Raw genomic sequence first — 56,000 nt, forward strand, 5'->3', positions numbered from 1 at the left:
CCGCGCTGGTCGTCGCCAGCACCTGGGTCGGCGCCCGGGAGACCACACCCCTTGAGGTGCTGCGGGCCCTCTGGTCGGACGACGGTTCGTACACCACCTCCGTCATCCGCGATCTGCGGCTGCCCCGCACGCTGACCGGGCTGCTGGTCGGCGCCGCGCTGGGCGCCGCCGGCACCCTCACCCAGGCGTTGACCCGCAACCCGCTCGCCGATCCTGGGCTGCTCGGGGTCAACGCCGGGGCGTCGGCCGCCGTGGTCATCGCCATCGGGGTGTTCGGCGTCAGCGGCTACGGCGGCTATGTGTGGTTCGCGTTCGCCGGCGCGGCCGTCACCGCCGTGGTCGTCTTCGCGCTCGGGGCCTCGGGGCGCGGCGGACTCACCCCGGTGCGGCTGGTGTTGGCCGGCGCGGCGATCGGCGCCGCGCTCTCCGGGGTGATCGCCGCCATCACGGTGCTGGACTCGGCCACCTTCGACTATCTGCGGTTCTGGATGGTCGGCTCGCTCGCCGGACGGCGGCCCGAACTGGTCGCCGAGCTGGCGCCGTTCGTCCTGGTGGGCCTGGTGCTGGCGGTGGCGCTGACCCGTTCGCTGAACGGCATCGCGCTCGGCGACGACACCGCCCGCGCGCTCGGCGTCCACCTGGGCAGGACCCGGGTTCTGGGCCTGCTGACGGTGACGCTGCTCTGTGGCGCGGCCACCGCGGCAGCGGGCCCGATCGGCTTTGTCGGCCTGGTCGTCCCGCTGGTGGCCCGGCAGTTGACCGGCCCCGATCTGCGCTGGTCCCTGCCCTATGCGATGGTGCTGGCGCCCTGTCTGCTGCTGGCCGCCGATATCGCCGGCCGACTGGTGCTGCCGCAGGGCGAGTTGGAGGTCGGCGCGATGACCGCGATCATCGGCGCGCCGATCTTTGTCGCCATGGTGCGTGGACGACGGGAGATGGCGCTGTGAACCGGAGCCGCACCGCCCGGGTGGTGCCGGGTACCGTGCCCGTCCGGTTCTGGTCGGCGCGGGTGACGTTCCTGCTGCGCCCACGCCTGCTGCTGGTCGCCTTGTGGGCGCTGCTCGGCTGCGGCGTACTGATCGGGGTCAGCCTCTGCGTCGGGGCGTATCCGGTCTCCCTGCCCGAGGTCGCCGAGGCGCTTTTCCACGGCACCGGGGACCGGCTCGCGGTGCACTTCGTCACCCAGGAACGGCTGCCGCAGGCGCTGGTCGCGGCGCTGGCCGGGGCGGCGCTCGGGATCAGCGGTGCGATCTTCCAGAGCATGACGCGCAACCCGCTGGCCAGCCCCGATGTGATCGGCTTCAACAGCGGCGCGGCCACCGGGGCGATTCTGGTCATCGTGGTGGCCGGCGGCAGCGCCCAGGGGATCGCGATCGGCGCGGTCGGTGGCGGACTCGGCGCGGCCGCCGTGGTGTTGGCGCTGGCGCGCAGGGGCGGCTTCCAGGGGTCCCGGCTGGTGCTGATCGGCATCGGCGTGACCGCCGTGCTCGGCTCGGTCAACTCCTATCTGCTGACCCGCTCGGAGCTGAACACCGCGCAGAACGCGCATATCTGGCTGATCGGGAGCCTGCACGGCCGTTCCTGGGCGGAGTTCGGCACGCTGGCGCTCACCCTGCTGGCGCTGCTGCCGGTGGTCGCCACGCTGGGCCGGCGGCTGCGTTCGCTGGAGTTGGGGGACGATCTCGCCGGCGGGCTCGGACTGCCGGTGGCCCGCACCCGGTTGGCGTTGACGGCGCTCGGCGTGGCGCTGTGCGCGGTCGCGGTGGCCAGCGCGGGGCCGATCCCGTTTATCGCGCTGGCCGCGCCTCAGATCGCCGCCCGGCTGGCCAGGGGCACCGGGGTGAGCCTGGCCGCCGCCGGGCTGGTCGGGGCGACCCTGCTCACCGGGGCGCATCTGGTGGCCAACCAGCTGTTCGCCGTGCTGGCCTGGTGCGGCGAACGCGTCAGCTGGCTGACCGTGGTCGACCCGGCGCAGCGGCATGTGCAGCTGCCCGTGGGGGTGTTGACGGCGCTGCTCGGCGGCCTCTACCTGGCCTGGCTGCTGCGCCGCCGGTGACGCGCCGGCCCGTTCGGAGCGGGCCTGTTCGGAGCCGGCCCGTTCAGAGCTGGGCGAGGATGGCCTCGATCTCGTCGACCGCGCCGTTGGCGTAGCGGTAGGAGCGGACCCCGTAGTGGTGGACGGGGAAGGCGCGGCCGGCGGCGACCGGGGTGAGGCCCTGCCAGACGCGGTTCTCCATCAGCTCGGCGGTGGGCGCGGCCAACTCGCCGTCGAAGAGCTGCGAGTAGATCAGCACCGTGCAGTCCTCCAGGACGTCCAGATCCTCGTAGGACATCTCCACGAAGCCCGCCTCGTCGTCCGGGATGCCGGCGCCGATGGTCAGGCCCAGGTCCCGCATCACGGAGAGCAGCGGGGAGCCGAGGAAGAACGTGCCGTTGGGGCCGCCGCTGAGCGGGGCCCAGGTGGAGGCGGCTATCTGCTCGGCATAGGTCTCGCGGACCTCGGCGAGGCGGCTGAGATAGGCGTCCCTGACCTCGGTCAGCCGCTCCGAGCGGTTGACCGCGTCGGCGACCCGCTCCGCCTGCTGGTGCCAGAGGCTGTCGCTGTCATGCCAGTTGAAGTGGACCACGGGTGCGATCGGCGTCAGCTCCTCGACCTTGGCCGGGTAGAACTGGTCGAGGATCAGGTCGGGTTCGACGGCGGCCACCGCCTGGGCGTTGGGCTCGCCCGGCACGCCGATGGTGGTGACGTCGCGGATCGCCTCGTGGATGTCCGCGGGCAGGGTGGCCGGGGCGGCGGTGCCCTCCGGGATGCCGACCGGTACCAGGCCGACGTCGAAGAGCATCCAGACGCTGTAGTTGTCGGTGACCACCACGCGCTCGGGCTGCGTGGGCACCGTGATGCGGCCGTTGTCCGCGTCCACGGTCCGCTCGGCGCCGGTGGCGGCGTCGTCGGCCGACGGGGTCGGTTCGTCGGCGTTGTTGCCGCCGCGCACGCCGCAGGCGGCGAGGCTCAACACCCCGCCGAGGCCGGCGGCCCCGCCGATCAGACGTCTCCGGTCAAGGGTCAACAGGGTGTTGGCGCTGGTCACTTGAGCCCCCAGGCAGCAGTTCGGGCATCGGGCGGCTGACCGCAGCCCCCGACGATATGAGGTAAGGCTTACCTAAGCTAGGTAAGGCTTACCTAAGCTACCAGGGGTGCCGGGGTGATGGACGGGGGGCCGGTGCACCGTTGCGGTACTACCCTGCTGTGCCGGGAGGGGTGGTGCCGCCGTGGCCCGGGGGACCCTTTGGAGCAGTCAGGAGACTTCCTTGAGCACCGACGCCTTTTGGGACGACGCCGAACGTCATCTGGTCCGCTATGGCGCCCCGTTCATGCCACGGGTCATCGAGCGCGCCTCCGGTGCCTATGTGCACGACCGGGACGGCGCGGCCATTCTCGACTTCACCTCGGGACAGATGAGCGCGGTCCTGGGGCACGGGCATCCCGATATCGTCCGCGCCGTCTCCCGTTCCGTCGCCTCGCTCGACCATCTCTTCAGCGGCATGCTGAGCGCGCCGGTCGTCGACCTGGCCGCCCGGCTCGCCGGCACGCTGCCCGAATCCCTCACCAGGACCCTGCTGCTGACCACGGGCGCGGAGTCCAACGAGGCCGCCGTCAAGATGGCCAAGCTCTACACCGGCGGCCACGAGATCGTCGCCTTCGACCGCTCCTGGCACGGCATGACGACCGGCGCCTCGGCGGTCACCTTCTCCGCCGGCCGCCGGGGCTACGGCCCCACCATGCCCGGCAGCCTCGCCCTGCCCAGCCCCGACGCCTACCGTTCCCCGTTCCGCCGCCCGGACGGGTCGCACGACTGGGAGGCCGAGCTGGAGTACGGATTCGCCCTGGTCGACCGGCAGTCGACGGGGGCGCTCGCCGCCTGTGTGGTCGAGCCCATCCTGTCGTCCGGCGGCATCGTCGAACTGCCCCTCGGCTATCTCGCCCGGCTCAAGGAGCTGTGCGTGGAACGCGGCATGCTGCTGATCCTCGACGAGGCGCAGACCGGACTCGGGCGCACCGGACACCTCTACGCCTTCGAACGGGACGGTGTGGTGCCGGACATCCTCACCCTCTCCAAGACCCTGGGCGCGGGACTGCCGGTCGCCGCCGTGGTGACCGGCGACGAGATCGAACGGGTCTGCCACGAGCGGGGTTTCCTCTTCTTCACCACCCATGTCTCCGACCCGCTCGCCGCCTCGGTGGCACTGACCGTCCTCGACGTGGTCGAACGGGACGGCCTGGTGGCCCGCGCCGCCGAACTCGGCCGACAGCTCACCGAACGGCTGCTGACGCTGCGCGACACGTACGAGGTCGTCGGCGACGTCCGGGGGCGCGGACTGCTCCAGGGCATCGAACTGGTCGACGACCGGGCGACCAAGGCCCCCGCCGACGCCCTCGGCCAGGCGGTCACGGCGGCCTGTCTCGACCGGGGCCTGCACCTCAACATCGTCCAACTCCCCGGCATGGGAGGCGTCTTCCGGATCGCCCCGCCGCTCACCATCACCGAGGAAGAACTCCACACCGGCCTCGACATCCTCGCCACCGCCATCAAGACCGTGCTCGCCGGCCGACCCTGAGCCCCCCACCGACCCGTCTCAGCGGCGACCGAGACCGCGCAGCTCCGATCAGACGACCGGGGGCAGCAGGGCGGAGTCGGTTGAGGCGGGTAGGTGGGCGATTCGCACGGGGGTGCCGGGTTCGAGGGTCGCCAGTTCCTCCGGGAGCCGCCGTCGGGTGTCGGTCGACGTCAGCCCGGCGTGCCGGACGGTGACCGTGGTCGGCCACCAGTCGCCGTCCGGGGGGCCGCTGACCGTCACCGACTCGACCACCGCGTCGAGGAGCGCGGCCCGTCCCCAGGGGCGTCGGTCGCGGAGCCCGAGCAGTTCGACGGCGTGCTGGCGTCCCTCGATATGGACCAGATGTCGCATCCCCGGATGACGACGGAAGCCGAACAGCATGCCGGGACGGAAGGGGCAGCCGCTCTCGGCGTCGAACTCCCGGTAGCCATGGACCAGTTGCCCGGTCGTCGAGCCGATGGGGCGGCCGATCAGCCGGGCCGTGTGGGTGCGGTGCGCGGCGAACGACCAGGTGGTGATCTCCACCCCGACGACGACCGCCGCCTCCAACGGCGTGCCGGGCCTGGGCCGCTCCGGTTCGTGCGGGCTGCCCAGATTGAGGCAGCCCACCAGGGTCAGCGCCGACAGCAGACCGGCCAGGGTCCACGGCCAGGGCCAGTCGGAGACCAGCAGCAGCCCCACCCCGACGCCCGTGGTCAGCGCCGCCAACGGGACGCTGACCAGCAACCGCGCCCGCAGGTGCCGACGTTGCCGCTTTTGGTGGGCCAACATCAACGCGTCGGGCGGGCCGGTATCGCGCTCCGCCCCGTGGTCGGCGGGCTCGTTCACGTCAGTACCACGTGGGCCACAGCAGCCACCCTCCTCGCGTCGAACGGGTCACCGGCACCCGGCCCGTGTGCCGGGCGGTCGCGATCTCGTCGGGCCGCAGAAACCCGCGGACCAGGGACGGTCGGCCGTCGACGTCGACGGCCAGCTCGACCTCCACCTGACCGGCCCGCACCGCGCCGGTCGGGCGGATCGTGGCGACGGTCGCCGACTCCGGTGCGTCCCCAAGCCGTTGGCACAGCTCCCGGTGGCCGTCCTCGTCGACCAGGCCCAGGCCGGCCCGGTGGTCGAGCAGCACCCGGCCGATCTGGGGTCCGGTCAACTCCCAGGCCGTCTCCCAGCTGTCGCCCCCGCCCGACGCCCGGCTCTCCGGCAGCCGGCGGACCGGGAGAAAGGTACCCGCCCCGACATCGAGCACATCCGCCACATCGGCCTCCAGCACCGTGCTGCCGCCGTCGGCCAGCCGTAGCCGCAGCCGCGCCAGCACCGTTCCCTCGTCGTCGCTGGACGTGCCGTCGAGCACCGCGACGACCTCAGCGACCCGCACCACGCCACGAGCCCTGCCGTCGGGCGTCGGCCCGTCGCCCAGCCGGTCCCGCAGCGGCTCAGGGCCCCGCCGCCAGGAGTCCAGGCGCCGGTCGAAGTAGCGGGCCGGATCGTGCGGCCTGGGCGGGACCTTCAGCTCGCTCCACCTGGTGGCGGCCTCGCCCCACACCAGCAGGCCGCACACCAGGGCCGTCAGGGTGAGGTACCCGGCGGGGAGGAGAACGTCGAAGCTCGCGGCCATGCCGGCAGGATCACCGGCGGCCCGGCGCTACCGATCACAGGAAAAAGGCCGGAACAGGAGCCGAGGATCCGGCCAACTAAGGCCAACTACGGGAATAAAACAGGTGAGTTGAGTGTTGGCCCGGCGTGACTCACCAAACTGGAGACCCCATCAGGGGCACCGCACAGGGCAGTGCCCCCGTACCGTTGTCCATCCTCGACCTGGCCGCCGTGGGGGACGGGTTCACCACGCGCGACACGCTGCGCGCGTCCACGCGGCTGGCGACGTTAGCCGAGGCGCGCGGTTTCCACCGCTACTGGGTTGCCGAACACCACTCCATACCGGGCATCTCCAGCAGCAGCCCGGCCGTGATCCTGGGCCATCTCGCCGCCCACACCGAACGCATCCGCCTCGGCTCCGGCGGGGTGATGCTGCCCAACCACCCGCCGCTGGTGGTCGCCGAGCAGTTCGGCACCCTGGAGGCCTACGCCCCCGGCCGGGTCGACCTCGGCCTCGGCCGCGCCGCCGGCACCGGCCCCGGCGCGGCGGCGGCGCTGCGCCGCCCGGGCAACGGCGGCGACTTCGCCGCCGAGGTGCTGGAGCTGATCGCCTTCCTCGACGACGACTTCCCCGAGGGACACCCCTACCGGGATGTGCACGCGGTGCCGGGACCGGTCCAGGGCCCGGGGGAGCGGCCCCAGGTGTGGCTGCTCGGCTCCTCGCCCAACTCGGCTGTGCTGGCCGGCCGGTTGGGGCTGCCGTTCGCCTTCGCGCACCATTTCGCCGCGCACAACACGCTGCCCGCCATCGACGCCTACCGGGCCAGCTTCCGGCCGTCCCCCACCCTCGCCGAGCCCTATGTGGTGCTCGGCGTCTTCGCGTTCGCCGCCGACGACCCCGCCGAGGCGCGGCGCCAGGCGCTCAGCGGGGCGCTGGTGACCATCCGGTTGCGCGGCGGCCGGCCGACCCTGGTCCCCTCGGGCGAGGCGGCCGAGAAGCACACCTTCACCGACGAGGACCGGGCGCTGCTCGGCGGCTGGCTCGACAACGCCCTGTACGGGACGGGCGACGAGGTGCGGGCCGGGCTCGACGCGCTGCACAAGCGGACCGGCGCCGACGAGCTGATGATCGCGATGAACTCACACGAGCCCGATCTGCGGGTGCGCTCCTATGAGTTGATAGCCGACGCCTACGCGCTGCCGACGCGGACGTCCGGGTCCTGACCGCACGGCCAGGGGCCCGGCCGGCGACGGGCGGGCCCCGGCTCAACGGGGCGGCGCCCCGCTGGGCTGTGGCTGTTCGGCGCTCGACGGCGGGCGGTACCGCACCGGCCAGCCGCTGGCCGCGAGATGCTTTCTCAGCGTCTCGGCCGCCACCGGCTCCGCCACGATGAGCGCGGCCAACGCGGCCGGACCGTCCCCGCCGTGCAGCCGCACCTTCTCGGGACCCACCCCGAACTCGGTGATGTCCAGCAGCAACCGGCCCAGCGCGCCCGGCTGTTCGCCCACCGACACCTCAAGCGTGGTCGGCACCGCCCAGTCGTCACGGTCGGTCCCGTGCACCGCCGCCCAGCCCTCGCGCCCCCGCGACAGCAGCTCCGTCACCGGGGCCATCGCCCCGGCGGCGTGCGGATCGCCGAGCGCCACCTCGCGCAGCGCCCGCACCAGGGTCTCCAGATCCTTCGACAGCTCCTCCAGGATCTCGGCCACGGCGCGCGCGTTCGACCGCAGGATGTCGGTCCACAGCGTCGGCGCGCCCCCGGCGATCCTGGTGACGTCCCGCAGGCCCTGACCGACCAGCTGCCGCACCTCGGGCGGCGCGGCCCGCAGCCGGCTGGCCATCAACGCGGCCAGCAAGTGCGGGGTATGGGAGACCACGGCGACGGCCCGGTCGTGGTCGTCGGGCTCCATCACCACCGGCACCGCCCCGCACAGCGCCACGGCGGCCAGCGCACGGTTGAGGGTGTCGGCCGAGGTGTGCGCGTCCGGCGTCAGCACCCAGGGGCGGCCCTCGAACAGCCCGGCCCGCGCGGTCAGCGGCCCCGACCGTTCACTTCCGGCCATCGGATGGCCACCCACATAGTCGGCGCGCTCGGGGGACGCGTGCGCGACGGCCCGCGCCGTCGCCAGCTTGACGCTGGCCACATCCGTGTAACTCAGTGCCAGCGAACGCCGTTGCTGCTCGCAGAGCACGTCGGCGACGCGGGTGGGCGGCACCGCGATCACGGCCAGGTCGACGGGGCCGGGTGGCGGCACCGTCGTTCCCGCGCCGAGCGCGGCGGCGACCCTGGCGGTCGACGCGTCGGCGTCCAGTAGGTGGACCCGGACCCCGTGCCGGGCCAGGGCCAGGCCCACGGACGTGCCGATGAGCCCCGTTCCCACGATGGCGGCTGTGCGGATCACCATGCCTCCTCTGACCGGGACGGCCGTCCCGTCCGCGACCCCGGCAGTGTCACCGCGCCCGCCGCCGGGATATCCGCCGTGCGCGAACCGCCTGTGGCGCGTTAGCGCACCCGGCGGTGGCGTGCGCGAACACGCCACAGGCGGTTCGCGGAAGCCACATCCGGACGGTCGGCCGCTCACTAGCTTGTCGACTCGTCGGCGGTCGGGATCGCTCCGAAGGACCGCTCCGACGGAAACGGTCGCCGCAGGGGCGACACCGGCCGGAACACCCTCTTGCCCTCTTGAAGGAGGAGCCGTGGAACTTGATCTGCGCGCGGTGATGCGGCACTTCACCACCGGCGTGGGTGTGGTGAGCACCCATGTCACCGACGCCGACGCACCCGGCGGGCGCCGGCACGACGCCATCACCGTCAACTCCCTCGCGCCCGTCTCCGAGGAACCGCCGCTGGTCTCCTTCTGCCTGCGCAACGAGTCGGTGTTCCTCACGGACCTGCTGACCGCCGGCGTCTGGGCGGTGTCCGTCCTGGACGCCGAGGGCGCCAGGACGGCAGGCCGGCTGGCCAAGCCACGGGAGGCGCGGGCGGAGACCCTGCCGACCCTGCCGACCACCCCCGGTGCCCACACCGGCGCCCTGATCGTGGACGGGCTCGGCTGGCTGGAATGCGCCACGGTCGAGACCTTCGACGCGGGGGACCACCGGATGGTGATCGGCCGCGTCCTCGGCAGCGGACTGCGCCCGACCCGCCGGCCGCTGCTGTTCCTGCGCGGCGCGCTGGTGCCGGGGCCCGCGCTGGTCGAGGAGACGGCGGCGGTCGCCGCCCGTTCGCTCGGCTGAACCACCGGCCGGACCACCCGGACCCGCCAGGACACAACGCCCGCCCGTCAGCCGCCCGTTCCGCCGCCCCAAGGAGGCGTCCTCGATGTCCACCACCCATCCCGCCGGAGACCGGCCGGGGGCCCGGCCCACGGTGCGAACGGCCGCCCTGCGCGCGGCACTTGACGAAGCGGCGGCCATCCTGGGCGCCGACCGGACGGTGCTCGCCGACCCGGCCGGCGAGGGCCTCGGCCCGCTCGGGCCCAACACCAGCCTCTTCCGCTCCCGACGGATCGCCGCCCTGCTCCGCCCGGCCACCGCCGAACAGGCCAGGGCGATCGTGAAGCTCTTCGGCCGCGATCCGGACTCCGGCAGCCTGCACGCGGTCAGCACCGGCCGCAACTGGGGCCTCGGCTCGGCCGAGCCGGCCACCGACGACACCGTGGTGCTGCACCTGGGCGATCTGGACCGGATACGCGACCTGGACACGGAAGCCGGCTGGGCGGTCGTCGAACCCGGCGTCACCCAGGGCCGGTTGTCGCAGCGGCTCGCCGGCACCGAGCGGTTGGTGAACGTGACCGTCTCGGCCGCCGAGACCAGTGTGCTGGGCAACGCCCTGGACCGTGGCGTCGGCCTGCGCGGTCAGCGCACCGAGGAACTGGTGGGCCTTGAGGTGGTGTTGCCGGACGGCGAGCTGGTCCGCGTCGGCTGGTGGCCGACGTCCGGGCGGCGCGCACCCGTCTACCCGCACGGCCTCGGGCCCGACCCGCTGCGGCTGTTCGTCCAGTCCAACCTGGGCGTCGTCACGGCCGGCGTGATCCGGCTCGCGCCGCGCCCCGAGGCGCTGCGCGTGGTGCGCCTGACCTTTCCGCGCGCCGTGCTCGGCGCCGCCGTCGACACGATCCGGCGCTTCGTCGCACAGGGCCTGACCCGGGGCGTGCCCCGAATCTACGATCCGGCCGCCGGACGCGGATACGCGGGCCCCGAGGGCGAGTTCCTGGTCCATCTGCCGGTGGACGGCACCCCCGAGGCGGTGCGGGCCCTGGTCGGGATCCTGGCCGACGAGGCGCGGCGCGCCGAACTGTTCAGCGAGATCGCCGAGGCCGACGCCGACGAGGCGGACGAACCGGTGCGCTCCGTCGCCCGGTTGGTGGAACGCGGCTACGCCGGCGATCCCGATGTCACCGACACCCTCTTCCGCGTCAAGATGGGCGTCGAGGCCGACGAGGTCGACGCCCGCGCGGGGTTCGTGTTCTTCCTGCCGCTGCTGCCGTTCACCGGCGAGGCCGTCGTCCGGGCCGACGCCCTGCTGAGCGAGGTGTCCGCCGAGGCGGGCGTGCGGACCTCCGCCACGCTGCATCTGCTCGGCCCCGACCTCATCGACTGCGTCGTGGCGCTGAAGTTCCCCCGCGACCCGGAGAGCGCCCGCCGGGCCCACCACGCGCTCGATCTGCTCCACACCTCCTTCCACGAGGCGGGATTCGCCCCCTACCGACTCGATGTCGCCCACACCGACCGGCGCGACCTCCTCGCCGCCGACCCGGCCGCGCTCGCGCTGACCAGGCGGCTGAAGGCGGCCCTCGACCCCAACCACGCCATCGCACCAGGCCGTTACCGCTGATCCGCGGACGTACTACACCGCGTACGTACACCGGGCCGGAGGCCCCCAAGCCCCTGAACACCCCGAAGAGACCTGAGACAGCTGAGACACCTGAGACAGAGGGATGTGCCAGATGGTCACTCAACAGAAGGCGCGGGACTCCCGAGCCGCCGCCCCGACCAGGCCGACCACGGCGGCCGAGGTGCTGCGCCGGGCCGAGGAGCTGGTGCCGGTGTTGCGCGCGGCATCCGAGGAGATCGAGCGGGCCCGGCAACTGCCCGCCGCCGTGGTGGAGCAGCTGCGCGACGCCGGGATGTTCCGGATGGGGGTGCCCACCGAACTCGGCGGTCCCGGGCTCGACTCGGTGCAGCAGACGGAGGCGGTGGAGATCCTGGCCCGGGGCGACTCGTCGGCGGCCTGGTGCGCCATGATCGGCATGGACACCCCGCTGTACGCGGAGTTCCTGCCGGAGTCCGTGGCCCGTGAGGAGCTGGGCGATCCGGACACCGTGACCGCCGGCCTGATCCTGCCCCTGGGCCGGGCCGAACGGGCGCCGGGCGGCTACCGGGTCACCGGGCGCTGGGGGTTCGGCAGCGGCATCACCCACGCCGACTGGGTGGTGGCGGGCTGCTTCGTGTACCGGGCGGGCGAGTTGGAGCCGCGCGAGAACGGCGGCCCGCAGTGGCGGGTGATGATCGCCCCGCGCGAGCAGTTCGAGGTCATCGACACCTGGCACACCACGGGCCTGGCCGGCAGCGGCAGCAGGGACTACCGGGCGGACGACCTGTTCGTGCCCGAGGAGCACTCGTTCAGCCTGGGCCAGCCGCGTGTCCCCGGCTCCAACGCCACCCCCGAGACCATCCTGCGCAACATGCCGGGGGTGCCGCTCGGCGTGGCCAGGGCCGCGCTCGACTGGGTGCGCGAGATGGCGGTGCACCGGGTCGACCGGGCGGCCAACCTGCCCTGGCCGGAGACCTACCGGGTGCAACTGGCCGTCGCCGAGGCCGAGATGGAGCTGGGCGCGGCACGGCACGCCGTCTACGGCAGCCTCCGCCGGCAGCAGACGTTGCTGGCCGCCGGCGAGGAACTGGGCCCCGACGAACGGGTGGACACCGTGCTGGCCCGGGTGAACGCGTTCCGCGTCGCGCGGTCCATCGTCGCCCGGCTCTACGATCTGGTGGCCACGGCCGCGATCTACCGGCCCTCGCCGATGGACCGCTGGCTGCGGGACCTGACGACGATGCGGCAGCATGTCATCGCGCAGGACCAGGTGCTCCAGTCCGCCGGCGCGCATCTGCTGGGCGGCACTCCGCAGAACCCGTTCAGCCTGGGCATCGTGGCGTGAGCCCGCCGACCACGCGCCTCGACCAGTGGCACGGCCGGCCGTTACCCGTGCGGCCCGCCGTGCTGGACGGCGGGCCGCAGCCGGAGCCCGAGGTCGCGACCCTGGGGGCGGCCCTGGTGCGGGCCGCCGACACCCTCAACGGGGTGCTGCTCGTGGACGGCCGCGGGCGGCCGACGCGCCGCACCTACGCCAGGCTGCTGGACGAGGCGGCCCGGGTGCGGGTCGGCCTGCGCTCGGCCGGTGTGCCCGAGGGGGCCGTCGTGCTGATCAGGGCCGGGAGTTCGGCCGATCTGCTCACCGCCTTCTGGGCCTGTGTGCTCGGCGGCTGGCTCCCGCTGCCGCTGCCCCCTGGCGGCGGCCGACAGCGGCTGGCCGAGGTGACGGCGACGGTGGGGCCAGCCTGGCTGTTGGGGGAGTCGCCGCCGGGGCCGCCGCCCGAGGGGCTGCGCCCGCTCGGGCCGGTGCCCGGGCTGCGCGCCTCCACCGCCGACCGCGCGCCCCACGAGGCCGACCCCGAGGCGCCGGCGCTGCTGACCCTCACCTCCGGCAGCTCAGGACGCCCCAAGGCGGTCGAGCTGACCCACCGCAACATCCTGACCCGGGCCAGGGCCACCGCCCTGGCGCGTGGCCTGGACGACCGCAGCAGAACGCTCAACTGGCTGCCGCTGGACCATGTCAGCGGCATCGTGATGTTCCATCTGCGGGATGTGCTGCTCGGCTGCCACCAGGTGCACGCCGACACCGGCTGGGTGCGGGCCGACCCGCTGCGCTGGCTCGATCTGGCGGCGCGGCACCGGGTCGACACCACCTGGGCGCCCAACCACGCGTTCGCACTGGTCGCCGACCGGCTGGCGGAGGCGCGCGACCGCACCTGGGACCTGGGCGGGCTGCGCTATGTGATGAACGGCGGGGAGGCGGTCAAGGAACGGGTGGCCCGCCGCTTTCTGACCGCGCTGGCCCCCTTCGGGCTGCCGGCCGACGCCGTCCATCCGGGCTGGGGCATGCCGGAGACCGCCTCCGGAGTGGTGGACGGCGTGCTGACGCTCCGTCAGGGAACGCCGCGCCGCTTCGTCCCGGTCGGCACCCCGCACCCCGGCGTCGAGGCGCGGGTGGTGGGCGACGACGGGCGGGCCGTCGCCGATGGGGTACGCGGCCGCCTCCAGGTGCGCGGGGCCCCGGTGGCCGGCTGGTACCGGGAGGACGGCGCCCGGCATCCGACGCCTCTGACCGAGGAACGCTGGCTGGTCACCGACGATCTCGCCTATGTCGCGGACGGGCAGCTGACCGTGACCGGGCGGGCCGACGACCAGATCCTGCTGGGCGGCGACCACTACCACGGCCATGAGATCGAGGAGGCCGTCGAGGAGTTGGCGTGCGTCGCCCCGACCCGCACGGTGGCCCGCGCCGTCGGCGGCGAGCTGGCCGTCCTCTTCAGCCCCCGCGCCGGGGTGCCGTCGGCCGGCGCCGTCCGCCAGGTGCGGGAACGGGTGCGTCGGGGGTTCGGCGCCGAGATCGTCCACCTCAGGGCGGTGCCCGAGGCCGATCTGCCCAGGACGGCCACCGGGAAGCTCCCCCGAGCCGCCCTGGCCGCCCTCCTCACCGGCACCACCGGCAGCACCGGCACCAGCAGCAGCACCAGCACCAGTCAGGGGACCGACGGGAGGAGCCGCAGATGACCCTGGACCTGGCCACCACGATGGGCGCCTTCGCCTCGGGGCTCTGTGTGGTGACAACCCATGCGGGACCCGAGGGGGAGCGCCGACACGACGCGCTGACCACCCGTTCCCTCGCCTCGGTCTCCCTCCAACCGCCCCTGGTCTCCCTGGCGTTGCCCCGTCCCGGTGCCTTTCTCGACGATCTGCTGGCCGCCGGGGTGTGGGCCGTCTCGATCCTCGATGTGGCCGGCGACGATCTGGCCGCGGCCTTCGCCGCCGACCGGGAGACCAGGGAACGCGCCCTGTTGACCTGCGCCGCCGAGCCCGGCCCGAGGACCGGGGCGCTGGTGCTCGACGCGGCCGGCTGGCTGGAGTGCGCCCTGCGCGACCGACGCGACTTCGGCGACCACACGGTGGTGGTCGGCGAGGTCCTGGCCACCGGCAGCCGACGCCGCAGACCACCCCTGGTGTCGTTCGGCGGCACCCTGCGGACCCTCTCCGACGACTGAACCGACGATCCCGCCCCACACATCTCCCAACTCCCTGGAGGAAGAGTGAAATTCGGCATCTGGTTGGACTTCCGCAACCCCACGCGCTGGCACCGGCCCTGGTCCGAGGTGTACTCGGAGACCGTCGACCTGGCCACCGACGCCGAACGGCTCGGCTACGAGTCCGTCTGGCTCTCGGAGCACCATCTGACCGAGGACGGCTATCTGCCGTCCCTGCTGCCCGCCCTGACCGCCATCGCCGCCCGCACCGAACGGGTGCGGCTGGGCACCGCCATGCTGCTGGCCAGCCTGATCCATCCGCTCCGGCTGGCCGAGGACGCGGCCGTCGCCGATCTGATCTCCGGAGGGCGCCTGGAGCTGGGCATCGCCCCCGGCTACCGGGAGGAGGAGTTCACCGCGCTCGGCGTCCCGCGCAAGGGCCGCGGCGCGCGCACCGAGGAGACCGTGGAGATCCTGCGCCGGGCCTGGAGCGGCGAACGGTTCTCGTTCGCCGGCGAGCACCACACGTTCGACAACGTGCTGGTCACCCCCGTGCCGAGCCAGCAGCCGCCGCTGTGGGTCGGCGGTGGCGGCCGGGCCGCCGCGCTGCGCGCCGGCCGGCACGGGCTGCGGTTCCTTCCCGACCTCGGGACCCCGCCGGAGATCCTGGACCTCTACCGGGAGACCCTGGCCGCCAACGGCCACGACCCGGCGCGGTTCGGCGTCACGGCCATCGTCACCCCCGGGGTCTACATCTGCGAGGACGCCGAGGAGGGCTGGCAGGAGCTGCGGGAGCACTACTTCTACCTGCTCAACACCTTCCAGGAGTGGTTCGGCAACCCGGGTCTGCCCTCCGTCGACGATTTGCCGCGCGAGCTCTTCCTGGTGGGCCCGCCCGACGCCGTGGCCGAGGGCATCAGGGAGCGGATCAAGCCGCTGGGCGACGTGGAACGGGTCATCTTCTTCGGCCGCGCGCCGGGACTGCCGGCGGACCGCGCCCGCCGTTCGCTCGAACTCTTCGCCGAGCACGTGATCCCGCAGTTCGCCTGAGGAGCGGAAAGGCGCAGCGCCGCCCCGCCCTCCCCACCACGCCGTAAGGAGCACCATGCCGAACATCGCCATCGTGGGAGCCGGTATCTCCGCGCTCCATCTGGCCCTGCGCCTCCAACAGACCGGGGTGGCCACCACCGTCTACGCGGAGCGCACCGCCGACGAGATCGCCGCCGGCCGGCCCCTGCACCTGCCGGTCAGGTTCGGGCGCACCCAGGAACGTGAGCGGACGCTCGGGGTGGCCCACTGGGACCAGCCGGAGCACCACACGCACGGGGTCAGGCTCGTCGGCCCGCCCGGCAGCGGGATCGGCTTCCTCGGCCGGTTCGACGTGCCGGCGAGCGGAGTCGACTTCCGCGTCTATCTGCCCCGGCTGATCGCCGACTACCAGGAGCGCGGCGGCCGGGTGGAGCCGCTGCGCCCCGAGGTCGCCGAGATCGAACGGATCTCCCAGCGCCACGATCTGGTCGTGGTGGCCGTCGGCCGGCAGGCCAGCGCGCTCTTCCCGCGCGATCCGGCCCGTTCCCCCTACGAAGGGCCCCAACGGGTCCTGACGGCCGGTCTGTTCCGGGGCATCGCGCCCGTCCGGCCCGGACATATCCACTTCCAGGTCACCGAGGTCGGCGAGATCTTCTCCACCCGGATACTCACCGCCGACGGGCCCGTGCACGGCATGGTCGTCGAGGCGCTGCCCGGCGGCCCGCTGGAGCAGCTGGCGTCGCTCGACGCACTCCGGGACGCCCCGGGATTCGTCCGGACGCTGCTGAAGCTGGTCGAGGACCACGCGCCCGAGCTGCGGGAGCGGATCGACGCAGCCGAATTCGGCATCGCCAAGCCGGGCGATGTCATCCAGGGCGGCATCACGCCCGTGGTGCGGCGGAGTTGGGCCGCGCTCTCCTCCGGCCGGGTCGCGCTGGCCATCGGGGACGCCTGGATCACCAACGACCCGCTGGCCGGCCAGGGCGCCAACCTGGGCTCACGGACGGCGTTCGAACTGGCCGAACTGATCGCCGCCGGCGGCCCGTTCGACGAGGCGTTCGCGCGTCGGGCGGCGGACCGGCTGTGGTCGGTGGCCGAGCCGGCCGTCCACTGGTCCAACCTCAATGTGGGGCCGCCCGTCGAGCAGTTGGGCGCCCTCTTCGGCGCCGCGACGTCCGACCAGCGGGTCGCGGACGCCTTCGCGACCAACTTCAACGCCCCGGAGGCGATGTGGGAGGGCGTCAGGACGCCGGAGAACACGGACGCCTGGCTGTCCCGGATCACCTCGGCGGCCGGGGCCTGACCCGGAGGGTCTGACCCGAGCGGCCTGGGCCCGCTGTCGTTCAGCGCCCGGCGGCGCTGCCCGCCAGCGGGCCGACGGGGGTGTCCCACGCGGCCATCGCCATATCGACCAGCGCGTGCAGTTGGTCCCGCCCCATGCCGTCCCTGGCCTGCAGCGAGAGGCCGTTGAGGAAGGTGGTGTAGAAGGCGGCCACCCGCCCCGTGTCGGCGTCCTCGGGCAGTTCGCCCGTGGCCACCGCCCGGTCCAGCCGGGACTTGAACGTCTCCTTGGTGCGGGCCCGGCAGCGCAGCGCGAAGTCGCGGAGCGAGGCGTGGTCGCCGAAGGAGTTGGCGGTGGACAGCACGATCATGCAGCCGCGCGGCCTGCCGTCCGTGGTGAACCGGTCCACGCTGTCGTGCAGCAGCACGGCCACCGCCTCCCTGGCGGTCGTCGCGGCCTCCATGGCCTGCCGGGACGCCTCCGCCTCGGTGCGCTCGTAGAGGCCGACGGCCTCCCGGAACAGCGTCTCCTTGTTCTTGAAGGCGGCGTAGAGGCTGGTCGGCGTGATGCCCATGGCCGCGCTGAGCTCGGTGGTCGAGGTGGCCTCGTAACCCTGTTCCCAGAACATCAGCATCGCCGTGCTCAGGGCGGCGTCACGGTCGAATGCCCGGGGGCGTCCCAGCCGTGCCAAGTGGACCTCCTTGACGGTGGTTCAGCGGATCGATAGCGTTATGTAGAGCCCAGTACATAAGTCGTTGGCGTCGCCACCCGGGGCCACGCCGCCCACGATCTGGTCCCGTTCCCCAACGACTCTACGGCGCCGGCCCCCGGTTTCGCCTCCCCCCGCCGTCAACTCCACAGCGGACGGCGGTCACTTCGGACGACAAGGAGACTGCACTGATGGCCATCACGGACGACGCCTCGGAAGACCGAAGGTCATCCCCTGGCGCTCCCCGGGCCCCCATCGACTCCCAGGAGCCGCCGGCCGCTCCGGTGGCATCCGAGGACGAGCCGGTCCGCTGGGGCTTACGTGCGTGGCTCATGCTGGTGGTCGTCTGCGGGGCGTTCTCCCTCGACGCGCTCGACAACATCATGATCGGCATCGCCACCCCGCAGATCAAAGCCGACTTCGACATGAGCAACTCCGCCGCCCAGTGGGTGGTCAGCGCCTATGTCCTCGGGTTCGGCGGCTTCCTGCTGCTCGGCGGCCGCCTCTCCGACCTGCTCGGCCGCCGCCGGGTGTTCCTGATCGGGCTCGTGGTGCTCGCCGCCGGATCGCTCCTCGGCGGACTGGCCGGCAACGGCCTGATGGTGATCGTCGGCCGGCTCGTCATGGGCATCGGCGCGGCCCTCACCGCGCCGTCCGCCCTGGCGATCGTCATCGGCAACTTCCCCGAGGGGCCACAGCGCAACCGCGCCCTGGGCATCTACACCGCCTGCGGCGCCGTCGGCTACTCGATCGGCGTGGTCATCGGCGGCCTCCTCACCGAGGTCAGCTGGCGGCTCACCTTCATGCTGGGCGTGCCGGTGGCGCTGGCCGCCCTGGTGGGCGCCCTGATCCTGGTGCCCAAGGACACCCCGCACGACGGCTCCAAGCGGCACTACGACGCCAGCGGCGCGATCACCGTCACCGCGGCCATGCTGCTGCTGGTCTACGGCATCGTGCAGGCCCCCGAGGTCGGCTGGAGCGCCCCCGCGACGCTCAGCGTGTTCGCCGTCGCGGCGCTGCTGCTGGTGGCGTTCACCGTCATCGAACGGCGTTCCCCCGAACCGCTGTTGCGGCTCGGCCTGCTGCGCAACAAGGCCCTGCTGGGCGCCAGCCTGATCGCCGCCGCGATCCTCGGCACCTATATGAGCTACCAGTTCGTCGGCAGCCTCTACCTCCAGTCCTACCGGGGCTGGTCGCCGCTGGAGATGGGCTTCGCCTTCCTGCCGATCGGCGTGATGATCTTCATCTTCGCGCCGCGCGCCGGAAAGCTGCTCAACCGGCTCGGCGTGCGCGGCATGATGTTCGGCGGCATGTTCCTCTACACCGTGGCCTTCCTGCTCTTCCTGGGGATCGGCCCGGACTCCTCGTACTGGACGATGATCCTGCCCAGCATGGTGCTGATCGGCGTCGGCTTCCCGTTCGCCTTCACGGCCGCCAACATCCAGGCCACCTCGGGACTCGCCGAGTCGGAACAGGGCCTGGGCGCCGGCATCCTGCAGACCGGCTACCAGGTCGGCGCCGCCGTGGTGCTCGCCGTGGTCACCGTTCGCATGGGCGGCGAGGACACCGACCACACCCGCGAACAGCTGCTCGACGGCTACCACCAGGGCACCTGGGTCGTCATCGTGGTCGCCGCCTTCTCCGCGCTGGCGGTCGCCGTGGCCGCCTGGGCGGCCAAACGGCGCGGCCAGGCCCCCGCCGCCGACAAGCAGCCGGCACCCGTGCCGGCCGACACCGTCGACGAACGGATCGGCTGACGCGACCGCCCCCGCCGAGGGAAGCCGAAAGGCCGCCCCCGGCGGGGGCGGCCTCTTCGGTCGGAACCCGGCTCACTCCTCCAGCAGATCGGGCTCCTCGTGCGTGATCTCGTCCCACAACAGCTGGAAGCTGAACTCGCCCAGCTGCCGGTCGCCGAACCCGTCCCGCGCCGCGACCGCCTGCGCGTGGGTCATCGGCTTCGGCTCACCGGCCGCCGCCGCCGTCAACTGCACCTCGGCCGCGCCCTCGTAGGTGAAGAACCAGTGCGCCGCCTCGTCCACCGAACGGCCCACGGTGATCAGCCCGTGGTGGCGCAGCAGGATGGCCCGCTTGTCGCCCAGCTTCGCCGCGATGTCCTTGCCCTGCTCGACGCTGATCGAGGGCCCCTCGTAGGCGTCGTAGAGGACCTGGTCCTGGTAGAACGCGGCCGACTCCTGGTCGAACGGCTCCAACAGCCGGCTCAGCGCGCCCAACGCCCGGGAGAACGTGGTGTGTCCGTGGGCCGCCGCGGTGGCGTCCGGGTTCGCCTGGTGGATCGCCGAGTGGATGACGAACGCGCTCGGGTTGACGCGGTGGCGCCCGGCCACCACCCGGCCGTCGGAGTCCACCAGGATCAGGTCGCCGACCGTCACCCGCCGGAACGAGACCCCGAACGGGTTGACCCAGAACCTGTCCTCGTCCTCCGGGTCACGCACCGAGATGTGTCCCGAGATGCCCTCGCCGTAGCCGAGCTTGCCGAACAGCCGCAACGCGGCGGTGAGTCGCTGCTTGCGGTGCCTGCGCTCGTCGTCGACGGAGATGAAGTCGGGCCGCGAAGGCAGCGGCAGTCCGGTGTGGGTGTCCGCCAGATAGCTGGCGCGCCCCTGGGGGAGCGTATCGGTCATGTCCTGCTCCTCATACGTGGATTGACGGCGTGACAGATGGAAACGACGGGGCCGGCCGAGCGGATGGAACGGAAGCGGGGCGGAGCGGACGACGGGCGGCCCGGCCCCGTGGCCCGTACGACCGCCCCGCCCCGTGGCTCACACCACCTGCATGGACTCCGCACGTCGCGCGGTGTCCAGATGGATGGCCTCGACGATGTCCAGCGCCCGGTCCAGCAGGGACGGGACACCGAAGGTGAACAGCAGGGAACCGGAGGCCAGTTCCCCCAGCGCGAAGATCCGCGGATCGGGCACCCCGTCGGCCAGCACCCCGCTGGTGGCCCTCGCCACCCGGAGCCCGCCGCGCGGATGCAGCTCCGCCAGCCCGCGCGCCGTCAGCGAGTCGACCAACGGTCGGGCCGCCGCCGGCACCCGATGGCCCGGCGGACTGACCGCGTTGACCACCACATCGGCCCGCTGCCAGCCGTCGGCCGTGCGCACCCCGAACCCGCCCGTCGGATCCGGGACGATCTTGGTGAGACCGCGCGCGAAGCCCAGCCGCCCGGCGTCCGCCTCGCCCAGCAGCACGGCGGCGCTGGTCGGCGGCATCGGGCAGCAGAGGCTCATCAGCGTGCGGTAGTGCCGGTGCAGCACCTCGGCCCGGTCCCGCTCCGGCAGCAGCGTCCACACATCGGGCCCGGTGTCGGGCACCGCGCGCTGCAGCACCCGCAGCCCCGGATCGCCCGCGTTCACCGCCTCGAACTGACGGCGCAGCCGCGCCAGCGGATCCTCCGTGCCGGCGGCCGTGATCTCGCGGGCCACCACCTCCGAGGAGGAGCCGACGGCGGCCAACTCGTCCGCCATCAGGGCGACCGCCCGAGCGAGCGTCAGGGACTCGCCGCGCGCCGCCATCGCCCGGAACCGCTCGGCGGTGAAATACCGGGCCCGGTGCTCGACCGGACGCTGGCGGACGCTGGGCAGCACCCCACGCCGGGACGCGAGCACCACCCCGCCCCGATGCCCCCGCGCGGTGAGCGTCAGCACCATGTCGACGGCGGTGAGACCGTTGCCCACCACCAGCACCCGGGCGTCCGGGTCGACGTCCGCCAGCCGGTTCACCACCGGATAGGGGTCGGCGACAAAGCCGGGAGTGCCGGCGAGCTGATGCGGGTCGGCGGGACCCGCGTTGCCCACACACAGCACCGTGTGGTCGAACGGATACACCGCGCCGTCGTCCGTGCGGACCGCCAACCGCTCGCCGTCACGGGCGACTTCGGTGACCGCCCGGCGCACCAGACGCACCTCGCAGCCCCTGGCGTGGAGCGCGGCCAACGCCTCGCGCGCGCACTGCTCCAGGTAGTCCCCGTAGAGCGCGCGGGGCGCGAACGCGATGCCCGCCCAGGGGTCGTCGTAGTGGGACCGCGCGGCCAGGCCGGACCGGCGCGCGCCCAGCCACCGGATGAAGTGCTCCGGGTCGCCCGCCCGCACCGTCATGTCCTCCGGGGGCGCGTTGACCAGCAGGGTGGCCGCGTCCGGTTGATAGGCGCGACCACGCCACAGATGAGCGGAAGGATCGAAGACCGTGACGGCCTCGGGTGTCTCGGAACGCTCCCTCAGCGCACTGAGGAGGCATACGGCGGAGGCACCGGCGCCTATTATTCCAATTCTGGTGGGACTCAGCATCTGGAGGAACCTCGTTCCCGAGGAAAAGGACGGAAAACGGCAGCCGAATTCATACGGGGATTCCTCCCGGGTATATGGGAGGTAAGTTCCGGGTCCCCGCTAATTACTCCGAATCGGAGATCAGTCTCCCAGTCGGGCCGTCATCCCTTTCGCGTGATCACGCACGCGGTGTGGCGCGTTCGCGCAACCCAATCCCGGGCCGGGCGTGCGCGGTCAGCGCATCGTGTCCCTGGCCTGCCGGCGCCAGTCGCGCGGGGTGACGCCGTACGCCTCCCGGAAAAGCCGGCTGAAGTGCGAGGCCCCGCGCAGACCCCAGCGCTCCGCGATGGTGGCCACCGTCAGATGCGCCAGCCGGGGACTGCCGAGATCCTCCCAGCAGCGCGCCAGCCGCTCGTTGCGGATCCACAGCGCCGGACTGGTGTCCTCCTCCTGGAAGAGCAACTGCAGATAGCGCAGCGACACCCGGTGCGCCCGCGCCAGTTCGAGCGGGCTCAGCTCCGGGTCCGCGAGCCGGGCCCGCGCATAGGACTTGATCCGGTGCAGCAACGAGCGCCGCACGGCGGCGAAGTCGCTCCCCGGCGCGCCCAGCTTCTCCGCGCAGACGGCGCCCACCAGATTGGCGATGCCGGTGCCCAACTGGTCGGCGGCCGTGGTGTCCAGCTCGGTCATGTGGTTGGCCACGGAGCGCAGCAGGCTGGCGAGCAGCACCGAGACACCCTTGTCACCGCACCAGAAGGCGGCGCGCAGCGGATGCTCCTGCCCGGCCCGCAGGTCCACCAGCCGGTGGTCGAACTTGACGCTGACCATGTGGATGGGCTGCGGCATCCGGAGGACGAACGGATGGGAGCTGTCGTAGGAGAACAGGTTGCCGGCCCCGGCGGTCACGACGTTCCCGCCCTGGCTGGCGTGCACCTCACCGTCCAGCACATGGGTGAGATAGAGCCGGGGAGTCGTCGTGTCGGCGGCCCGCAGCCGGGTCAGCTCGACCGTGTGGGGTTCGGCCCGCACCGCGGCGAGCTGCACGGTGCCGAAGGTGCCGGTGACGATATGCCCGTTGAACCCGCCCTGCCACTCCCGGCCCACCCGCAGCGGCCCGCAGACCCGGCTGACGTAGGAGCCCCACTCGTGGAAGCGGCGGTCCGCGGCGGCGTCCCGGGTGCGCAGGATCTCCACCTGTCGCGGCGGAGCGGTCCCTGTACTGCTCATGAAAGCGACCCCCGGGAATCCGCCGGGTTCTCCCGGACCGTCCGTCCCGGCATAACGGATCGGCTGACTCGTCGCCTACCTGGCATGGAAAATTCCTTCCCCCTAGCACACACGTGGCGAATGCGCCCTCATCTTGAGGAGGAATAGGAAGGTCTTGGCAGCCTGAATCCAGACAAGTCAGCGATGAGCAACGTCACACGGTGTGGTAAACCATGCGAAGTGGAGGCCCAGGCAAGCGGCATATCTTCACCTGTTTCCCGGACATTCCCAACGGGCCTGCCACCCGGTGAAGCCCCGGCCATGAGTCGGGGACGAGATGTAACGAAGGTTTCATAGACCGGCCGTGACGTTTTCTCGCCGCCGCGGGCCGGGGCGCGACACGGGTCGACGAGGTGCTGGAACGGTGCGCCGGGGGCACGCCGGCGCTCGTTCATGCCGTGTTGACCCGCACCGGCGCATGCCCCACCATCCCGCCTCTGGGCAGGCCGGAACACCTGGACCGTGCCGCGAAGTATTGCGGCACGGTCCGTGAGGCCGGATGGTGCGTCTTGACCGCTGTGCCTGAATGTGTGATGAGAGCCCGTTTCGCTCAGCTCTCGTTGGCCCGGCCCTCGTTCGCCCGGCTCTCCTTGGCCCGGCTCTCGTTCGCTCGGGCCGCGTTCGCTCAGGCCGCGTCGCCGCCGTGTAGAACCTCCTGCTGCCACTCCTCGCGGGGCTGGAGGTGGAGGTTCCAGTAGTGCTCGGAGATCAGATCGGGATCGTGGTCCGTCCCCTTGATCACCCTCCGGGGGACCGTCACCGAGGCGACATGCACCCCCGAAGGCCCGTACTCGGCGTCCAGCAGGGCGACCAGGTTCCGCACGCCGAACTTGCCCAGGCCCAGGCTGATCAGCGCGGGGTTGGGCTTGGGCATCCCACCGGTGACGATGATCGAGCCCCGACCGCGCTCCACCATGCCGGGCGCGACATGCGTGGCCGCGCTCAGCGCACCCACCACGTTCACCGCCCAGGCGTCCAACTGGCCTTTGGCGTTGAGCTCGCCCGGCCGGTCGGGGCGGATCAGGGCCGCGTTGTAGACCAGGACGTCGATCGGGCCCAGCCGCTCGGCCACGGTGTCCAGAGCGGCGTGCAGCCCCTCCTCGTCCGTGCTGTCCGCGCGCAGCGCCAACACCTTGCGGCCGCGCCCCTCAAGCTCCTCCCGCACGGACGCCAGGGTCTCCTCGCTCCGGGCGAGCACCGCGACCGCGAACCCCTCCCTCGCGAACCGGTCCGCGACCGACTTGCCGATCCCCGGACCCGCGCCAACCACCACTGCTGTGGGCACCGCACCTACCCCTTCGTCACATGGCCGGCACACGCCCTGGAACACGCGCCGCGCCTGGAGGCTCAACGACGCGGCGCCCCCCGAGGGCACGGCCCTCGTCGCCCCAACTCCCCACCGACACAAGGGAGGTGAGGATCCAACGGAAGCGAGGGCCATCGCCGTTGTACGTCGTAGATCGTACCTCCGGGGCGCCCGGGGCAGAAGTGCGGAAAGTGCGTCAGGAGGTTGGATTGACGCCCGCCGCGAGGCCTTCGGCGTCGTACTCGGGGCACACGGCGCGGATTTCGCAGCCGATGCGGGCGATGCGCTCGGCGTTGAGGCGGTTCAGCGGTCGGTGGGCAGGATGCGGAACGACTCGAACCCCGGGGTCAGGGGCGTGATCGCTCGGAAGTCCCGCCGGTCGAGGGTGAGGACGCGGTCCGTGCGGTAGCGGTGCGCGAGCACCACGCCCACCGCGTCCGCCAGGTCGAGCCGCAGTCCTTCGTGCTTGAGACGCACCTCATGCGCGGTGACCAGGTCGGACGGCTGCAGTTAGGCTGGCCTGTACCGTCCGCCATCCTGGTGTTGAGTACCTTCAGGAGAGCACCAGGGTCTCGTGACTGACGATGTCCAACGCGCCCCGGTGCTCGGGCTGACCCGCGTCGAAGGCGGTGTGGAGGGCCGAGGTGTCGGCGACGATGATCAACGATGCGCCGCCCGTTCCTTGATGTGCTGGTGGATCTCGTCGTCCATGGCCTTGGGGCTCGGCGGCTTCCACTGTTGAAGACCGGCAACTCGCCGTGTTCGCGAGGCGTCGTGGAGCTTTCCACGAGCATGGCGATGCCGCGCCTGATGAGTTCGGCCTTGCTGGTGCCGGAAGCCACCGCTTCGGCGTCCAACCGCACCTCAAGGTCCTCGGGCAGGTACACGGTCGTCTTGATCATGCCGTATGGGGTGCCACCCGTCCGTCGGCCCCGCCCCACCTCGGGGCGGGGCCGACGGACGGGGCGGTGAACTCCCGTGCCGGGTGCGGGTGGTCAGCCGTCCACGCTGGTGCGCTGTGCCGCCCCGCACTTCACCGGGGAGCCGTTCGAGCCGTTGACCAGGCACACCTCGATGTCGACGTAATCGCCGGGGTAGACGTTGCCATAAGGCTTGTACGGGTCCCAGACGACGGCGCTGCCGGCCAGGCCGTTGCCGTTGTACTTGGTGCCGAGGTAGTAGCCGTTGAGCCACGCGTAGGCGCGGACGCCGTACCCGTCGGCGCAGTAGTCGTGGATGACGAGATAGTCGTCGTTGTCCCCGCCGCCCGGGGCGCCCGGGCCGTAGTCGACGAACTCCAGCATTCCGCAGCCGCCGCCCGTCGTCCAGGCGGAGAAGCTGTCGTTGGTCGCCGCGTACGCCGGCGATCCGGCGAGCACCGCCGTGGCGGCCAGCGCCGTCGCCACCAGGGCCCCCCTGGCGCCCTTCCGGCCGCGAAGGCCGGTCTTCCCCTGAGACATGTGTTCCTCCCCTGTTACCGGACGGCCACCGCCCGGCGGAGAGAAGCCAACCAGCGCGACGGCCGCCGCGCTTCGGCCCGGCGTGCCAGCCGTTGGGCCTTCCGTGCCGGCCGCGCGCCGCTCAGCCTTCGGCCGAGCCGCACCGCACCCTGGCGCCGGCCCGGTACTCGCTGGGAGTGACCCCCAGCCGCCTCTTGAAGGTGCGGGTGAACTCGGCGTGGCCGGGGAAGCCCCAGCGGGCGGCGATCGCCCCGACGGGGAGGTGGGCGAGCCCCGGGTCTGCCAGGTCGCGGCAGCAGCGTTCCAGCCGCAGCCGCCTGATCAGCCCGGCGACCGTGGTGCCGTGCCGCTCGTGGACTCGGTACAGCTGGCGCCGGGAGACACACAGCGCCGCCGCGACCGCGTCGGGCGTCAACACCGGGCAGCACAGGTGCTGTTGGATGAACGCGGTGCTGCGCAGGTACAGCGCCCGGTCGCTGCCGGCCCCTCCGTCGCCCCGACCGAGGTGCATCAGGAAGGTGGTCGTCAGGTCGAGCGCCGTGCCGGCGAGCCTGGCGGCCTCCGCCGGGGTGCACCGGTCGTGTTCGGCGGCCAGGCCGGCCAGGAGTCGGCGAGTAACCGCCCCACGCCCCGCGCGGTCGGCAACCGCACCGCGAGCAGCGGCGTCAACTCCGGTGGCCGCAGCGGGAGAAGCCGCCGTGGGACGTGCAGGACCACGCTCCGGCTCGGCCCGTCGTCCGACGTGACCGTGGCCTCGAACGGCAGCGACGTGTCGTGGACGACCAGGTCGCCCCGGCCGAGGACGGCGGTGCGCCCGCTCTGCTCGATGCTTTGCTGTCCCGAGGCGATCAGGCTGACGTGGCACGCGTCGGGGTCGCTCCGGCGGATCATCTTCGCCGTCCGCGAGGAGCGTAGCTCGGTGTAGGAGGCGACGGAGAGCCCGACCTCTCCCAACTGCCCGTAGTGCAGGCCGCCTTCGAACATCCGCGCGTCCGGGAACCGCTGCCTGGTGAGGACGAGGGACCTGGACGTCACCTCCTCCCACGCGTCCGCCCTCTGCCGTCCCGGCACGAGTCTGCTGTCGAAAACTGTCTCCATTCCGACGCCCCCTGGCAGCCGTCGACCGGCGGTCGCCCCCCGGCGCCGCCCCCGCGTGGGGGATTATGCCCACATGGCCGTCAAAGACGACTCCAGCCGCATCACCGTCCGACGGCCCGTCATCGAGACCCCGGAGGCCGACTCAGGGGGCCGATCCGGGAGGAGAGAGAAGGTGGGGCAGGTGGGACTCGAACCCACGGCCGACGGATTATGAGTCCGTTGCTCTAACCGGCTGAGCTACTGCCCCTTCTCGGCGTGCCGCGCACATCTGTGCGCGCCGTCTGCCGCAGCATAGCCGCTCATACGATCTGTCGCCCGGGTCGGGGCGGTCGCACGATGACAGGGACACTGGGCACGGGGTGATCGGTTCCCGAGGTTCGGGCAGTAATGCGTGAGAGACGACAAAGGGCCCCGGACGGGGCCCTTCGAGTGGTGCTCCCCCGACTGGACTCGAACCAGTAACCTGCCGGTTAACAGCCGGCTGCTCTGCCAATTGAGCTACAGGGGACTGCTCCGCTCGGAGTCCGCTCCGCTGGGGCGGGGGCGGCTCCTCGCTGCGGGCCATACATTAGCGCATGTGAGGGGGTGCTTCGAAATCGGTATCCGGCTTGCCCGGTTATCGGCGGCGTGGCGGGTCAGGAGAAGATCGAGGAACCGAGGAGAGGAGCCACCCATGCGTAGGCTGGTGTTTGTCGCTGGAGTAGCGGTCGGGTACGTGCTGGGAGCCCGGGCGGGGCGGGAGCGCTACGAGCAACTGCGCGCCGCCGCCGACCGGTTGCGGTCCAATCCCGCCGTCAGGAACGGGGTGGACTCCGCCGCCCTCGCCGGCCGGCAGGCCGCCGCGCGGGCGGCCGAGGCGGTGGCCGACCGGGCCGGGGACCGGCTGCCGGAGGGGGTCGCCGGGCGGCTGCGCGCCGTCGGCGGGAAGGGCGGCGCGACGGACGCGTCGTTGGCCGACGACTGGGGGACGCCCTGAGGGGTCCTCGACGCCCCCTGGCCGGCCGGGGGCCGTCCCCGGGGGGCATTGCCGACCGTCGCGTCGATGGTTAGCGTGGCGTTCGGCATGTCGTCTGTCGATCGAGATGCCGAACATTCTGGGCGTTGAGCAACGTGAACCGGCTGGGCCAGCCGGTCTCGGGGAGGCATCGAGCATGGGGCGACGGGTACCGGCGGTCAGCCGTGCACTGGACATACTGGAACTGTTTCTCGAAGGCGACGGCACCCTGTCGGCACCCGAGATCACGCGCCGGCTCCAACTGCCGCGCACCACGGTCCACGAGCTGGTGACCACCCTGGCGGCGCGTTCCTATCTGGTGCCGGTCGCCGAACAGCCCGGCCGGTACCGGCTGGGCGTGCGCACCTACCAGCTGGGCAGCCGCTACGCGGAGCAGCTGGATCTCGCGGCCGAGGGACAGCAGGTCGCCAGGGCCGTCGCCGAGACCTGCGGCGAGACGGTCCATGTCGCGGTGCTTGAGGACGCCGACGTGATCTATATCGCCAAGGTGGACAGCACCCACGCGGTCCGGATGGTCTCGGCCGCCGGTCGGCGGCTGCCCGCGCACTGCACGGCGGTCGGCAAGATGCTGCTGGCCTCGCTGCCGCCCGAGGAGCTGGACGCACGGCTGCCCGACGGCGAGCTGCCCGCCATGACGCCCAACTCCCTCACCTCCGTGGCCGAGTTGCGTCGGGTGCTGGCCGAGACGAGGGAGACGGGGGTGGCCACCGAACGGCAGGAATCCAACGCGGACGTCTGCTGTGTGGCGGCCCCGGTCAGGGACCGGGCCGGGCAGGTGGTGGCCGCGCTCAGCGTCTCCGTCCCGATGATCCGCTGGAGCGAGGAGCGCCGGCGCGAGCTGACCGAGCTGGCCCGGCAGGGCGCCGGACAGCTCTCCGAACGCCTGGGCCACCACCCACGGGAGTGACCGCGGCGCGGTCGGCGGACGGCGGACGAGACACCGACGAGGGACCGTCCACTGACGGGCGGGGACAAGGAGCACGGGGTGGCGGAGGGTCTGGAGATAGCGGTGCGGGAACGCGCCGAGCTGGGGGAGGGGCCCACCTGGGACCCGACGGCCGAACGACTGGTCTGGGTCGACATCCTCTCCTCCCGGGTGCACCTGTTCGATCCGGCCACCGGCCGCCGCGCCGTGCTGCCGACCGAGCAGCATGTGGGCGCCGCCAAACCCCGGCGGGACGGCGGCCTGGTGGTCAACCTCAGGGACGGCGTCGGCCTCTACGACCCCGACGGCACCTTCCGCTGGCTGCGTCGCGAGACGGTGCCGGGCCGGCGCGGCAACGACGCGGCCGTGGCCCCCGACGGCGCGCTCTGGGCCGGCACCATGCGCTATGACGAGCGCGCCGGCGGCGGCACCCTCAGCCGGGTGGCCCCCGACGGCTCGGCCGAGACGGTGCTCCCCGAGGTGACCGTCAGCAACGGCCTGGGCTGGAGCCCGGACGGCCGGTCGCTCTACTACATCGACACCCCGACCCGGCGGATCGACGTCTTCGCCGTGGCCGGGGACGGCGGTGTGGCCGGGCGCCGGGTGCTGGTCGACACCGCCGGTCTCGCCGGCTACCCGGACGGGATGACGGTGGACGCGGACGGCTGTCTCTGGGTGGCGTTCTGGGACGCGGGGGCGATCCGCAGGTTCACCCCCGAAGGGGCCCTGGACCGGACGGTTGAGCTGCCGGTGAGCCGGGCCACCGCCTGCGCGTTCGGCGGCGTCGACCTCACCGACCTCTATGTGAGCACCGCCAGGGTCGGCGTCGACCCCCGCGCGGAGCCGCTGGCCGGCTCGCTGCTGGTGCTGCCCGGGCTCGGCCGGGGACTGCCTCAGCCGGCGTTCGCCGGCTGAGGCGGCGGCCCCCCGGCCCGGCCGCCGGGGCAGGAATGCGTGGGCGCCCGCCCTTGTTGCCGCTGGCGTTCGTGCGGCGTCGCACCGGCGGCCCGCCCCGCGTTGACACCCCTCATGGAGGCGTTCGTATGGCCCAGGCAACCACGGTCCCCACGACTGGGCGGGCATGGCATCTGATCGCGCGGCCCGTCGGCTGGCCCACGGACGCCGACTTCGCGCTCCGCGAGGAGCCGGTCAGGCAGCCGCGCGCCGGGGAGGTGCTGGTGCGCAACCGCTATCTGTCGCTCGACCCCTATATGCGGGGGCGGATGAACGACGCCAGGTCCTATGTGCCGCCCTTCCGGCTGGACGAGGCGATGACCGGCGACGCCGTGGGCGAGGTGCTGGCCTCCGAGGCCGAGGGCCTGGCGCCCGGGGATCTGGTGTCCCACCCGTTCGGCTGGCGGGAGTTCGCCACCCTGCCGGCGCGTTACGCGTCCCCGCTGCCGGCGGTCGGCGAGGTGCCGGTCACCGCCCATCTGGGCGTGCTGGGCATGACCGGGCTGACGGCGTATGTCGGCCTGCGGGAGATCGCCAAGGTGCGCGAGGGTGACGTGGTCTTCGTCTCCGGCGCCGGCGGCGCCGTGGGCGGGGCGGCCGGGCAGCTGGCGCGGCTGATGGGCGCGAGCCGGGTGATCGGCAGCGCCGGCGGCGCCGAGAAGGTCAGGGCGCTGACCGAGGAGCTGGGCTTCGACGCCGGCATCGACTACCGGGCGGCGCCCATCGGCGAGCAGCTGCCCGAGGCCGCCCCCAAGGGCATCGACGTCTACTTCGACAACGTCGGCGGCGACCATCTGGAGGCCGCGCTCGATGTGCTCAACGTCCATGGCCGGGTGGCGGTCTGCGGATCGATCTCCGGCTACAACGCCACCAGGCCGCCGACCGGGCCGCGCAATCTGCAGCTGATCGTGGGCAAGCGGCTGCGCGTCGAGGGCTTTCTGGTGTCGGACCACTCGGAGCTGCGGTCCGCGTTCCTGGCGGAGGTCGGCCCCTGGCTGGCCGAGGGGAAGCTGGTGCACCGGGAGACCGTGACGGACGGCATCGAGCAGGCGGTGGACGCCTTCCTCGGCATGATGCGCGGCGTCAACACCGGCAAGTCACTGGTGCGCCTGGACGGTTGAGCCGCGCGCCGGGCCCCGTCGGGGCGGGGGTCGGACCACCGGGTCCCGCCCCCGCCCCGATCTCGTGGGCCCCGAACGGATCCGGCTGACGGGCCGTCAGTTCTGTCCCAACTGTTGACCGCCCTCCCTCCCGCCTTCTACCTTCCCGTTCGAATAGCCGATCGGTATTCGGTATGTCGAACGAGAGGGGGTCCACGGCATGGTCCACGACTTCTCCGCCGCCGCGCCTGGGCCGGCGACGGCTGCTGCACGGCGCGGCCGGGCTGGGCGCCCTCGGGGCCCTCGGCCCGCTGGCGGCCTGCGCCTCACCCGCCTCGCTCGCCGGCGGTGACGGCCGCGTCCGCTTCTGGAACCTCTTCAGCGGCGGGGACGGGGCCAATATGCGCGCCATGTTGGATCGTTTCAGATCCGAGCATCCGGATATCGCCGTCGAGGACACCACCCTGGCCTGGGGCGATCGTTACTACACCAAGCTGGCCATGGCCGGCGCCGGCGGGCGGGCGCCCGAGGTCGGGGTGCTGCATCTGGGCCGGCTCGCCGGCTTCGCCCCCGGCCGGCTGCTGGACCCCATCGACCCGGCGCTGCTGGCGGCCGAGGGGGTGCACCGGGAGGACTTCAACCCGCGCCTCTGGGACCGGGCCATGGTGGACGGCGAGCTGTACGGGCTGCCGCTGGACGTGCACGCCTCGCTCTGCTTCTACAACCGTCCGGCCTGCGAGGCGGCCGGGCTGCTGGACGGCGACGGGCGGCTGGTCGAACTGGCCGGCGTCGACACCTTCCTGGCCGCCCTGGACGAGGTGCGCGGGGTGATCGGCCAGTCGCCGCTGGGCTGGAACGCCCTGATGGCGGGCGAGTGTTGGTGGACCTTCCTCGGCCTGTACCAGCAGACCGGCGGCACCATCCTGAGCGAGGACGGCACCGCGATCACGCTCGACGACGACCGGGCCGAGGAGGTCCTGGCGCTGATGGCGCGGCTGGTCGCCGACGAGTACGCCATCCCCGGGCAGGACCTCGTCGGATACTTCGTCAACGGCGGCGGCTTCGTGCTCTTCGGCAACTGGCTGGTGGTCGACTTCGACCACGCCGGCGTCGACTACGGCGCCACGCCCTACCCCACGCTCTTCGGCACCCCGGCCACCCAGGCCGAGTCCCACTGCCTGGTGCTGCCCCACCAGCGGGGCCGGGGCGGCGGCGCCAACGAGGCCGCGCACAAGCTGATCGCCTGGCTGGTGCGGCACAGCGTCTCCTGGGCGGAGGCCAGCCATGTGCCCGCCTATCTCCCGGTGTTGGAGGATCCCGACTACCTCGCCATGGAGCCGCAGGCCGAGTACCGCTCGGCCATGGACATGGCCGCCTTCGACCCGCCCGCCTGGTTCTTCGGCACCTCGTCGCGCGGCCAGAACGAGGTGGGCGTCCATCTCTCGGCCGCCGCCATGGGCTCGGTCAGCCCCGCCGAAGGGGTCCGGGGGATCAGGTCCGCGCTGCGCAAGCTGATCAACACCCGTAACCCCTTCGGGCAAGGGAGCCCCGCATGACATCCCCCGTGACGGCCGCGGCGCCCGCGTCCCCCCGTTCCCGGCGCCTCCCGACCGGCGACGACGGCGGCCCCCGGGCCCGGCTCGGCCGGCTCTTCCAGCACGGCGGCTGGTTTGTCGCGCCGTTCCTGCTGGTCTACGCCCTCTTCCTGGTCTGGCCGCTGCTCTCCGGGCTCTGGTACAGCCTCAACGAGACCAACCTGGCCGGTATCAACACGGAGTTCATCGGCCTGGGCAACTACCGCGAGGCGTTCCGCGACGGCGAGATGTGGGACGCGCTGGGCAACACGCTGCGCTTCACCGCGATGATCATCCCGCTGATCGTGCTGGCGTCGTTCGGCCTGGCGCTGCTGGCCCACAACATCAGACGCGGCAAGTGGTTCTGGCGGCTGGCCTTCTTCGCGCCCTTCCTGCTGCCGTCGGCGGTCCTCGCCGAGCTGTGGCGCTGGCTCTACGAGCCGGACTTCGGCCTGCTCAACAACGCCCTGAACCACCGGGTGCCCTGGCTGCTCGAAGGCGACTGGGCGATGTTCTCGATGGTGCTGGCCACCCTCTGGTGGACGGTCGGCTTCAGCTTTCTGCTCTATCTGGCCGCGCTGCAGTCCATTCCCGGCCATCTCTACGAGGCGGCGGCGCTGGACGGCGCCGGGCCGCTCAAGCGGATGTGGCATATCACCGTGCCGATGGTCCGCACCATCACCGGGCTGATCGTGGTGCTCCAGATCCTGGCGTCGCTCCAGGTCTTCGACCAGATCTTCCTGATCAACGAGGGCGGGCCCAACAACGAGACCCGGCCGGTCGTGCAGTACATCATCCAGCAGGGCTTCACGGGCTACCGGATCGGCTATGCCTCCGCCATCTCGTACATCGTCTTCCTGCTGATCGTCGTCGTGACGCTGGCGCGGCTCTGGCTGGTCAGGAACCGAACCGAGGAGAACTCCCGATGAGCGCCCTCCCCCTGGCCCGGCGGATCCGCCGCAACGCCGGGCAGATCGTGTTGACCTCGCTGGGCGCGCTGCTGGCCGCGCTCTGGCTGGTGCCCTTCGGCTGGGCGCTGTCCACCTCGCTCAAGCCGGAGGGGGACACCCAGAAGCTGCCGCTGAAGTGGATCCAGTCGAACATGAACCTGGACGCCTACCGCAGTGTGCTGGGCGACGGGAACATCCCCAAGTGGCTGGTGAACTCGGTGATCGTCTCCACCGGGGTGACGGCGTTGACGGTGGTGGTGTCGGCGCTGGCGGCCTACGGGTTCGCGCGCACCGAGTTCCGGTTCCGGCGGGTGCTGTTCGGGATCACCCTGGCCGGGATCATGGTGCCGGGCACGGTGATCACGGCGCCGCTCTTCGCCAATGTGCGGACGATAAGCCTGGTGGACACCTACTGGGGGGTGATCCTGCCGCAGGTGTCGGCGCCGGCGATGGTGTTCATTCTGTACAAGTTCTTCCAGGGCGTGCCACGGGAGTTGGAGGAGGCGGCCAGGATCGACGGCGCCGGCCGGTGGCGGATCTTCGGCCAGGTGGTGTTGCCGCTCTCCCGGCCGGTGTTGGCGGCGGTGGCGATCTTCACCTTCATCGCGTCCTGGAACAACTTCATGTGGCCCTATCTGGTCACCACCGATCCCGATCTGGCCACGTTGCCGGTCGGTCTGGCCACCGTCCAGTCGTCGTTCGGCATCCGCTGGGCCCAGCTGATGGCCGGGGCGCTGCTGGCGGCGCTTCCGTTGTTGATCGTCTTTGTCTTCTTCCAACGGCAGATCGTTCGAGGTGTGGCACACACCGGCATCGCCGGTCAGTGAGCCGCCGAGCGGAAAAGGTGGGAACGACCCCCGACACCCCGTTGACGGGGGATCGTTCCGACCATAGATTTTCGTTCGAAGCTGCGACCGTAGTACGAAATGTCGAACGCATTGCTTCGCGTTCGACCGTCCGACCCCGTGAGCGAGCAGGGACCCGCATGAGTTCTGAGCACACCGCCCGATTCACCCTCGACCCCGCGTTCTCCGTCTCCCCGGTGGACGAGCGGATCTTCGGTTCCTTTGTCGAACATCTGGGCCGCTGCGTCTACCAGGGCGTCTACGAGCCCGACCACGCGAGCGCGGACGAGGCCGGGCTGCGCGGCGATGTCCTGGAGCTGGTCAGGGAGTTGGGCGTCACCGCCATCCGCTACCCGGGCGGCAACTTCGTCTCCGGCTACAAGTGGGAGGACTCCGTCGGCCCCAGGGACGAGCGGCCGCGCCGGCTCGATCTGGCCTGGAAGTCCACCGAGAGCAACCGGTTCGGGCTCAGCGAGTTCGTCGACTTCGTGCGCAAGGTCGGCGGCACCCCGATGATGGCGCTCAACCTCGGCACCCGGGGCGTCGGCGAGGCGATCGAACTGCAGGAGTACGCCAACCACCCCGGCGGCACAGCCCTCTCCGACCTGCGGGCGGCGCACGGCGACCGGGACCCGTTCGACATCCGGCTCTGGTGCCTGGGCAACGAGATGGACGGGCCCTGGCAGACCGGGCACAAGACCGCCGACGAGTACGGCCGGCTGGCCGCCGAGACGGCCCGCGCCATGCGGCAGATCGACCCGGACGTCGAACTCGTCGCCTGCGGCAGCTCAAGCCAGGGGATGCCCACGTTCGCCGCCTGGGAGTCCACCGTCCTGGAGCACTCCTACGACCTGGTGGACCATATCTCGCTGCACGCCTACTACTACCCCCAGGACGGCGACCGCGACTCGTTCATCGCCTCCGCCGTCGACACCGAGTCCTTTATCGAGAACGTGGTGGCCACCGCCGACCATGTCGGGGCCAAGCTCAAGTCGGACAAGCGGATCAACCTCTCCTTCGACGAGTGGAACGTCTGGTACCAGGACGGCAGCGGCCCCAAGCTCAGCGAGGAGTCGCCGCGCGAGGACTGGGCCGAGGCGCCCCGGCTGCTGGAGGACAACTACACCGTCACGGACGCCGTGGTGGTCGGCTCGCTGCTGATCGCCCTGCTGCGCCACGCCGACCGGGTCAAGATCGCCTGCCAGGCCCAACTGGTCAATGTGATCGCCCCGATCGCCACCGTGCCCGGCGGCCCGGCCTGGCGGCAGACCATCTTCCACCCGTTCGCCCAGGCGTCCCGATACGGCCGGGGCACCGTGCTCGACGTCCGCCCCCAGAGCCCCACCTACACCACCAAGCGGTTCGGCGAGGTCGATCTGCTGCACGCCACAGCGGTGCGCGACGAGGAGACGGGCGCGGTCACCGTCTTCGCCGTCAACCGGGGGCAGGAACGTGAACTGCCCCTGGAGATCGCGCTGAACAACCTGGGCCTCGGCGAACTGGTCGAGCACAGCGTGCTCGCCGACGCCGACCCCGACGCCCGTAACACCGCCGAAGACCCCGACCGGGTCGTCCCGCACGCCGGCACCGGCGCCACCCTCGCCGACGGCGTCCTGCGGGCCACCCTGGAACCGCTCTCCTGGAACGTGTTCCGACTCGCCTGACCGGCCCCCCGAGCGGCCCGCCGCCGCCCGTGTCCTCGACGCACGGGCGCCGGCGGGCCTTTCTCCGCGTTCGGGCACCTTCCGTAACCCTTCATCACAGATGTCTGAAAACAGCCGTTCGATGGGCGCGTTGGTGACGTCTGCTCCTCATCCCGCGTTCATATGACCCGCCAAGAGTGCCCCTCGGTCGAGGTTTCCGCCCGCATGGCGAGCGGACCACGTCAACGGAGAGCCGGGAGCGGAACACGCATGTCACACGGACACCATCACCACCACCACGGACACGACCACGATCACGGGCACGGGCACGGGCACCATGAGGCGGACTCCGGCCCCCTCCCCGAGGCGCTCGATCTCGCCATCCCCGACAGCGAGTTGAGCCCCGCCCAGCTCTCCAGACGCGGCATGCTGCGCAGCGCCGGGCTGCTCGGGGCCGGCATCGCCGGCGCCGGCCTGGTCACCGGGGCCGCGACCCCGGCCGCCGCCGCCAGCCCGGCCGGACGCGGCGGTGGCGGCGGGGGCCGCCGGCTGCGCTGGCTGGCCGGCGACCACCACATCCACACCCAGTTCAGCTCCGACGGCATGTACCGGGTCGGCGACCAGGTCCGCAACGGCGCCAGGTTCGGCCTCGACTGGATGGTCATCACCGACCACGGCAGCGTCAACCACAGCCGGATCGGCGTCGAGAAGGTCAACCCCGAGATCCGCGCCGCCCGCGAGACCCACGACGACACCCTCGTCTTCCAGGGCCTGGAGTGGAACATCCCCTCCGCCGAACACGGCACCGTCTTCGTCCACCCCGGCCGCGACGAGGTGCGCGTCCTCAAGCAGTTCGAGACCGACTACGACGGCAGCATCAACAACGCGTCCGGCAACAGCCCCGCCAACGAGGCGCTGGCCATCGCCGGGCTCGACTTCCTCGCCGAACAGGTCCGCCGGCGCAAGGTCAAGGACGCGCTGATGCTGGCCAACCACCCCGCGCGACAGGGCGTCGACTCCCCGCACGAGATCCGCGCCTGGCGCGACGCGCAGCCCCGTATCGCCGTCGGCTTCGAGGGCGCCCCCGGCCACCAGGCCGCCGGCATCGCCGAACCCCACGGCCCCGGCGGCGGCCGCGGCTACTACGCCGGCAGCCCGGGCCCCAACTCGTTTCCCGGCTACCCGGCCGAGAGCTACCGCACCTGGGGCGGCTTCGACTGGATGACGGCCACCGTCGGCGGCCTGTGGGACAGCCTCCTCAGCGAGGGCAAGCCCTGGTGGATCACCGCCAACTCCGACTCCCACGCCAACTACGCGGACGCCTCTGCCCGCCCCGAGGGCACCGACTTCGACGCCAACGGTTACCACGACGACCCCGTCTACGCCGGCACCGGACTCAACCTCGGCGCCGGCGACTTCTGGCCGGGCCAGTACAGCCGCACCCATGTCGGCTCCACCGACTTCTCCTACGCGGCCGTGATGGAGGGCATCAGGCGCGGCCGGATCTGGGTCGACCACGGCGGGCTGATCGCCGGCTTCGACGCCCAACTGCGCGGCGGCGGCCGGTCCGTGACCCTCGGCGACACGCTGCTGGTGCGACGCGGCACCAAGGTCGAACTCCGCCTGGAGATCGAGCTGGCGCACACCCCCAACTGGGCCACCTTCCTGCCCCGACTGGCCCGCGTCGACGTCATCAGGGGCGCGGTCACCGGCGACGCCGCCGACCGCGACACCTTCCACGCACCGGACACCCGCGTGGTCAAGTCCTTCGACGTCAACCAGACCGAGGGCACCGTCACCTTCACCTACGACCTGGGCCGCGTCTCCGAACCGGCCTATGTCCGGGTGCGCGGCACCGACGGCAAGCGGAGCCAGGTCGGCCTCGGCGGCGCCCGCGTCGACCCGGCCGGCCCTGCCCTCGACGTCCTCGGCGACGCCGACCCGTGGGAGGACCTCTGGTTCTACGCCAACCCCATCTGGGTGCTGCCGGAATGACACCCACCGAGTGGATCGGCCTGGCCGCCGGCCACGGGAGCAACGCGGAGGCGGACCATCGTCTCCACCACCTCGCGGCCGAACTCCCCCTACCGGCCGCGACGTTCGGCGAGACGGTCCGGGTGGCCCCGGGCCGTCTCGGGCTCCGCGTCGGCCTCCCCGACGAGCCGTCCGCCGACGCGGCGCTGCGCCGCCTCGCCGACTCCGACGGCCTCTCCGTCGCCTGGCGCGACCGGCGCCTCGGCGCCGACCCGCACCGCGACGACGCGGTGGCCGCCCTCCGGGGCGGCGGCCGCGTGGTCCTCTTCCCCGGCTGGTCCGACATCCCGCCGACCCTGACCATCGCGGAGCTGCTGGCCACCACCGCCATCGACCATGTCACGGCCCTGGGCGGCACCCCCGTCGCCCCCACCGCCCTCCTCGAAACCCGAGGCCACCTCCGCCCCCAGTGGCACGACGGCCTCCTCACCCTCCAACTGGCCCCCGCCCACCACGGCTACCTCCCCTTCGACCTCCCCGACCCCCACCCCTGCTGCACGCCGTAGCCGCGCAGGCTCAGCAGCCACCCCCCGGGGCGCGGCCCGCCCCGCGTGCGCGGGGGAGTTGGCGCGAACTTCGGTCCCCATCCCGCGTGTGTGGTGCGGCTACGACGTCCGGTCTACGTGGCGCGTGGTCGGCCGGGTGCGGGTGGGTGGCGAATGCTGAAAAGGCGGCTTCTACGGGAGGGAGGGTGGGCTCCCGGACGGCCCGGCTCGCTGGCGCGTGGGCGGTCGGGTCTGATGACCGTGCCCCACGGGCGCGGGGACCGCGCCGCCGCCGGGGACGACCGCCCGGCGGGGGTGCACGTGGCGCGCACCCGGCTTCGCCGGGCCTGCCGGCGGCGCCCACGCCCGCCTCGCCCGCTCACCTCCGCGGGCCTTCGCGGGGAGGAGCCCGATGCAGTCACTGCATCGGGCATCGCGTGTCGTCTGTAGAACACCCCCGCGCGTGCCGGGAAGCGTGCTGTGGTCAGGGGCGTTGTGCGTCGATCTCCCCCCACCATGCACAGCACGGTCAGGGGCGGTTGGCGGCGCTCTGGAGGAAGGCGCGCCAGGTGGATTCGCTAAATCGTGTGATGCCCGCCTCGTGGTTCTTGGTGTCGCGCACGGCGACGACACCCGCAGTGGCAGCCATCTCGACGCAGTCCCCCGTCCCGTTGCTGTAACTGGACTTGCGCCAGGCCAGGTTGGTGACGCGCTCAGTTCTGTTGTTCATAGTTTCCTGCAATCTCCGCCATCAGCCGTCGGGACGCCCGCTCGTCCAGCGATGCCTGCCAGATCTCCCGGAACGCCGCGTCGTACCGTTCCACTTCCGTCGGCTTGTCCAGGTACAGGTTGCCCGTATAGCCGTCCGCAAAGATAGTCGGTGGCTCGGTTTCCTTGCCGTCCGGCCCGACCGGAAAGCGCAGGATGCTGAACGGGCCGGTGACCATGCCCACATGAGCTCCGGCCTCGAACGGCACCACTCGCAGTTCGATGTTGGGCCGCTCCGACATGTAGACGAGATGGGCGAGTTGATGGCGCATAACCTCGGCTCCGCCCACTGGATGTCGGAGGACGGACTCGCTCAGGGCCACGCGCAGCGTCAGCGGTGTCGTCTTCCGTGTCAGCAGCGCTTGCCGCTCGATGCGTAGCCGCACCCGCCCCTCGCGCTCCTCCCGGCTGATCCCCGGCGTGTGGATGCGGATGATGTCATCGGCATACCCCTCCGTCTGCAGCAGCCCGGGTACCACATCACCCTCATATCCGGTCTTGCTGCTCGCGGCCTCCTCCAGACCGACGTAGAGGTCGAACCCGTCCGGAATCACGTCGCCGAATGCATGCCACCAGCCGCGCGCCTTGGTTTCCTTCGCCAATCCCATGAGTGCCTTGGTCAGCTCCGGAGTCGCTCCGTAGATCTCGCACATGTTGCGCACGTCCAGGCTACGCATGGAGACCTGCCCGGTTTCGATGCGCCAGATCCGTGGCGTTGACCATTCGAGCAGGTCAGCCGTGGCCCGCACCGATAGGCGCGCCCTCTCGCGTAGCTCCCGCAGGTGTCTCCCCAGTTGTCGCCTCGGCACGGTCGAGCCCGTTGTTCCCTCCACCATCGAGCGCCCTCCCTGACGGTTCGTAATGGTCTCAACACACTGAACGTAGACGTGCATTGCAGTCGTTCGCAACGCAGAGCAAGTGTTCGAATGCCTTTTGAGCGAACTCGCCCTTCGTAGTCTTGCGGGCGGTGTCAGAAGGCAGGCAGTCTTATCGCGTCGGTAGCTGAGCGTACGAACTCAACCACGCGTGGTGTGAGTTGGGTCTTCGACGCTGGGCGCCGACGAGTAAGCGACCGTATGCCACAGAGTGACGATCGGCGGGTGCTCCCTCATCGTGAGCCTCATCTCCATACGTAGCTGAAGCTGCGATTTGGCGCGATATCGAGCATCGTGCCGCTCGTCATGCGGCTGAACGGGCCTCCGTGCCTGTTCATCGTCCCCCGTCCGCATTGCGGGCGGTTCCGTCGCCCGGCTCCCCTTTGTGGGGCCGTGGCGGCGGGTGGTGTTCCCCCGGGTTGGTCTGCCCAGTCCTGGCCCGGGGGGACGCGGCCCTCGGGGCCTCATTCCCCTTCACCCCTCACACCGTGGAGTTGATCTATGTCCGAGAACGTTGAACTTACCGTGGGTTTCCAGCTGTTGACGACGACGGCTGACAACCACGTGTTGATGGTGCGGAGCGCCGAGGGAGTGTGGGAGTTGCCCCGAGGGACGGTCGCGCCGGGGGCCTGCCCGGTGGCGTCGGCGCGCGAGGCGGGGGTGCGGCGGTCGGGGTACTGCGGGTCGTTCGAGTACGCGCTCGCCGTCAGTCTGGAGACGAACGCCGACGGTCGGGTGACCGGGCTGGAGTACGTACTGGACGGCGGCCGGACGGAGACCGTTCCGACTGGGCCCGGCCGTCTTCGCGCGGGCGCGGCCTGGCGTCCGATGCGTGAGCTGCTGGAGTCCGAACCGCTGATCCAGCACGCGCTGCTGGCCCTGGCGCAGGGCGAGCGGGTGCCGGTGTTGGTCAACGGCGAGACCACGCTGGCGGGTTGGCCGGCCGAGGCGGCCGGAGAGGTGGCTGTCGATGGCGGGCGGTGAGGAGACGCCGCAGGAGCCGGAGGGGGAGGAGCCGGCGGAGGAAGCGGAGGAGGAGTCGCACGCGGAGCTGCGCCGACGGCTGCGTGAGGTGAACGCGGCCAGTCAGCTCAATCACCGGTTGAACGGGGGCCGCTCATGGTGACGGCCTACAGCCTTCTCCCCGACGAGTTTCCCGGCGCCGAGCCCGTGCGGTGCTTCATGGAGTGCCGGTCGTGCGGGGTGTGTGGGTCGGTGGGGGAGGACGGTCTCGATGGCGCGGAATGGGCGGCGTCCCATCTGGAGCGACACCCGGACCACCTCGCCTACCGCGAACACACCACCCGGCCCTACCGGTTCCAGCCGGGGGAGACATCGTGAACTGGTTGCTTGCCCCGGTGCGTGAACAGGGCGCACCTGAGGGGATCTTCGGGGGCGAGTGCGTCACCTGCGGCGAGCTGTCGCCCCTGGTGGACGACGATCCCCAGCCGGTTGCGATATGGGCGATACGCCATACCCAACGGGAGCCGTCGCACGGGTTGTTCCTGTTCCGAGCGGAGAAGCACTGGCGCGTGGAGCGATGCGCCGACGGCATCGAGGGCGACGCCGAGGCCCGAAGTGGGCGTCATCCGGTGGCTGAGTTCTTCGACCGAGCGTTCGGGCCGGCGTTCGTGGGACTGATGTGCCTGCTGACCGCGTTCGCCGGCTACCTCATGGCCTACACCTGACCCCCCGACCCCTGACCCTTCACGAACAGAGAGACCAGCGTTCCCTCATGACCATGACCACCACCACGATTCTCCGTTCGCCCCTCCCGATCGTCTTCCACGTCCTGGTGACCACGTGTCGCAGCCGACATGTGTTGATGGTGCGGGACGAGGAGGGCGGCGGTTGGATGCTGCCCGCCGGCGTGGCTGCGCCGGGGCGGTGTCTGATTCTCACCGCGCGGCAGACGCTGCTGGACTCGACCGGCTACGACCGGGCCGTCTCCGAAGCACTCGCCGTCAGCCTGGACACGGATGCCGGCGGCACGCTCAACGCCCTCTCCTATGTCCTCGACGGCGGGGAAACGGCGGACGTCCCCCGGCACCCGCACCACCTTCCACCGAACGCGGCCTGGCTCCCCAAGCGCGAACTCACCCACCCGCCCGCCCTCGTCCACCGCGGGATGATCGCCGCGGCCCAACACCAGAAGCTGCCCCTCCTCGTCAACGCCGACCGCCCCGAAGCGGCCTACACCTGACGGCAGTCCCCCCGCCTCGCGAACGCCTCGCGAAGGCCCGCGAAGGTGAGCGGGCGAGACGGGCGTGGGCGCCGCCGGCAGGCCCGGCGAAGCCGGGTGCGCGCCACGCGCACCCCCGCCGGGCGGTCGTCCCCAGCGGCGGCGCGGTCCCCGCGCCCGTGGGGCACGGCAGCCGGACCCGACCACCCACGCGACAGCGAGCCGGGCCGCCCGGGAGCCCACCCTCCCTCCCGTAGGAGCCGCCTTTCAGCATTCGCCACCCACCCGCACCCGGCCGACCACGCGCCACGTAGACCGCACGTCGTAGCCGCCCCCGCCCCTGCGTACACGGGGGACCAGCTGACATCCGCCTTGTAAGGGCGGCGCTCACGGACCACCCCGCGGGCGGGAAGCAGCCCGAGCGAAAGTGGCCATCGGGGTCGCCCCCACGGCAGTGTGACCGGGTGTGCACCATCCGTAATTCGGGCCGTCGGTCGGAGACGGTCGGAGACGGTGTTGCGGGGCGGGATGGGCGGGGGTGTAGTGGGAAGGACGGGAACCCCGGGAGCGGAGGGTGGTGGGTGGGCGGTGGCGGAGACGGCGTTGCGGCGGCAAGCCGAACGGCTGCGGGAGCGCGGGCTGCGGCTGGAGAGTACGGAGGCGGCGCGGGCGCTGTTGGGGAGCGACCCGGAGCAGCCCTCGCGACTGGAGAACGAGATCGACGCGCTGCTTGAGGAGCACGGGCCGCGTTCCGGCGACACGGTGCTGGTCGACACCTGGGAGGGCGAGCTGAACTGCCGGCTGCGCCGCGAGGCGGATGCCTCGGCCGAGGCATCCGCCGAGGGGGAGGGGATGCCGCCTCCCGAGGGCTGAGGTCAAGGCTCTGGCCGGCGGGGCTCCCGCGTGGTACTACTGAAGTATGACCATGCGGAAGACGGCGATCTCGTTGCCCGAGGATCAGTTGTTGCGGCTCAAGGCGGCCGAGGCCGCCGGCCGTATTCCTAGCGTTTCCGGGCATATTCAGGAGCTGCTGCGCCGCGAGGAGGAGACCGCCGAGGTGGACGAGACGCTGCGGCGTCTCTTCGGTGATCTGGCCCCCGGCGCCGAGCATCAGAAATGGGCCGACCGCGCCCTCGGCCTCGACGATGCGAGCGGTACCAAGAGCACGAGCAACGCAGACGGCGTCGCGTGACGGCGGACGCCATAGGGGGGCGGATTCTGGACACCACGGCGCTGGTCGCCGCCGCCCGGGGCAGTCTGCACATGCGGGCGCTGCTCAGCACGGCCCACCGCCAGGTGATCCCGTTGTTGGCGCCCGCGACCTGCGTCGCCGACGCCTCGGCCGCTCTGCAGCCGCACGGCCGGGACGCGCTGACCGCGATCCTCCGGTTCCCGTTGGTCGCCTTCGCCTCGCTGGACGAGGCGCATGCCGTCGGCTCCGGGATTCTCCGTTCCGCGCACCGGCCGGCCGCGACCACGCCCGGGCATGTCGCCTATCTGGCCGCCGCCAGGCAGTGGCCGGTGATCACGGCCAGCCCGGAGCCGCTGCGCACCCTCTACCCCGCCATCGACGTCGAACTGCTGCCCTGAGCACGGGCTGATCCACGAAGGTCCAAGAGACACGCCCCAACGCCGGGGCGACCCCGCACCGCCACCCGCAGGGCAGGGCGTGACCGGGAGGGGGCCGGCGCGTTGGTCAGGGCAGGCCGCCGGGCGATGTCGGACGAGCATCGGCCGGCGGCGGGCCGGTGGCGTCGATTCCCCACCGCCGAGCCGTTCCCCATGGCTCGGTCGTCGACCGCCGCCGCGCGCCCAGTTCATCCGACCCCCACCTGCGCCGCCCGCGTCCCCGGCCGGCGAACGGAGAGCCCCGTGCGAATGACCGACATCCAGCGTTGCGAGATCCGGCCCGGGCGTCTCGTGGAGTGGACGTTGGCGGCGACGACCGTCGAGGCCGCGCGCGGTCTGCCGGAGGACGCGCGACCGGCGTCCTATGTCCAGGAGTTCCATCTGCGGTCGGCCCGGTCGGTCCGCGACCAGGGGCTGTTCGTGCCCAACTGGCTTGGCGCCGCGTTCGATCTGCCGGGTCCGGTGGATCTCGGCGTCCTGGAGGGCGCGCTGCACGCCTGGACGGCGCGCCATGAGACGTTGCGCAGCGGGTTCCGTTGGGTCGACGGCGAGCTGCGGCGGTTCACCCTGGAGGTCGGCGCGGTGGCGCTGGACCGGGCGGACGTCGGGGAGTTCACGGATGGCGCGGTGCTCGCGCGCCGTCTGCAGGACCGTTTCGACCGCACCGCAGAGGCGCTGGTCTGGCCGAACTTCCTGTTCAGCGCGGTGCTCAGGGAGGACGGCGCCAGCGTCTATCTGGCGTTCGACCACAGCAACGTGGACGCGGGTTCGATCTACCGCATCCCGGCGGAGATCCATGAGCTGTATGCGGCGGGGCTCGCCGGGCGGGCGGCCCGGCTGCCGTCGGCGGCCAGCTATGTCGACTTCTGCGCGGCCGAGCGCGGCGAGGCCGACGCGATCGACGGCGGCCATCCGACGGTCGGCCGGTGGCGGGAGTTCGTCCGGCGGTGCGGGGGCACGATGCCCCCGTTCCCGGTGGATCTCGGCATCGATCCGGCGGGGCCGATGCCGCCGCAGCGGTTTCTGTCGGAGCCGCTGGTCGGGGACGCGGACGCGGCGGCGTTCGAGGCGTACTGCCGGCCCTATGGCGGGAGCCTGGTGGGGGTGCTGGCGGCCACCGCGCTGATTCTGCGGGATCTCGGCGAGACGGAGGTGTACCGCACCATCGTGCCGTTCCACACCAGGGCGAAATCGCACTGGGCGCATGCGGTCGGCTGGTTTGTCGGCGGGGTGCCGATCGAGGTCCCGGTGGCGGCGTCGACGGAGCTGCGCGGGGCGTTGGAGACGGTGCGCGGGCAGCTGCGGGCCAACCGGGCGTTGGCGCGGGTGCCGATCGCCCGGGCGATCGCGGTGTTGGGCGAGGAGTTCCCGCAGGCGTCGCCCGATCCCTGCTCGTTTGTCTCGTTCGCCGACACCAGGGACATGCCGCTCTCCGCGCGCTGGGCGGAGCTGCGGGCGTACGGGCTGGTCAGGGTCTCCTACGGGTCCCAGGTGTGCGTGTGGGTGACCAGGTCGCACGAGGGGCTGTGGTTCGCCTCGCGGTTCCCGGACACCGATGTGGCGCACAAGAACCTGCGCCGTTACACGGAGGCGCTGCGGGATCTGGTCGCCTCCGTCGCGCGGCTCCGGGAGGCGGACCGGGCGCCCGTCGGCTGAGGTCCCTCGGCTGAGGCCCCGGCCCCCGGCCTCTCGACAGGGGGCCGGGGGCGCGGTCGGGTCAGCGGGTGCCGAAGGCGTAGACGGTGGTGGAACGGTAGGTCTCGCCGGGCCGCAGCGTGGTGCTGGGGAACTCGGGCTGGTTGGGGGAGTCGGGGAAGTGCTGCGTCTCCAGGCAGAGGCCGTCGCCCTGGCGGTAGGCGCGGCCCGAGGTGCCGACCAGGGTGCCGTCCAGGAAGTTGCCGCTGTAGAACTGCACGCCGGGCTCGGTGGTGGCGACGGTCATCAGCCGGCCCGAGCCGCGCTCGTAGAGCTGGGCGATCCGCTCGGGCCGCGCCGTGCTGCCCTTGTCCAGCACGAAGTTGTGGTCGAAGCCCTGGCCGTAGAGGATCTGCTGGTGGCTCTCCCTGATGTCCTCGCCGATGGTCTTGCCCCGGCGGAAGTCGAACGGGGTGCCGCCGACGGAGGCCAGCTCGCCGGTGGGGATCAGCGTCGCGTCCACCGGGGTGAAGCGGCCGGCGTTGAGGCTGAGTTTGTGGTCGTAGATGCCGCCGCTGCCCTCGCCCGCCAGATTGAAGTAGGTGTGGTTGGTGAGGTTGACGACGGTCGGCGCGTCGGTGGTCGCCGTGTAGTCGATGCGGAACGCGCCCTCGTCGGTGAGGGTGTACTCGACGGTGATGTCGAGTTCGCCGGGGTAGCCCATCTCGCCGTCGGGGCTGGTGTAGTGGAGGGTCAGCCCCGCGTCGCCGTTCGGGGTGACATCCCAGACCCGCTTGTCATAGCCGGTGGTGCCGCCGTGCAGGCTGTTGGGCCCGTCGTTGAGGGGCACCTGGTGCTCGGTGCCGTCCAGGGTGAAGCGGCCGCCGGCTATGCGGTTGCCGTAGCGGCCGATCAGCGCGCCCATATAGGGGGAGTCGCCCAGATAGGGCTCCAACTCGCCGAAGCCCAGGGAGACATTGGCCAACTCGCCGTCCCGGTCCGGGACTTCGAGGCTCTGCACGATTCCGCCGAAGTTCAGCACCCCGAGGCGGACGCCGCCCGCGGCCAGGGTCCAGCGCTGGATCTCGGTGCCGTCCGCCAGGCGGCCGAACGTTTCCGCACGCGGCGGCTCGCCACCGTGCCCGCCGCTGTGCGCGCTGCCGGGTTCACCGGCGGCGGCGCGGCCCACCGTGGCGGCGGTCAACCCGGCCGCCGCGGCCGACGCGATCACGGCTCGTCGTGAGGTGGTCATCGAAGGTGTCTCCTTCTGATCGTCTAGCGAAGGTACGAATGACTGGGTGTCCCGTTTGGTGCGGTTGAACGATTTTCCCAGGCGGGTTGCCCGCGTCAGGTTCTGGCCCTGCGCTTGTTCCACACGTCGAAGCCGACGGCGGCCAGCAGCACCAGCCCCTTGATCACCTGTTGCCAGTCCTGACTGATGCCGACCAGGGACATACCGTTGTTGAGCACGCCCAACACCAGGCCGCCGATCACGGCGCCCAGCACGGTGCCGACCCCACCGCTCATCGAGGCGCCGCCGATGAACGCCGCCGCGATCGCCTCCAGTTCGAAGAGATTGCCGGCGCCGGGCGTGCCCGCGTTGAGCCGGGAGGCATAGACACAGCCGGCCAGCGCCGCCAGCACGCCCATGTTGACGAAGACCAGCAGGGTGACGCGCTTGTCCTTGACGCCGGACAGCTGGGCGGCGGCCCGGTTGCCGCCCAGCGCGTAGATATGGCGGCCGACCACCGCGTTGCGCATCACGAAGCCGAGCGCGACGAGCAGTCCGCCCAGGATCAGCAGCACCACGGGAACGCCCCGGTAGCTGGCGAGGGTGAGGGTGAACGCCAGTACGGCGGCGACGATCGCGGCGCATTTGAGGGCGAACATCTGGAACGGCAGGACCTGCAGTTCGTAGGCGCGTGACTGCTGTCGTGCGCGCCACTCCTGGAAGAGGGCCACCGCGCAGACCAGCACGCCCAACAGGATGGTCAGGTTGTGGTAGTTGGTGTCGGGCCCGACTTCGGGGAGGAAGCCCTGGCTGAGGTCCTGGAAGCCTTCGGGGAACGGGGCCACCGACTTGCCGTCCAGCAGGATCTGGGTGGCGCCTCGGAAGAGCAGCATCCCGGCGAGCGTGACGATGAAGGAGGGGATGCCGACATAGGCGATCCAGAACCCCTGCCAGGCGCCGACCACCGCCCCGATCAGCAGCGAGGCGAGGAGCGCCAGCTGCCAGGGGATGTCGTGGTCGACCATCATCACCGCGGCGGCGGCCCCGGTGAACGCGGCCAACGACCCGACGGACAGATCGATATGGCCATTGATGATCACGATCATCATGCCGATGGCCAGAATAAGGATGTAGCTGTTCTGAAGCAGAATATTGGTGACATTGCGGGGCAGGAGCATGTCGCCCCCGCTCCACGCCTGGAAGAGCCCCAGCAGCAGCACCAGCGCGATCAGCATGCCGTACTGCCGCATGTTGGTGCGCAGCGCGCCGAGCAGCTGCGCGGCGACCGCCCCAGGGCCGCCGCTGCCCTTGCCGAGCGTGCTCCGGTCGTGCGTGTCCTTGTCCAACGGGTTCCTGTCGCGTGTGGTCCGGCTCATCTCAACCCTCCCCGTTCTCGTCCGATATCCCGGAGACCTCCGGGAGTTCGGTGCGTGTCAGCAGCCGCATCAGGCCCTCCTGGGTGGCGTCCGTCCGGTCCAGCACCCCGGTCAGTCGGCCGAACGCCATGGTGGCGATCCGGTCGCAGAGGCCGAGGAGTTCGGAGAGCTCGGAGGAGATGACCACCACCGCCTTGCCCCGCGCGGCGAGTTGGTCGATCACGGCATAGATCTCGGACTTGGCGCCGACGTCGATGCCCCGGGTCGGTTCGTCGAGGATCAACACCTGTGGTTCGGTGTTGATCCACTGGCTGAGCACCACCTTCTGCTGGTTGCCGCCGCTGAGCCGGCCGACCTGCTCGAAGACCGTCGGCGCCTTGATGTTCATCGAGGTGCGGGCCCGTTCGGCGACCCGTCGCTCGTCATGCGCGTCCACCAGGCCGCGCCGCGCCATCCGGGGCAGCGCGGCCAGCGAGATGTTGCGGGAGATGGTGTCGATCAGGTTGAGGCCGTAGGTCTTGCGGTCCTCCGTCACATAGGCGATGCCGTGTCCGACCGCCTCGGCCACCGTGCGGGTGGAGATCTCCCGGCCGTGCAGCTCGACGGAGCCGCGCTCGAAGCGGCCCCAGGAACGGCCGAAGAGGCTCATCGCCAACTCGGTGCGGCCCGCGCCCATCAGCCCGGCGATGCCCAGGATCTCCCCGTGCCGCACCTCGAAGGACACCGAGTCCACCACCCGGCGACCGGTGTCCACCGGATGCCGCACCGTCCAGTCCCGCACGGTCAACGCGACCTGTCCGGCGCGTTCGCCCGTGTAGGGGGTGCGGGCCGGGAAGTACTGGTCCAGCTCGCGGCCGACCATCCGTTGGATCAGCTGGTCCTCCGACACCCGCGCCGGCTCGCCCGGGCTCTCCCGCACGGTCAGCGTGTCGATGGACCTGCCGTCCCTGAGCACCGTCACCGAATCGGCGACCTGCAACACCTCGCCCAACTTGTGCGAGATCAACACACAGGAGATGCCCTGGTCCCTGAACTCCCCGATCAGCTTCAGCAGTTTGCGGGCGTCCGTATCGTTCAGCGCGGCCGTCGGCTCGTCCAGGATGAGCAGCTTGACCCGCTTGGCGAGCGCCTTGGCGATCTCCACCAACTGCTGTTTACCGACGCCCAGTTCGGAGATCCGGGTGCCGGGCCGCTCGTCGCCGAGGTTGACCCGGCGCAGCAGCCGCTCCGTCTCGACCAGGGTGTTCGACCAGCTGATCACCCCACGCCGGGCACGTTCGTTACCCAGAAAGATGTTCTCCGCGATGGACAACTGCGGTACCAGCGCCAGCTCCTGATGAATGATCACGATGCCGCGCCGCTCGCTGGCCCTGATGTCCTTGAACGCGCACGGCTCCCCCTCGAAGCGGATCTCCCCACCGTAGGAGCCGTGTGGGTGCACCCCGCTGAGCACCTTCATCAGGGTCGACTTGCCGGCACCGTTCTCGCCGCAGATCGCGTGCACCTCACCGGCGCGCACCGAGATGTCGACACCGTCCAGGGCCTTGACGCCGGGGAAGCTCTTGGTGATGCCGCGCATTTCCAGCACCTGCTGCGCCATGGCGTGTACCTCCTCCCGACTCCCCGGATCAGCCCGTCACCTGCGCCTCGGTGTAGTAGCCGTCCTCGATCAGCAGTTGGTAGTTGTCCGCGTCGATGCTCACCGGCTCCAGCAGATAGGCCGGGACGACCTTCACCCCGTTGTCATAGGTCTCGGTGTCGTTGAACTCCGGCTCCTCGCCGGCCAGCAGCGCCTCACCCATGGCCACCGCCTGCCGCGCCAGCTCCCTGGTGTCCTTGTAGACGGTCTGCGTCTGCTCACCCGTCACGATCGACTTCACCGACGCCAACTCGGCGTCCTGGCCCGTCACCACGGGGAACGGGGTGTCGCCCGAGCCGTAGCCCACACTCTTGAGCGAGGAGAGCACCCCGATGGAGATCCCGTCATAGGGGGAGAGCACCGCGTCCACCGGCTCGCTCCGGTAGTGCGCGGTCAGCAGGTCGTCCATCCGGTTCTGTGCGGTGCCGCCGTCCCAGCGCTCGGTGGTGACATCGCTCAGGCCCGTCTGGCCGCTGCGCACCACCAGTTGACCGCTCTCCAGATAGGGCTCCAGGACGCCGGTGGCGCCCTCGAAGAAGTAGCGGGTGTTGTTGTCGTCGGGGGAGCCGGCGAACAGCTCGATGTTGAACGTCTCGTCAGGGTTCTCCTCCAGGCCGAGCGCGTCCACGATGTAACCCGCCTGCAGTTCACCCACCTTGGAGTTGTCGAAGGTGGCGTAGGCGTCGACGTTCTCCGTGTTCATCAGCAGCCGGTCGTAGGCGATCACCGGGATGTCGGCGTCGGCGGCCTGTTGGAGCACGTTGCTGAGCGAGGAGCCGTCGATGGCGGCCACCACCAGCAGGTCGTGGCCCCGGGCGATCATGTTCTCCAGCTGGGAGATCTGGTTCTCCACCCGGTCCTCGCCGTACTGGAGATCCGTTTCGTAGCCGGCCTCCTCGAAGAGCGCGACCATGTTGTCGCCGTCGGCTATCCAGCGCTCCGAGGACTTGGTGGGCATCGCGATGCCGACGGTGCCGCCCTCGGCGTCGGCATCACGGCCGCCGCCCCCGCCCGAGTCCTGACCACAGGCGGTCAGGGGAAGGGCGAGGGCGGCGGCCAGGGCGAGAGTGCGGGTCGCGGCTCGGGCACGAGACATGGAAGGTCACGTCCTTTCGACGGATGGTTCCTCTTCTGCAGTGCTGGCGCTGTTCCTTGTCGTCCGAAGTGCTGCTCTCCGGAGGGCTGTTGTCGGGAGGGCTGTTGTTGGGAGGGGTGTTGTTGGGAGGGGTGCTGTTCGACGGTCAGTCGGTAAGGCTTCTGTTGACAGGAGTCGGACCGGGTTCGGCGGCGTTGTCGGTCGGGAACCGGTGCAACGGCCCGGGCAGTCGGGCGCCCAGCGGCGAGCTGCCGCCGTCGGCGCCGAGCCTGGCCAGCAGATCGAGGGCGAGCCGCCCACGGCGGACCCGCTCCCGCGCGCTGGCCAGCGTCACATCGCGCAGATGCGCCCCGTATGGATAGATCGCCGGGGCCTTGCTGAGCCCGAACTTGAGATAGATCGGCGCCCCGCGCCCGATCAGCTCGGCGATCTCATGCATCCGGACATAGCCCCCGAGGTCGTCAGGGGCCTCCAGATAGAAGTCCAGCGGCACCCGGCTGACCCGGCGTATCTCGGCCAGATGCTCCAGGGTGAGATCCGAGGGAACGTTCACCGAGTCGGCGCCGAGGCGTTCGTGCACTGAGACGGAGACCGGGTTCACCGGGCCGATCAACGCCGACACCTTGAACGTGGTGTCGGCCGGCAACACCCCGTTGGCGCGCAGCCGGTGCAGCGCCCAGAGCACCCCCTCGTCGGCCACCAGCAGGCAGCGCACGCCGAGCCGGGAGGCGCGGAGCGCGTCCTCCACGCAGCCGGCGACCGCGCGTTGACCCCGGGCGCGCAGCCCGGCACCACCGGACGAGGTGCGGGTGCCTGCGCCGATGTCCCAGGTGCCGCGCGGGCCGGTGAACAGGCACAACTCGACGCCGGCGGCGGCGCAGGCGTCCACCATCTCGCTGATCTCGGCGTCGGTCAGCATCCAGATGCCGCTGCCCTGGCTGATCCGGTGGATCGGCACGGACAGCCGCGCGGCCTCGGCGAGCACCGTGTGCAGCGCCTCGGGCCCCTCGACGGACGGGATCTCGGTGCGCCAGCGGCCACCGTCGGGGAAGGTGTGCGGGGAGGTCTCGGACGGGAGATCGGCGGCCGGGGCATAGCCGAGCGCGGCGAGCGCGGCGTCGGCCGGGCGACGGGCGGAGGATGCGGCGGGGTCAGACACGATGCTCCAGAGTGCGTTTCGTTCGGTATATCGATCATGGTTCGGTCATGAGGAGGGGGGTGGCCGCCGCTGGGCCCGCCGGCTAGGGCATCAGCAACACCTTGCCCACCCCGGGGCCGCCGCTGCCGACCAATGTCATCGCTTCCCCGAAAGACTCCAGGGGAAGCTGATGCGAGATCAGTTTCTCGGGGCGCAGCAGCCCGTGGTCGAAGGCGTGCACGGCATAGGACCAGGCCGCCGGCGGGGCGCCGAACACGCTGGCCACGGTCAGCTGGTTGACCAGCAGCAGCACCGGATCGAGGCCCTGGGCGCCCGGCTCGGGAACGCCGGTGAGCACCACCCGGCCGCCCCGGCGCGCCAGCCGGCAGGCCGCCGCCGCGGTGCCGGGCGCGCCGGCCGTCTCGACGACCAGGTCGAACTCGCCCTCGGCCGCGTCCTGTTGATCGGGCGTCAGGGTCAGGCTCGCGCCCATCTCCCGGGCCAACTCCAGCGGCCTGGGCCGGGGATCGACGGCCAGCAGCGCCACCGGGGACGAGGCCGCCAGCAGCTGCGTCGCCAGCAGGCCGAGCGTGCCACAGCCCAGCACCGCGATCCGCTCCCCGGCGCGCGGCGCCGCCCGCAGCACGGCGGCGGCCACCACCGCCGCCGGCTCCAGCAGCGCCGCCGCCGTCAGATCGGCGTCCGGCGCCAGCGGGTGCAACAGCTCCGCCGGCAGCGTCAGAAAGTCGGCGAAGGCGCCCGGCTCGGTGAAGCCGGTCTCCGCGTAGCCGCTGGTGCACAGCGTCTGCTCGCCGGCCCGGCAGCGCGCGCAGCGCCGGCAGGCGCGGAAGCCCTCGGCCACCGTGCCGCGCCCCAGCAGCGCCGGATCGACACCGGCGCCCACCGCGTCCACCGTGCCCGACCACTCGTGTCCCGGCACCACCGGATAACGCACATAGCCGGCCGGCCTGGTGCCGTCGAACAGCTCGCGGTCGCTGGCGCAGACCCCGGCCGCGTGCACCGCCACCCTGACCTCGCCAGGGCCGGGCTCCGGGCGCTCGCCCGTGACCAGCCGGAAGACGCCCGGCTCGTCGACGACGACGCTGCGCGCGGCGACCATCAGTGCTTCCCGCCCTTGCTGCCCTCGCGCTTCTCCCAGCCCTCGGCCCACAGGTCGAACCTGGCCTGCTGCTGCGGGAACTCGGCCGCCGCGTCCGTGTCCAGGGTGACGCCGAGGCCCGGCGCGTCGGAGAGCGTGAAGTAGCCGTCCACCACCTCGGGCGCGCCCTTCACCACCTTCTTGATCTCCGCGTCGGCGAAGTCGTTGAAATGCTCCAGGATCTTGAAGTTCGGCGTGCAGCCGGCCAGTTGCAGGCTGGCGGCGGTAAGCACCGAACCGCCCACGTTGTGCGGGGCGATCAGCACATAGTGCGTCTCGGCGGTGGCGGCGAGCTTGCGCATCTCGCCGATGCCGCCCAGATGACCGAGGTCGGGCTGGATGATGTCGGCGGCCTGCGACTCGAACAGCTCCCGGAACTCGATCCGGTCGTGGATGCGCTCCCCGGTGGCGATCGGCAGCGTGGTCTTCTCGGCGACCTTCTTCAGCGCCTTGAGGTTCTCCGGCGGCACCGGCTCCTCCAACCAGGACGGGGCGAACGGCTCCAGCTCCCTGGCCAGCCGGATCGCCGTGGCCGGGCTGAACCGGCCGTGCATCTCCAGCAGCAGCTCCCGCTCAGGACCGATGGCGTCCCGCACCGCCTCCACCAACGCCAGCGAGCGCACCGTCTCGGCGTGGTCGAGCTCGAAGCTGCCGGTGCCGAACGGGTCCAGCTTGAGCGCCTGGTAGCCGCGCTCGACGACGGCCTCGGCCGCCTTGTGGAACGCCTCGGGGGTGCGCTCCACGGTGTACCAGCCGTTGGCATACGCCTTGACCCGGTTGTTCGAGGCATCGGCCCGCCCGCCGAGCAGCTGCCACACCGGCACCCCGAGGGCCTGGCCCTTGATGTCCCAACAGGCCGTCTCCACCACCGCGATGCCGGACATCACGATCTCGCCGGCCCGGCCGTAGTCGCCCGTCTTCATCCGGCGCACCAGATCCTCGACGGCGAACGGGTCGGAACCGGCGATGTGGTTGGCCTCCGCCTCGCGGAGATAGCCGAGCAGGGCGTCGGTGTGCCCGAGCATCCGCGTCTCGCCCACCCCGGTCAGACCCTCGTCGGTGTGCACCTGGACATAGGTCAGGTTGCGCCAGGGCGTGCCCACGACATGCGTGCTGATTCCGGTGATGCGCACGGGCTCGGACCTCCGTCAGTTCGATATTTCGTCATGCGTTCGAAATGCTGAGCAGAACGTAATAACCCAGCCGTTCCGCTGTCAATGGCGCGGACCGGTCCGGAACGAAGCCCGGGACGGCGTCAGTCGACCGTCGCCCGCGTCACCTCTTCATAGGCCAACGCGGCGAGCGAGGACTGTCCTTCCCTGCTGGGGTGGAACCAGTCCCAGTCGCTGATGTGATCCGTGGTGAACGCGAAGTCGAACGTGGCGCCCCCGTCATGGCGGCAGAGCGCGTCCGCCGCGCAGACCTCGGCCAGCGCCTCGTTGTACTCCCGCACCCGCTCGCTCACCAGCGACCTGCGCTCGTTGGCCTCCTCGCTCTGCTCCTCCGCGTCCGCCAGCATCGCCGGGCAGACATCCGCCAGCCGCCACACCAGCCGGGCCAGCGTCGAACCCTGGCCCTCCGACCAGAGCCGCTCCAGATCAGGGACGCTGGACACATACACCTGGGTCTCGGGCGAACCCGCGCGCAGTACGTCGAGCGCCGCCGTGAAGTCCGCGCGGAACGCCGCCGCGTCCGTCATCGCCGACACATCGGCGGCGCAGGCGTCGTTCCCACCGATCAACACCGTCACCAGCTCCGGCTCCAACGCGGCCGCCTCGGCCGCCTGCGCCGGCAGGTCCGCCATCACCGCGCCCGACACCGCCAGATTCCACGTCCGGTCGGCCCACGCCTCCTCGCCGCCGAGCAGCCGCCGCGCCAGGCTGTCCACCTCGTCGTCGGTCCCGGTGGCCCACGACACCTCGGGGCAGTCGGCCAGCAGGGCGCAGGCGTCAAAGCCGCGCGTGATCGAGTCACCCATGGCCGCTATCGACGTGGGCTCGGTGTTCCAGTCCGGCTCGGCCGGCGCGTCCCCGTCCTCGGCCGCCACCTCGCCGGCCGCGCCGCGCTCCTCCTCGGCGGCCACGTCGCCACCCCCGTCGGCCTCCTGACCGGCGGAAGTGCATCCCAGCAGCAGGACGGCGAGCGCCAGCGGCGCCACCAGGGAACGGGCGGTGGTGACCAGGTTGACGGCCATGGGCTCTCCTCGGTTCTCCCGCTGTTCGGGCGTGCTCTCGGGGTGGGCGCCGGCGTTGTCCCGACGGGCCCCGCGCCGAGCGGTAGCTTGGACCTGGCACGGGTGGGCGCCTGGTCCACTTCTTGGCGTGTTGGCGGATGGGCGGATGGGCGGATCCCTGGGAACCCCCGGAGAACGCTCCGGGAGCTCTCCGGACCAAGGCTAAGAGATGACCGGACGTCATGGGCTGTCCGCTTTGCCGAGAAAAGACGTCAATGGTGTTTACTGTTCGTGCGCGGTTCGGGTCACGGTGGGGCGCCCTGAAGCTCGCGGCGGGCGCAGGTTGGGAAGTGGAGGTCCCGATGACGACACGTGGTGTTCTGTATGTGCACTCCGCCCCCCGCGCGCTGTGTCCCCATATCGAATGGGCCGTCGCCTCGGTGCTCAACTCCCGGGTGAGCCTGGAATGGATCAAACAGCCGGCGTCCCCCGGCACCTGGCGCGCCGAACTCTCCTGGCAGGGCGAGCCGGCCACCGCCTCGCATCTCGCCTCCGCCCTGCACGGCTGGCATCTGCTGCGCTACGAGGTCACCGCCGACCCCGCCGGCACCGCCGAGGGCGAACGTTAC

55 protein-coding genes, 2 tRNA genes and 1 pseudogene (2 of these 58 only partly in view) are annotated in these 56,000 nt (G+C 71.6%); 32 read left to right on the forward strand and 26 right to left on the reverse strand.

What is annotated here, in order from left to right; translation table 11 throughout:
• Together AOM46_RS03205 and AOM46_RS03210 are read left to right on the forward strand one after the other, a co-directional pair.
• Nucleotides 1-947, forward strand: partial view of an iron ABC transporter permease gene (locus tag AOM46_RS03205; RefSeq protein ID WP_062205237.1) — the 3' portion only. The gene continues 100 nt to the left of window position 1, outside the view; 947 of the gene's 1,047 nt are visible here — the last part of the coding sequence; the start codon falls outside the window, past its left edge; its stop codon occupies nt 945-947.
• Nucleotides 944-2,056 (forward strand): iron chelate uptake ABC transporter family permease subunit, encoded by a 1,113-nt coding sequence (locus AOM46_RS03210; RefSeq protein ID WP_062205240.1) that lies wholly within the window; start codon nt 944-946, stop codon nt 2,054-2,056. Before AOM46_RS03205 ends, AOM46_RS03210 begins: the two co-directional genes overlap by 4 nt.
• Nucleotides 2,057-2,099: 43 nt before the next feature.
• Here AOM46_RS03210 and AOM46_RS03215 read toward each other — a convergent pair whose 3' ends face one another.
• Nucleotides 2,100-3,089 carry an ABC transporter substrate-binding protein gene (locus AOM46_RS03215; protein WP_234313604.1) on the reverse strand — a complete coding sequence of 330 codons (990 nt, stop codon included), beginning with the start codon at nt 3,087-3,089 and terminating at the stop codon, nt 2,100-2,102.
• A gap of 220 nt (nt 3,090-3,309) precedes the next feature.
• Here AOM46_RS03215 and AOM46_RS03220 point away from each other — a divergent pair, with 220 nt between their 5' ends.
• Nucleotides 3,310-4,617, forward strand: coding sequence for an aspartate aminotransferase family protein (locus AOM46_RS03220; protein WP_062205243.1), 1,308 nt, complete (start codon nt 3,310-3,312; stop codon nt 4,615-4,617).
• A 48-nt stretch (nt 4,618-4,665) separates the two neighbouring features.
• On the opposite strand, the gene AOM46_RS03225 is transcribed toward AOM46_RS03220, so the two are convergent.
• Both AOM46_RS03225 and AOM46_RS03230 read right to left on the reverse strand, forming a co-directional pair.
• Nucleotides 4,666-5,445 carry a hypothetical protein gene (locus tag AOM46_RS03225; RefSeq protein ID WP_062205246.1) on the reverse strand — a complete coding sequence of 260 codons (780 nt, stop codon included), beginning with the start codon at nt 5,443-5,445 and terminating at the stop codon, nt 4,666-4,668.
• 1 nt (nt 5,446) lies between these two features.
• Nucleotides 5,447-6,229 carry a hypothetical protein gene (locus AOM46_RS03230; RefSeq protein ID WP_062205249.1) on the reverse strand — a complete coding sequence of 261 codons (783 nt, stop codon included), beginning with the start codon at nt 6,227-6,229 and terminating at the stop codon, nt 5,447-5,449.
• A gap of 125 nt (nt 6,230-6,354) precedes the next feature.
• Here AOM46_RS03230 and AOM46_RS03235 point away from each other — a divergent pair, with 125 nt between their 5' ends.
• Nucleotides 6,355-7,431, forward strand: coding sequence for an LLM class flavin-dependent oxidoreductase (locus tag AOM46_RS03235; protein ID WP_062205253.1), 1,077 nt, complete (start codon nt 6,355-6,357; stop codon nt 7,429-7,431).
• A gap of 42 nt (nt 7,432-7,473) precedes the next feature.
• Here AOM46_RS03235 and AOM46_RS03240 read toward each other — a convergent pair whose 3' ends face one another.
• Nucleotides 7,474-8,613, reverse strand: coding sequence for a prephenate dehydrogenase (locus tag AOM46_RS03240; protein WP_234313605.1), 1,140 nt, complete (start codon nt 8,611-8,613; stop codon nt 7,474-7,476).
• A 292-nt stretch (nt 8,614-8,905) separates the two neighbouring features.
• On the opposite strand from AOM46_RS03240, the gene AOM46_RS03245 reads away from it, so the two are divergent.
• The 7 genes from AOM46_RS03245 (at nt 8,906) to AOM46_RS03275 (ending at nt 16,844) form a co-directional block, all read left to right on the forward strand.
• Nucleotides 8,906-9,445: a flavin reductase family protein gene (locus tag AOM46_RS03245; RefSeq protein ID WP_067225854.1), complete on the forward strand. Its 540-nt coding sequence runs from the start codon at nt 8,906-8,908 to the stop codon at nt 9,443-9,445.
• Nucleotides 9,446-9,530: 85 nt separating this feature from the next.
• Complete coding sequence (locus tag AOM46_RS03250; RefSeq protein WP_078856414.1) at nt 9,531-11,045, forward strand: FAD-binding oxidoreductase; 1,515 nt, start codon at nt 9,531-9,533, stop codon at nt 11,043-11,045.
• A 112-nt stretch (nt 11,046-11,157) separates the two neighbouring features.
• Nucleotides 11,158-12,369 carry an acyl-CoA dehydrogenase family protein gene (locus AOM46_RS03255; protein ID WP_062205256.1) on the forward strand — a complete coding sequence of 404 codons (1,212 nt, stop codon included), beginning with the start codon at nt 11,158-11,160 and terminating at the stop codon, nt 12,367-12,369.
• A complete protein-coding gene (locus tag AOM46_RS03260) occupies nt 12,366-14,045 on the forward strand; it encodes an AMP-binding protein (protein WP_078856415.1) in 1,680 nt (559 codons plus the stop codon). Before AOM46_RS03255 ends, AOM46_RS03260 begins: the two co-directional genes overlap by 4 nt.
• Nucleotides 14,042-14,533 (forward strand): flavin reductase family protein, encoded by a 492-nt coding sequence (locus AOM46_RS03265; protein WP_062205263.1) that lies wholly within the window; start codon nt 14,042-14,044, stop codon nt 14,531-14,533. The genes AOM46_RS03260 and AOM46_RS03265 overlap by 4 nt, the downstream gene beginning before the upstream one ends.
• Nucleotides 14,534-14,578: 45 nt before the next feature.
• Nucleotides 14,579-15,562: an LLM class flavin-dependent oxidoreductase gene (locus tag AOM46_RS03270; protein ID WP_062205265.1), complete on the forward strand. Its 984-nt coding sequence runs from the start codon at nt 14,579-14,581 to the stop codon at nt 15,560-15,562.
• Nucleotides 15,563-15,617: 55 nt separating this feature from the next.
• Nucleotides 15,618-16,844, forward strand: a complete 1,227-nt coding sequence (locus tag AOM46_RS03275; protein ID WP_062205268.1) for a styrene monooxygenase/indole monooxygenase family protein — start codon at nt 15,618-15,620, stop codon at nt 16,842-16,844.
• Between the two features lie 40 nt (nt 16,845-16,884).
• Here the strand turns inward: AOM46_RS03275 and AOM46_RS03280 are convergent, their stop codons facing one another.
• A complete protein-coding gene (locus tag AOM46_RS03280) occupies nt 16,885-17,514 on the reverse strand; it encodes a TetR/AcrR family transcriptional regulator (RefSeq protein ID WP_062205271.1) in 630 nt (209 codons plus the stop codon).
• A gap of 209 nt (nt 17,515-17,723) precedes the next feature.
• On the opposite strand from AOM46_RS03280, the gene AOM46_RS03285 reads away from it, so the two are divergent.
• Nucleotides 17,724-19,289 (forward strand): MFS transporter, encoded by a 1,566-nt coding sequence (locus tag AOM46_RS03285; RefSeq protein WP_078856417.1) that lies wholly within the window; start codon nt 17,724-17,726, stop codon nt 19,287-19,289.
• A 72-nt stretch (nt 19,290-19,361) separates the two neighbouring features.
• On the opposite strand, the gene AOM46_RS03290 is transcribed toward AOM46_RS03285, so the two are convergent.
• The 11 genes and pseudogenes from AOM46_RS03290 to AOM46_RS03335 form a co-directional block, all read right to left on the reverse strand.
• On the reverse strand, nt 19,362-20,174 hold the full coding sequence (locus AOM46_RS03290) for a class II aldolase/adducin family protein (protein ID WP_078856418.1): 813 nt from the start codon (nt 20,172-20,174) through the stop codon (nt 19,362-19,364).
• Nucleotides 20,175-20,312: 138 nt separating this feature from the next.
• Nucleotides 20,313-21,836, reverse strand: coding sequence for an FAD/NAD(P)-binding protein (locus tag AOM46_RS03295; RefSeq protein ID WP_078856419.1), 1,524 nt, complete (start codon nt 21,834-21,836; stop codon nt 20,313-20,315).
• Between the two features lie 213 nt (nt 21,837-22,049).
• Nucleotides 22,050-23,042, reverse strand: a complete 993-nt coding sequence (locus tag AOM46_RS03300; RefSeq protein ID WP_078856420.1) for a helix-turn-helix domain-containing protein — start codon at nt 23,040-23,042, stop codon at nt 22,050-22,052.
• A gap of 664 nt (nt 23,043-23,706) precedes the next feature.
• Nucleotides 23,707-24,366: an SDR family NAD(P)-dependent oxidoreductase gene (locus AOM46_RS03305; protein ID WP_234313606.1), complete on the reverse strand. Its 660-nt coding sequence runs from the start codon at nt 24,364-24,366 to the stop codon at nt 23,707-23,709.
• Nucleotides 24,367-24,690: 324 nt separating this feature from the next.
• Nucleotides 24,691-24,864, reverse strand: coding sequence for a hypothetical protein (locus tag AOM46_RS35080; protein ID WP_370592640.1), 174 nt, complete (start codon nt 24,862-24,864; stop codon nt 24,691-24,693).
• Between the two features lie 356 nt (nt 24,865-25,220).
• Nucleotides 25,221-25,289 (reverse strand): annotated as a pseudogene (locus tag AOM46_RS35980) (CopG family transcriptional regulator); the annotation flags it as partial.
• 93 nt (nt 25,290-25,382) lie between these two features.
• Entirely contained in the window at nt 25,383-25,847 is a 465-nt protein-coding gene (locus AOM46_RS03315; protein ID WP_062205284.1) for a hypothetical protein, read from the reverse strand.
• 121 nt (nt 25,848-25,968) lie between these two features.
• Nucleotides 25,969-26,358 (reverse strand): helix-turn-helix domain-containing protein, encoded by a 390-nt coding sequence (locus AOM46_RS03320; RefSeq protein ID WP_062205287.1) that lies wholly within the window; start codon nt 26,356-26,358, stop codon nt 25,969-25,971.
• A gap of 14 nt (nt 26,359-26,372) precedes the next feature.
• The gene (locus AOM46_RS31550; protein WP_158920222.1) at nt 26,373-26,882 is read right to left on the reverse strand and encodes a hypothetical protein; all 510 of its coding nucleotides are present in this window, start codon (nt 26,880-26,882) and stop codon (nt 26,373-26,375) included.
• Nucleotides 26,883-27,118: 236 nt separating this feature from the next.
• A tRNA-Ile gene (locus AOM46_RS03330) sits at nt 27,119-27,192 on the reverse strand.
• A 188-nt stretch (nt 27,193-27,380) separates the two neighbouring features.
• A tRNA-Asn gene (locus AOM46_RS03335) sits at nt 27,381-27,453 on the reverse strand.
• Between the two features lie 165 nt (nt 27,454-27,618).
• On the opposite strand from AOM46_RS03335, the gene AOM46_RS33000 reads away from it, so the two are divergent.
• The 10 genes from AOM46_RS33000 to AOM46_RS03385 all read left to right on the forward strand — a co-directional run bounded on the left by AOM46_RS33000 (nt 27,619) and on the right by AOM46_RS03385 (nt 38,491).
• Nucleotides 27,619-27,921 carry a hypothetical protein gene (locus AOM46_RS33000; RefSeq protein ID WP_062205293.1) on the forward strand — a complete coding sequence of 101 codons (303 nt, stop codon included), beginning with the start codon at nt 27,619-27,621 and terminating at the stop codon, nt 27,919-27,921.
• A gap of 175 nt (nt 27,922-28,096) precedes the next feature.
• Complete coding sequence (locus tag AOM46_RS03345; protein ID WP_062205296.1) at nt 28,097-28,867, forward strand: IclR family transcriptional regulator; 771 nt, start codon at nt 28,097-28,099, stop codon at nt 28,865-28,867.
• 78 nt (nt 28,868-28,945) lie between these two features.
• Nucleotides 28,946-29,800, forward strand: a complete 855-nt coding sequence (locus AOM46_RS03350; protein ID WP_062205299.1) for an SMP-30/gluconolactonase/LRE family protein — start codon at nt 28,946-28,948, stop codon at nt 29,798-29,800.
• A gap of 128 nt (nt 29,801-29,928) precedes the next feature.
• A complete protein-coding gene (locus tag AOM46_RS03355; RefSeq protein WP_062205302.1) occupies nt 29,929-30,960 on the forward strand; it encodes an NADP-dependent oxidoreductase in 1,032 nt (343 codons plus the stop codon).
• Nucleotides 30,961-31,133: 173 nt separating this feature from the next.
• Nucleotides 31,134-32,495, forward strand: coding sequence for an extracellular solute-binding protein (locus AOM46_RS03360; protein WP_062205305.1), 1,362 nt, complete (start codon nt 31,134-31,136; stop codon nt 32,493-32,495).
• Nucleotides 32,492-33,442 (forward strand): carbohydrate ABC transporter permease, encoded by a 951-nt coding sequence (locus AOM46_RS03365; RefSeq protein ID WP_062205308.1) that lies wholly within the window; start codon nt 32,492-32,494, stop codon nt 33,440-33,442. Before AOM46_RS03360 ends, AOM46_RS03365 begins: the two co-directional genes overlap by 4 nt.
• On the forward strand, nt 33,439-34,290 hold the full coding sequence (locus AOM46_RS03370) for a carbohydrate ABC transporter permease (protein ID WP_062205311.1): 852 nt from the start codon (nt 33,439-33,441) through the stop codon (nt 34,288-34,290). Before AOM46_RS03365 ends, AOM46_RS03370 begins: the two co-directional genes overlap by 4 nt.
• Nucleotides 34,291-34,448: 158 nt before the next feature.
• Nucleotides 34,449-35,972, forward strand: coding sequence for an alpha-N-arabinofuranosidase (locus AOM46_RS03375; RefSeq protein ID WP_062205314.1), 1,524 nt, complete (start codon nt 34,449-34,451; stop codon nt 35,970-35,972).
• Nucleotides 35,973-36,221: 249 nt separating this feature from the next.
• Complete coding sequence (locus tag AOM46_RS03380) at nt 36,222-37,946, forward strand: PHP domain-containing protein (RefSeq protein WP_062205317.1); 1,725 nt, start codon at nt 36,222-36,224, stop codon at nt 37,944-37,946.
• Nucleotides 37,943-38,491: a hypothetical protein gene (locus AOM46_RS03385; protein ID WP_062205320.1), complete on the forward strand. Its 549-nt coding sequence runs from the start codon at nt 37,943-37,945 to the stop codon at nt 38,489-38,491. Before AOM46_RS03380 ends, AOM46_RS03385 begins: the two co-directional genes overlap by 4 nt.
• A gap of 508 nt (nt 38,492-38,999) precedes the next feature.
• Here AOM46_RS03385 and AOM46_RS31560 read toward each other — a convergent pair.
• On the reverse strand, nt 39,000-39,200 hold the full coding sequence (locus AOM46_RS31560) for a DUF397 domain-containing protein (RefSeq protein ID WP_078856422.1): 201 nt from the start codon (nt 39,198-39,200) through the stop codon (nt 39,000-39,002).
• Entirely contained in the window at nt 39,184-40,074 is an 891-nt protein-coding gene (locus AOM46_RS03390; RefSeq protein ID WP_062205323.1) for a helix-turn-helix transcriptional regulator, read from the reverse strand. Before AOM46_RS03390 ends, AOM46_RS31560 begins: the two co-directional genes overlap by 17 nt.
• 540 nt (nt 40,075-40,614) lie before the next feature.
• Here AOM46_RS03390 and AOM46_RS35790 point away from each other — a divergent pair.
• The 9 genes from AOM46_RS35790 to AOM46_RS03430 all read left to right on the forward strand — a co-directional run bounded on the left by AOM46_RS35790 (nt 40,615) and on the right by AOM46_RS03430 (nt 45,580).
• Nucleotides 40,615-41,097, forward strand: a complete 483-nt coding sequence (locus tag AOM46_RS35790; protein WP_062205327.1) for a hypothetical protein — start codon at nt 40,615-40,617, stop codon at nt 41,095-41,097.
• On the forward strand, nt 41,084-41,239 hold the full coding sequence (locus tag AOM46_RS33810) for a hypothetical protein (RefSeq protein ID WP_158920224.1): 156 nt from the start codon (nt 41,084-41,086) through the stop codon (nt 41,237-41,239). Before AOM46_RS35790 ends, AOM46_RS33810 begins: the two co-directional genes overlap by 14 nt.
• Nucleotides 41,233-41,454, forward strand: coding sequence for a hypothetical protein (locus AOM46_RS03400; protein WP_062205329.1), 222 nt, complete (start codon nt 41,233-41,235; stop codon nt 41,452-41,454). The genes AOM46_RS33810 and AOM46_RS03400 overlap by 7 nt, the downstream gene beginning before the upstream one ends.
• On the forward strand, nt 41,451-41,801 hold the full coding sequence (locus AOM46_RS03405) for a hypothetical protein (RefSeq protein ID WP_062205332.1): 351 nt from the start codon (nt 41,451-41,453) through the stop codon (nt 41,799-41,801). The genes AOM46_RS03400 and AOM46_RS03405 overlap by 4 nt, the downstream gene beginning before the upstream one ends.
• A gap of 47 nt (nt 41,802-41,848) precedes the next feature.
• Nucleotides 41,849-42,316 (forward strand): hypothetical protein, encoded by a 468-nt coding sequence (locus AOM46_RS03410; RefSeq protein ID WP_062205335.1) that lies wholly within the window; start codon nt 41,849-41,851, stop codon nt 42,314-42,316.
• 567 nt (nt 42,317-42,883) lie between these two features.
• Nucleotides 42,884-43,168 (forward strand): hypothetical protein, encoded by a 285-nt coding sequence (locus AOM46_RS03415; protein ID WP_062205338.1) that lies wholly within the window; start codon nt 42,884-42,886, stop codon nt 43,166-43,168.
• A 46-nt stretch (nt 43,169-43,214) separates the two neighbouring features.
• The gene (locus AOM46_RS03420; RefSeq protein ID WP_062205340.1) at nt 43,215-43,487 is read left to right on the forward strand and encodes a hypothetical protein; all 273 of its coding nucleotides are present in this window, start codon (nt 43,215-43,217) and stop codon (nt 43,485-43,487) included.
• Nucleotides 43,484-43,885: a hypothetical protein gene (locus AOM46_RS03425; RefSeq protein WP_062205343.1), complete on the forward strand. Its 402-nt coding sequence runs from the start codon at nt 43,484-43,486 to the stop codon at nt 43,883-43,885. The genes AOM46_RS03420 and AOM46_RS03425 overlap by 4 nt, the downstream gene beginning before the upstream one ends.
• A 282-nt stretch (nt 43,886-44,167) precedes the next feature.
• Complete coding sequence (locus tag AOM46_RS03430; protein WP_107079964.1) at nt 44,168-45,580, forward strand: condensation domain-containing protein; 1,413 nt, start codon at nt 44,168-44,170, stop codon at nt 45,578-45,580.
• Between the two features lie 61 nt (nt 45,581-45,641).
• On the opposite strand, the gene AOM46_RS03435 is transcribed toward AOM46_RS03430, so the two are convergent.
• The 8 genes from AOM46_RS03435 to AOM46_RS03470 all read right to left on the reverse strand — a co-directional run bounded on the left by AOM46_RS03435 (nt 45,642) and on the right by AOM46_RS03470 (nt 55,392).
• Nucleotides 45,642-46,811 (reverse strand): aldose epimerase family protein, encoded by a 1,170-nt coding sequence (locus AOM46_RS03435; protein WP_062205347.1) that lies wholly within the window; start codon nt 46,809-46,811, stop codon nt 45,642-45,644.
• Nucleotides 46,812-46,906: 95 nt separating this feature from the next.
• Nucleotides 46,907-48,166: a multiple monosaccharide ABC transporter permease gene (gene mmsB, locus AOM46_RS03440; RefSeq protein ID WP_234313607.1), complete on the reverse strand. Its 1,260-nt coding sequence runs from the start codon at nt 48,164-48,166 to the stop codon at nt 46,907-46,909.
• 1 nt (nt 48,167) lies between these two features.
• A complete protein-coding gene (locus AOM46_RS03445) occupies nt 48,168-49,766 on the reverse strand; it encodes an ATP-binding cassette domain-containing protein (protein ID WP_062205351.1) in 1,599 nt (532 codons plus the stop codon).
• 28 nt (nt 49,767-49,794) lie between these two features.
• Nucleotides 49,795-50,901, reverse strand: coding sequence for a multiple monosaccharide ABC transporter substrate-binding protein (gene chvE, locus AOM46_RS03450; RefSeq protein ID WP_062205354.1), 1,107 nt, complete (start codon nt 50,899-50,901; stop codon nt 49,795-49,797).
• Between the two features lie 145 nt (nt 50,902-51,046).
• Nucleotides 51,047-52,060 (reverse strand): hypothetical protein, encoded by a 1,014-nt coding sequence (locus AOM46_RS03455; RefSeq protein WP_062205357.1) that lies wholly within the window; start codon nt 52,058-52,060, stop codon nt 51,047-51,049.
• Nucleotides 52,061-52,142: 82 nt separating this feature from the next.
• On the reverse strand, nt 52,143-53,159 hold the full coding sequence (locus tag AOM46_RS03460) for a zinc-binding dehydrogenase (RefSeq protein ID WP_062205360.1): 1,017 nt from the start codon (nt 53,157-53,159) through the stop codon (nt 52,143-52,145).
• Nucleotides 53,159-54,331, reverse strand: a complete 1,173-nt coding sequence (locus AOM46_RS03465; protein WP_062205362.1) for a mandelate racemase/muconate lactonizing enzyme family protein — start codon at nt 54,329-54,331, stop codon at nt 53,159-53,161. Before AOM46_RS03465 ends, AOM46_RS03460 begins: the two co-directional genes overlap by 1 nt.
• Before the next feature lie 122 nt (nt 54,332-54,453).
• Nucleotides 54,454-55,392, reverse strand: coding sequence for an SGNH/GDSL hydrolase family protein (locus tag AOM46_RS03470; protein ID WP_062205365.1), 939 nt, complete (start codon nt 55,390-55,392; stop codon nt 54,454-54,456).
• 341 nt (nt 55,393-55,733) lie between these two features.
• On the opposite strand from AOM46_RS03470, the gene AOM46_RS03475 reads away from it, so the two are divergent.
• Nucleotides 55,734-56,000 carry the 5' portion of a DUF3145 domain-containing protein gene (locus AOM46_RS03475; RefSeq protein ID WP_062205367.1) on the forward strand. The gene runs 228 nt beyond the window's last position, so 267 of the gene's 495 nt are visible here — the first part of the coding sequence; its start codon is at nt 55,734-55,736; the stop codon falls past the right edge of the window.

It is taken from the genome of Streptomyces sp. NBRC 109706 (genome assembly GCF_000974485.1).
GTDB lineage: Bacteria > Actinomycetota > Actinomycetes > Streptomycetales > Streptomycetaceae > Streptomyces.

Excerpts from the sequence above, each read along its gene's own strand:
- AOM46_RS03230 (WP_062205249.1), bottom strand. The coding sequence starts at position 6,229 with ATGGCCGCGAGCTTCGACGTTCTCCTCCCCGCCGGGTACCTCACCCTG.
- AOM46_RS03240 (WP_234313605.1), bottom strand. The coding sequence starts at position 8,613 with ATGGTGATCCGCACAGCCGCCATCGTGGGAACGGGGCTCATCGGCACG.
- AOM46_RS03250 (WP_078856414.1), top strand. The coding sequence starts at position 9,531 with ATGTCCACCACCCATCCCGCCGGAGACCGGCCGGGGGCCCGGCCCACG.
- AOM46_RS03255 (WP_062205256.1), top strand. The coding sequence starts at position 11,158 with ATGGTCACTCAACAGAAGGCGCGGGACTCCCGAGCCGCCGCCCCGACC.
- AOM46_RS03265 (WP_062205263.1), top strand. The coding sequence starts at position 14,042 with ATGACCCTGGACCTGGCCACCACGATGGGCGCCTTCGCCTCGGGGCTC.
- AOM46_RS03275 (WP_062205268.1), top strand. The coding sequence starts at position 15,618 with ATGCCGAACATCGCCATCGTGGGAGCCGGTATCTCCGCGCTCCATCTG.
- AOM46_RS03285 (WP_078856417.1), top strand. The coding sequence starts at position 17,724 with ATGGCCATCACGGACGACGCCTCGGAAGACCGAAGGTCATCCCCTGGC.
- AOM46_RS03290 (WP_078856418.1), bottom strand. The coding sequence starts at position 20,174 with ATGACCGATACGCTCCCCCAGGGGCGCGCCAGCTATCTGGCGGACACC.
- AOM46_RS03295 (WP_078856419.1), bottom strand. The coding sequence starts at position 21,836 with ATGCTGAGTCCCACCAGAATTGGAATAATAGGCGCCGGTGCCTCCGCC.
- AOM46_RS03300 (WP_078856420.1), bottom strand. The coding sequence starts at position 23,042 with ATGAGCAGTACAGGGACCGCTCCGCCGCGACAGGTGGAGATCCTGCGC.
- AOM46_RS03315 (WP_062205284.1), bottom strand. The coding sequence starts at position 25,847 with ATGTCTCAGGGGAAGACCGGCCTTCGCGGCCGGAAGGGCGCCAGGGGG.
- AOM46_RS03320 (WP_062205287.1), bottom strand. The coding sequence starts at position 26,358 with ATGCACCTCGGTCGGGGCGACGGAGGGGCCGGCAGCGACCGGGCGCTG.
- AOM46_RS33000 (WP_062205293.1), top strand. The coding sequence starts at position 27,619 with ATGCGTAGGCTGGTGTTTGTCGCTGGAGTAGCGGTCGGGTACGTGCTG.
- AOM46_RS03345 (WP_062205296.1), top strand. The coding sequence starts at position 28,097 with ATGGGGCGACGGGTACCGGCGGTCAGCCGTGCACTGGACATACTGGAA.
- AOM46_RS03355 (WP_062205302.1), top strand. The coding sequence starts at position 29,929 with ATGGCCCAGGCAACCACGGTCCCCACGACTGGGCGGGCATGGCATCTG.
- AOM46_RS03360 (WP_062205305.1), top strand. The coding sequence starts at position 31,134 with ATGTCGAACGAGAGGGGGTCCACGGCATGGTCCACGACTTCTCCGCCG.
- AOM46_RS03365 (WP_062205308.1), top strand. The coding sequence starts at position 32,492 with ATGACATCCCCCGTGACGGCCGCGGCGCCCGCGTCCCCCCGTTCCCGG.
- AOM46_RS03370 (WP_062205311.1), top strand. The coding sequence starts at position 33,439 with ATGAGCGCCCTCCCCCTGGCCCGGCGGATCCGCCGCAACGCCGGGCAG.
- AOM46_RS03375 (WP_062205314.1), top strand. The coding sequence starts at position 34,449 with ATGAGTTCTGAGCACACCGCCCGATTCACCCTCGACCCCGCGTTCTCC.
- AOM46_RS03380 (WP_062205317.1), top strand. The coding sequence starts at position 36,222 with ATGTCACACGGACACCATCACCACCACCACGGACACGACCACGATCAC.
- AOM46_RS03385 (WP_062205320.1), top strand. The coding sequence starts at position 37,943 with ATGACACCCACCGAGTGGATCGGCCTGGCCGCCGGCCACGGGAGCAAC.
- AOM46_RS31560 (WP_078856422.1), bottom strand. The coding sequence starts at position 39,200 with ATGAACAACAGAACTGAGCGCGTCACCAACCTGGCCTGGCGCAAGTCC.
- AOM46_RS03390 (WP_062205323.1), bottom strand. The coding sequence starts at position 40,074 with ATGGTGGAGGGAACAACGGGCTCGACCGTGCCGAGGCGACAACTGGGG.
- AOM46_RS35790 (WP_062205327.1), top strand. The coding sequence starts at position 40,615 with ATGTCCGAGAACGTTGAACTTACCGTGGGTTTCCAGCTGTTGACGACG.
- AOM46_RS33810 (WP_158920224.1), top strand. The coding sequence starts at position 41,084 with ATGGCGGGCGGTGAGGAGACGCCGCAGGAGCCGGAGGGGGAGGAGCCG.
- AOM46_RS03400 (WP_062205329.1), top strand. The coding sequence starts at position 41,233 with ATGGTGACGGCCTACAGCCTTCTCCCCGACGAGTTTCCCGGCGCCGAG.
- AOM46_RS03410 (WP_062205335.1), top strand. The coding sequence starts at position 41,849 with ATGACCATGACCACCACCACGATTCTCCGTTCGCCCCTCCCGATCGTC.
- AOM46_RS03420 (WP_062205340.1), top strand. The coding sequence starts at position 43,215 with ATGACCATGCGGAAGACGGCGATCTCGTTGCCCGAGGATCAGTTGTTG.
- AOM46_RS03435 (WP_062205347.1), bottom strand. The coding sequence starts at position 46,811 with ATGACCACCTCACGACGAGCCGTGATCGCGTCGGCCGCGGCGGCCGGG.
- mmsB (WP_234313607.1), bottom strand. The coding sequence starts at position 48,166 with ATGAGCCGGACCACACGCGACAGGAACCCGTTGGACAAGGACACGCAC.
- AOM46_RS03445 (WP_062205351.1), bottom strand. The coding sequence starts at position 49,766 with ATGGCGCAGCAGGTGCTGGAAATGCGCGGCATCACCAAGAGCTTCCCC.
- chvE (WP_062205354.1), bottom strand. The coding sequence starts at position 50,901 with ATGTCTCGTGCCCGAGCCGCGACCCGCACTCTCGCCCTGGCCGCCGCC.
- AOM46_RS03460 (WP_062205360.1), bottom strand. The coding sequence starts at position 53,159 with ATGGTCGCCGCGCGCAGCGTCGTCGTCGACGAGCCGGGCGTCTTCCGG.
- AOM46_RS03470 (WP_062205365.1), bottom strand. The coding sequence starts at position 55,392 with ATGGCCGTCAACCTGGTCACCACCGCCCGTTCCCTGGTGGCGCCGCTG.